This is a genomic window from Desulfogranum marinum (assembly GCF_016918565.1).
Classification (GTDB): Bacteria; Desulfobacterota; Desulfobulbia; order Desulfobulbales; family Desulfobulbaceae; genus Desulfogranum; species Desulfogranum marinum.
Genome location: NZ_JAFFQD010000040.1, coordinates 1 through 49,481 on the forward strand (window position 1 = coordinate 1; position 49,481 = coordinate 49,481).

Sequence of the window (49,481 nt, forward strand, 5' to 3'; positions counted from 1 at the left end):
GAAGGAATTTTCAAATGACAAGCTGAAAAGGATAGCAAAAGTTTGCTTGCCCTATGAACCGATTGTGTTCGCTGATGCGACTGGCTGCGGCCGCCTTTGAAAAAATTGCTATTTATGGACAGACACTTGCTAGGGTTGACGGTATAATCATCAGCATTCAATACAGGCAGTATCACTGGCATGGCAATTCGGTGGGGTGGATTTATGTTAAAGTGACTTTTCAGGTAAAGGGAAAAGTATCCGTTACTCTGAACCGGTACTGTTTAACTGCGCTTTGGATGTGCATAATCAACCTAGAAAAACGAGAGAATACCTTTGCTTTTGAGGATGATCGTACCCAGGTGGAGTGCTGGGCAATAGTTACCTTTTTAGTAACCACTCGCACAGGTAAGTGGAAACTCCGTGGGTTGCCTGTGAGCAGTTACCCTTGTTAAAAGGGTTTGTCGTCATCCAGCTCATCTTCCCCAAATTCCATGTCATGCATCATCATTTCCGAGGCAAATTTAAAATAGACCCCTGTTGCCTCAGAAAGGTTTTTGATCAGTTCGCTCAGTTTTATACGCTCTTCCAGATCCTTTGAGGCTGCCAGTTCTTTAATAGCCCTGTTCACTTCCTTTTGCAGTTTTTCCATATTTAACATTAAATCTTCCATAGTATCTCTCGTGGGAAAGGTTATGGATGCCCCCTGTCACTGTAATAGCCGGTCATCCAGTCATAATTATGCAAGTTAATCAGTTGTAGTCAATTTGGCAGGCTTGGTCAAGTCATGGAAAATGCTTGGTTTCTTTACCAATTTTTTACTTGTCATTCTATAGTATGATAATTATTTCTGTATATCGGAAGTGATTAATTTTAATGAAAAATTTAAAAAGGAGAATCCTCGTGAAGACTAGACAAAGCAAAAAGATGGGTGCAGTTATTCTTACTATAAGTTTATTGGTTACCCCGGCAACCATCTTGGCCACAGACCTTGGCAAGACCGCTGGATCAATGACGGATATGGCAGATCAAGCTGCTGCCGTAGCACAGCAGCTGAATGTGAATACAGCCAGTGTTGATGCTTTGGCGAATATCCCGGGTATTGGGGAGAAGGTGGGGCAAGCCATTGCCGCCTATCGAGAAGCTAACGGTGCATTTACAAGCCTTGCCGACCTGGTCAATGTGGATGGCATTGATGCGGCATTGCTTGAAAAAATCAAGCCTTTTCTGTCGATTTAAGCAAGACCCATTTTGCCCAAAATGACCGCATCACATTTTTGTGCAGCGGTCAGTTACTTGTTTTACATGAAAAACGTCATTAACAAGGTGCTCTCTTCTGGCTATTTGTTTGTGGCTGTCTATCAAACAGAGTATTTTTCAATTATGGCAGAATGTTGTCTTCCTGGCAGCATTCGCTGCCGGCAAAGACTTTTTGCTACCAACGTGTAAAAAACGTTCACATCGGTTTATGATCCTGTAACCTATTTTTCAATGATAATGGTTTGCGTGGATTTCTTAGCGTTGACCCTTCTTTCCATTTCCGCCTTGGAAAAAGGTTTCCAACCATCAATCACCTTTTGTTCACACCATGGCTGCAGACGCGTGACATCTGGGTTGTCGCTGAGCAGCATATATTGATCAACGCATATGTTGGTTTGATGAATAACTGCCTTGGCGTTGTATTTGGTGCCATATTTTTCCCTGATACGTTTTTCTTCAGCCGTGAGTGCAGAGGCAGTTGTCGTAATCAATAAGAGGGTGAGCAGACAGGCGAATGTTTTCATGGTCGTATGTTATCTCCTTTTTGAAAGAATGTTTAAATTTTCATTGCTTAACAACTATATGTGAACAGCTTTTTGGAATCAAATTGAAAATTTCTATTTATCTGATGAATACACACAGGGAAATATAACTTGAGTGAGTAGGCAGAAATCAGGCTGCAACCCATTTTCAGCTTTTGGCTGGTCAGGTGCCGGTGTGTGTTAAAAAATAAGTGGCGGATTCCTGTGCATGGTTCTAGTATGACTCTATCGTAATATACCATTTTCTTTTGGTCAGGATCACGATATGGATGGTATCTATTCTATCTCAGCTGCTGAAATACTTGATCGTTTACAGACCTCGCAGAAAGGACTTTCTCAGCTAGAGGTGGATAAACGTCGACGCCTGTACGGTGCCAACCGTATACAGCACCAACCGCCAGTGTCTGCCTGGCGTATTCTGATCCACCAATTCACCAGTTTTATTATATATTTGCTACTGTTTGCAGTGCTTTTTTCTCTTGTTCTGAAAGAGTACACGGATGCAATGGTCATCCTTGCTATTTTGATTATGAATGGGCTGATTGGTTTTGTTCAGGAACTCAGGGCAAACCGGTCACTTGAAGCGTTGCGTAAAATGACCACGATTACGGCAACAGTGATCAGGGATAACAAGCGGCTGCGTATTAATGGGGAGCAGCTGGTACCTGGTGATATCGTCTGCCTGGAATCAGGTGACAAGGTTCCTGCTGATGGACGTTTAATCAATGTGACCCAGTTGGAAGTTGAAGAATCAATCCTCACTGGAGAAAGCCAGGCTGTTCCCAAAATAATAGACCCTTTACCGGTTGAGCTGCCTTTGGCAGACAGGCGTAATATGGTCTTTTCCGCTTCCTCGATTGTCAGTGGCCGAGGCGTGGCGGTTATTATCGGCATTGGCTTGGACACTGAGGTCGGCAGAATTTCGCAGATGATCGCAGCCGCCGAGCATCAACAGACCCCGCTTGAAAGAAGACTCGATACTTTTGGCCGTAAACTAGGGCTGGTGATCACTGGAATCTGTCTGCTGGTTTTTTGTCTTCTTGTCGGCCGATCCGTTACCGATGGACAGCAGTTGGACATGAAGGTCTTTATCGATTTTTCCTTTGTTGTCATTAGTCTTGCGGTTGCCGCTGTACCCACGGCACTGCCTGCGGTGGTGACCATTGCGCTGTCAATAGGGACCAAACGCCTGCTTGGAAAAAAGATACTGGTCAGGCGCCTTACTTCTGTGGAAACCCTTGGCAGCTGCGATGTCATTTGTTCGGACAAGACAGGGACACTGACCAGAAACCGGATGACCGTGGAAAAAGGATGGACCATGGAGCGGGAACTTGATCTTAACAGTCCGCCGGAACATAAAAGTTTTTCGTTCACAGAGCGTCTTCTTTTCACCATAGGAGTTACCTGCAACAATGCGGAATCCGGCGACCAGTCAGGCGATCATGTGCTTACAGGAAGTCCGACAGAGTGTGCCCTGCTTGTCAGTGCTGCAACTGCAGGTGTAGCTTTCCATGGAGAGCGTCTGAGTGAGATTCCTTTTGATGCAAAGCGTAAATGTATGAGTGTCCTTGTTCGGACAGAGGGCGGCACGTTTATGCACACCAAAGGTGCTCCGGATCACCTTTTGCAAAAATGTGCCTATTTTCAGAAAAATGATAGCAGCAAAGCTGCTCTTACCACAAAAGAAAGAGCCGTTATTACCAAGGCGATAAACGACTTCGCAGGCCGGTCCATGCGGATTATGGCTTTTGCCTATCGTGAGGCTGAAATCAACGATACTCTGCATGAGACAGGGCTGGTTTTTGTCGGGCTTCAAGCCATGATCGATCCCCCCCGTCATGATGTGGCCGTGTCTATCCAGCGTGCAAGAGCGGCATGCATTAGACCGATTATGATTACCGGTGACCATAAAGAGACGGCAAAGTCGATCGGTGAGCAGATAGGGATCACGGGGAGAGTGTTGACCGGCAAGGAGCTTGACGATATGGATGATGATGTGCTGATCAATGCTGTGCAGACCACCGATATTTTTGCAAGGGTAATTCCACACCACAAGTTGCGCATTGTTCAAGCCCTGCAGCAGAGTGATCACGTGGTAGCCATGACCGGGGATGGTGTCAATGATGCACCGGCTTTGAAAAAGGCTGATATAGGGATAGCGGTCGGCAGCGGAACGGAAGTGGCAAAAGAAGCTGCTGATTTTGTGGTGCTTAACGATTCCTTTACCAATATTGTTGATGCCGTGGAAGAGGGGAGAGGGATTTATGATAATATCCAGAAATCCATCATGCTGCTCCTGTCCGGTAACCTGATGGAACTTTTGCTGGTCTTTCTGGCCGTAATTCTGGGATGGAATTTACCGCTCACCGCTTTGCTCCTGTTGTGGATCAATCTTATCACCGATGGTGCTCCGGCATTGGCTTACACTGTAGACCCTTATAGCAGTGATATTATGCGGAGACCTCCAATTGCTAAAAAGGCACCCATCCTTTCCGGATATCATCTACGGTTGTTGCTTTTTCTTGGAGTTACTGGTGCATTGATAGGGCTGTTCTGTTTTGAAAATGCAGGGGGGGCCAGGCTTGATCAGGAAGAGCTGGAGCGGGCAAGAACGGTTGCCTTTACCTATGTGGTTTTTTTTGAAATGCTGCTGGTTTTTGTCATTCGCAGCAGCTACAGGGTACGCTTGTTTACTAATCCATGGTTGTGGAGTTCGGTTGCATTGTCTCTTCTACTGCAAGGCATTATCCTGTATACTCCAGTTCACCGTCTGTTTGGGGTGGTATCGCTTACCATGGATGAGCTGATACAGCTTGGGGTGTCTGCAGTTGTATTCGGTTGCTGCTGTTTTATCCCCCTTGGCTGGGCACGGTGGAAAACGGCCTTTTCAAGTGGATGAAGATGTTCGTTTGCCAAGAATTCAAAGACGTTTGATATGTTTATGGTATCTCGGTCAAGGACTCGCCTAAACGAATCGCTTCTGTGGTAAGTTGCTCAACGCGCATGATTTTTTGTTTTTCGCCGAGCAGGTACGTCATCTGCTCTGCATAAGGGGTACCCTCTTTTGGGGGTACATATTTGTGCATCCACTGCATCATCGAGGCCTGGGCTTCCTGCAATTTTTGAATAGCTTCCTGCCACCTTTCTCCACTTGCATTGTTCTTCTTTTGAGCTATCAATTTCTGGAGGTTACTTTCAAGTTCATACATATAGCCCATTTTTTCCATGGTACGGTCATGGATGCGCATTACTTCGCTTTGCAGCTGTTCAAGCTCCCTCTGTTGGCTGTTTTGGCATCCTGCAAACAGGCCAGGTACAAGAAGAAGGAAAACGAATACTCTAAAAAGATGATAGCGTCTCATATCGTTACCTCACAGACGGGAAGTTGAAGAATTATTTTGTATTACGGGCACATTGTTTCAGCTGGTACTCTACTTGTTCAGGGGTAATCGTGGTTACCTCTGCAGGTCCGCTGGTGGAAAATCGGGAAGTATAGCGGAGCAGAAGGGCTATTTGCTCGGCATTGAGGGACCTGTTGCCGGGCATGGTTTGATTATAGGTCCCGTTTTGTAAACGGATGGTGCCGGTTAGTCCGTTTTGAATGATGCACGGGAGCTGCATCAGTTTTTGATCAAAGTAGGGTGAGCCATGGAGGGCGGGATAAAGACGGCGAAATCCTTGGCCATCCATACCGTGGCAACCACTGCAGTGGGTCTGGTAAAGTTGCTCTCCGTCATCCGCAGCGGCTGGAGTAAATACTGCGAAGAGCATTCCCACTCCGATGAGCAGAAGGATCAGGTGCCTGATCTTCATTTTACTTTTCTCCCTGCAGTCTCCCTATATCTTTAATAAGTTGGTCCACTTCAGCACTGTCTGTTCCGTCGTAATAACCGCGAATGTTCCTGTTTGCATCTATCAGGCAGAAACTGCCGCTGTGGATGTAGCCGCCGGGAGCCTGGCTCGACTCAACCACTCCCAGCATATATTTTTTGGCCAGGGGATAAATAATGCTTTTGGGCCCGGTAACCATATGCCACTTACTGGTCTCTATTTGCAAACGCTGTGCAAAGTCGTGGAGCACCTCCACCGTATCATGATCTGGATCAATGGTATGCGACAACAACAGGATTGCCGGATTATCAACAAATGCCTCATACACTCTGGTCATTTGGACTTTCATGATCGGGCAGATGGTTGGACAGGTGGTGAAGAAAAAATCAGCCACGTAAATTTTGCCCTTAAAGGTGGCAGGGGTAACTGTTTGACCATCCTGATTAGTCAGTGAAAAATCTTGATCAAAGGATCCTAGGACAGGGAGAGGTGGTGTATTTTGTTTGCATCCGGCGAAAAGGAGCAGGCAAAGGAGGAGGGTGCTGACGGCCGTGGTGAAAAATCGTTGTAAGATCATGTTATTTGATGAAAGTGTACATGGATCATGTTCTTTTTTTTTGAAATAACAATTAATTGGATAGGTGTAAAGGTAATAGTTTGAAATTATATTGTTTTTATATAAGTGACCGACGCCTGGCAACAGGTGAATGCAAGGAGCTGCTACAGGAGAATGACTGTTTATTTATTGGGGTACAGAGATATTTTTATCCTGCAGTTTTTGGATTGTTTGTATGCAACTATTTTTATAGGTGTAGTCTAAACCGTTGACAGCCTGCAGGTGGTCGTCGGCGAGAAAATCAGTGGTGGCGTAATCCCGTACAATACGGCCCTGATGCATAACCACTGTCCGTTTGGTGAGGTTGCGGATGAAAAAAAGATCATGGGTGATGAGTATTGTCGTGATTGGTAGCTGCTCAAGGAGTTCCATAAGCAGTAATGCACTTTGCGGATCGAGGTTGGGAGTGGGCTCATCCAGGATGAGGACAGCGGGCTGCATTGCCAGCACAGCCGCAATGGCCAGTCTTTTCCGCTCCCCACCGCTCATGTGCAGTGGCACGCGGTCATCATATCCCTCCAGTTGCATGGCGGCGAGTGCCTCTTGTACCCGTTGCTTAATTTTTTGTACGGGCAGCTTCATTTGCTGGGGACCAAATGCAACTTCCTGCCAACAGGAGGGGCAGAAGAGTTGATCACTGGAGTGTTGAAAAACCATGCCTATATGCCGGCGAAGTGTACGGCGTCCGGCTTTTGAGAGTGGACAGTCTTGAAACAGGAGGTAACCCTCTCCTTGATGGAGGCCCATCAAACAGTGGGCCAGTGTTGATTTTCCTGCCCCGTTTTCACCAATAAGTGCCAGGGTGTCTCCCTTATTGATGCACAGGTTGATATCCGATATACCGGGACTGTTGTCGCGATAGGTAAAGGTATAGTGTTGGAGTTCAATCAGTGGGGGGGTGGGGAGAGAGGGAGCTGGAAGGTGGCTTTCCCGGCTGTTGTGATCATGGGTATGGTGATGATGGTGATGATGGTGGTGATGGGATTGCTCATGGTGCGTACCACAGCAGGTAAAGCGGAACATGAAGTTGAGTCCATGGTCGTGCAGATGTGTGGGATCGGATACCAGCTCATCCATTGAAAAATCATGGCAAACCCTGCCTTTTGCCAATACAACAGCGCGGGTGCATATCTCATACAAAAAGAGCAGGTCATGGTCTATAATAATGAGCGTACCCTCAAAACAAGTAAGGAGTTTTTTGAAGATTTGCTCTTGGCGGGGGTCAAGATTGGCGGTCGGCTCGTCAAGGATGAGCACTTCCGGTTCCATGGCCATAACTGTTGCAAAAGCAGCCCGTTTTTTTTGGCCGTAACTCAGCAGATGTGCCGGTTTGAACAGATACCGTTCCAGGCCCACATTGGTGAGGTTTGTCCTGACCAGGTGGTCGACTTCTTGTCTGCTTTTTCCTTGGTTCAGAGGGCCGAATGCCACATCTTCGTATAAGCTGTTGCAGAAAAGATGGTTGTCGGGATCTTGAAACAGCACACCAACCTTCAAGCGGATGGCTGAAAGATGCTCGCCTGCAAGTGGTTTCCCGTGGTAAAGGAGTTCGCCTTTTTGTACGGGGAGGATACCATTAAAATGCCGAATAAGGGTGGATTTACCCGAGCCATTGTGCCCCACAAGAGCGATACGGTCCCTTGGGCCAATTGCAAGATCGATGTCATGTAAAGCTGCTGTATTGTCGGGGTAAGTGAAGCAGAGTTGCCTGCACTGGAAAAGTGGAGAAGGAGCTGGAGGAAAAGATCGGCTCATAGGGTGCATTGGCGAACGGTTGTTTGGTTGTAGAAGAGAGATCGGTTACACCCACAGGGCTTGAGCAGAAGCGTCAAAAAGAAGTAAGGCAAGTCCGGTTATCAGCCAGCCACCAGTAGTGACAATATCTTTAACCGAGATCCTGTGTTGGGTATACACGGGAAAAACACCATTGTATCCGCGGCTGAGCATGGCCTCGTACACATGCTCGGTTCGCTCATAAGAGCGGATAAAGAGCATCCCTAAAAAGTTCCCGGTAATGCGCATGGTCGCTATATCGGTTTTGGGGGAGAAACCTCGCAGTTTCATGCTTCTGTGCATGCGGTTTGCTTCCTGTTGAAAAAGGTAAATAAAGCGATGGGTAAGCAGGATCATCTGGATGATGGGCGCAGGCACACCAAGCTGTTGCAAGGCCTGCAGGGAAACCGTTAACGATGAGGTGCCGAACATAGGCTCCATCAACAGTGCCACGCTGCAGGCTTTAAGGCAAATGAGAACAGCGGTCAGCAAGCCGTACATATGGAAAGGGAGGGCTGATAAAAATGGAAAGAGAAGAATGGTCTCGTCCTCTACCATAGGACTGGTAAATGGCATTATGACCAGGAACATGGCAAGAAAGCCGGAAATGGCGACTAATCTTTTTCTAACCCGAATCCAGGGCGTGTGACTGTACAAGACTGCCGAAATTGAGATAAGCAGTGCTGCCAGGCAGGTGCCGAGAGCGTCCAGAGAAGCAACCACAAAACAGAATGTAAAGAGGGTGGCTATTTTTAACCTGGGATCCCATGCATGCAAAAAAGACTGTTTTTTTTCTGCTGCAGTTCCTGGAGCGATCGACCAGTCCGGTGGCGCAGTATTACGATTATTGTTGCTTGCTGAGGAGCGCCATTTTTTTTTGCAGAGCAGGTAGAGCGGCCAGGCGATGAAAAGGCCGATGAGTGCACATGTTACCCAGGGCGAAACAAGAATAATTTTATCTGGCTGCATCATTTGTGTAAAGGAGGGTGCGTGACCAGTAGAGCATTTCAGGTTTTACCCGGAAGATGAAAGAAACTGTAGCCGCCGAGACCACTGCCTCAATCAGGGCCACCGGAATATGGGCGACAAGGGCAAGTTGCGCAACCCTGAAAAAACTTTCACCACTTGTATAAAGTAGGCCGGCCAGGATAAGGGCGGCCAATACGGTCCCCAAACCTCCAGCAATGGCAGCGCCGGCGACATTGCTGCGCAGAGTCGACCCTTGGAAACGAAGAAAAAGCAAGCCGCACAAAAATGCGGGTACACCGATCATCAGGCTGTTTGCTCCCAGAGCAGTGAGCCCGCCGAATTGAAACAGGATGGATTGCAGCACTAACCCAACGACCACACTGAGAAACGCAGCGGCAGGTCCCAGGAGAACGCCCATTAAACCGGGGAGCAGTAGGTGCACGCTTGTTGGTCCCAGAGGCAGGTGAATCAGGGAGGCGACAAAAAAAGACGCGGTGACAACGGCAATTTTGGGCAGGTCCTCCGGGTTTATTTTGCGTAGGCTGTAAGCAATGCCTGCACTTGAAAGGGCATAGGTGGTAAAGATGATGGAAGTGGGTAAAACGCCGTCTGCAATATGCATGATCTATTGGTGTGTTTTGGTCTGTTTTCGCCGGGAGGCAACAAAGGCTGCAGTACCGAAGATACCGAGAATGTAACCTATACCGGCGGTAATATCCTCTATGCCCGGCTGATCCATTTTTTGCTGCAGAGCTGCCATGTCCCGCTTCAGGCTGCGCAGGCTTTGGGTGCACTGTTTGTGCTGGTTTATAATCAACGTTCCCAGTTCGCTGCAGGTGTAGTGTTGTGCCGGCTCTGTCTGTTTTGATTGGCTACTTTTATTATTGTCTGCTGCCCAAAGTATGGCTGGCTGCATAAGTATCATTGTCAGCAACAGAATACTTGTCCGCAAGCAATGTTGTAATGGCTGTAGGCTCTTCAAGCGTACTCACTCCCTTGCTGCTGGTTTGAGGGTAAAGCTGTTTTTGTGACCCAGGCCGGCATCAAGGACAATAGTAAGTGGGCCTTTGTTTGCAGGCAGGGGAAAAGTGAAAAAACCCTGCTTGTCTGTAGTTCCTCGGAGCAACAGTTGCTTTGCTTCGTCTGCTACCTCAATTTTGCCTTCAATAACAGCTCTGCCGTCGGAAAAATAGCTTTCCGTGTAGACGGTGCTTCCGTCAATATAGGCAAAAATATTGACTTTATGGGCCTGTGCAGGGTGGGTGGCGCAAAAGAAATACAGAGAGCAAAAAAAGAGAAATGTAATTGTTCGTGTTATCATTTACTCCATGTCCCTGGTGTGTACCCAGTAGACAGCTCCCAGCTCAACGTTTTTATCCGTTCCATCGTGTGGCAGTTTCCATTGGGCCTGGTTGAGGGCTGCAAAACCCCACCATCCTTGTCGCGGCATGGCATAGGAAAAGATACCCGCCCCATCTGCTTTAATCACTTGGGTGACAAAAGGAGCACTTGGTGGGGTCACCAGGGATGAGTTGTCTTTTGATCCGTTTAAATACTCTACCTCGACCTCGGCAAAGGGAACAGGTTGGCCATTGAGCAGCACTTGGCCGGTAAAGAGGTTATTGGTCCACAACCCGTAGGGCCGAGTCAGGGGAATAATTTCCGTTGTCAGTCCAACGGGTTGATCCCATCCTTGTTCCAGACCAAATCCATGGACACACACTTTCGTATAGTGAATGATAAAGGTATCTTCTGTGGGCTCCCAATATGGCTGCGGTTCCATAAAAAAGGTGTAGTCCCCCGGACGTTTGAGGGTATATGTGGCCCGCCAGCGGGTTACCGATTGGTTCTGATCAGGGGTGTTTTCTTTCGTTTCCTTCAGGGTTGGAAGAAGGTCACTTTTTAGCCCGCCACGAACTACAGCAAATTGTTTCGGCTTTGCCATATTCATCAGCTCTTGTTCCATGGGGTGGAGAAAGGCGACATTCAGAACTACAGAAGGGGGATCCCCTTGACCCACAATGTCAGTACTGGGGATGATGGACCCAAAGTGGGCGTAGACGCTGGTTACAATGGTGAAAAAAGAGAAAACCAGACTGGTAAACAAAAAGAGTAGAAAACGAAGCTTGTTCTTCAATGCAGACTCCTGGTAAATTATTGTTTTGTGAACTCTACCGTGAGCGGTGTGATGATTTTTTAATTCGTAACACTCAATACACTGGTATTCGTGAATGTGTCAACACGAATTATAAAAAATGTGTTAGCTGGCAGTGCAATGTAGAGGGTAACGACATTGCAGTCGGCTTTGAATAATTACATGATAAATTGGGCAAAAGGAGCAGTGTAATCATGCCGAAATCAGTGGATTCCGTGCATCAGCCGCTTTTGGTGGTCAAGGAACTTTCACACACAACACCTGACAACCGTTTGGTGCTCGATAAGGTGTCTTTGACGGTCCAGCCTGGTCAGTTTATCGTGATCACCGGACCTTCCGGAGGAGGGAAGTCCACTTTCATGCGTTTGTTGGTCCGGCTGGAACACATTCAGTCAGGAAGCGTCGCATTCCGTGGCCGGGAACTGACTACGCTGGATGCACCTGCGTTACGGACGAAGATGGTCCTCCTCCAGCAGACACCAATCATCAGTCAAAGAACAGTACGAGAGAACCTGCTGATGGCCTATGGTTTTCAAACGAATCGATCACTTGTCCGGCCATCAAGCGAGCAACTTCGCGAGCAGCTCGACCACTTACTGCTCCATGATGTTGAACTCAAGGCACCTGCAGGCTCTCTTTCCGTTGGGCAGCGTCAGCGTTTGTGCCTGATTCGTGCTTTATTGCTGAAACCAGAGGTATTGTTGCTTGATGAACCGGTGAGTGCCCTTGACCCGGTGAGCAGGAAGGTGGTTGAAAAAGTGACGGAAGACCTCAACAAAGGGGGCTTGACGATAATTATGATAAGCCATGCGCATTTTGTCCCAGAGCAGGTAACTGTCAGAAGGCTTGCGCTTGACAGTGGGAGTTTCCGTGAAAGCAATTGTCACTTGGAGGAGGGACCACGATGACCGGACAGTTCATTGACCTCTCACTCTGGCAGCTGCTACTGGCACTTGGCCTTGTTCTTGTTGCCGGAGGGTGTTCGTGTTACTTGCACTTAGGACTGGGAAGAGACCTGTTGATCGGAACGCTTCGTTCGGTTAGCCAGCTCTTTATTCTCGGGTACGTGCTGACTCTGGTGTTCGGGCATCCCAGTGTGTGGATTTCCCTGGCAATATTTATCATTATGATCGGATCGGCTGTCCACATCATCAAGGGTCGGGTCGGGGAGCGTGAGGTGCCGGTGGCCTTTCCTGTCTTTATTTCGATGTTTTTAAGTTATCTGCTTATTTCGGTTCTTGTCACAGGGGTCATTGTTGGAGCCAAACCATGGTGGAGGCCTGATTATTTTATTCCGCTTGCCGGGATGATAGTTGGCAATTCCATGACTGCCTTGTCCATCAGTCTAGAAAGATTATTTGCGGATTTGCATGCCAGACGTCAAGAAATTGAAATGCAGCTTTGTCTGGGTGCTTCCTCTGCAGAAGCTGGGCGACCCTTTGCGCGGGAGGCAATTAAGGCGGGTATGATCCCGTCAATCAATTCCATGATGGGTGTCGGTATTGTCTTTATACCGGGGATGATGACAGGACAAATTCTGTCCGGTACAGACCCCATGGTCGCGATCCGGTATCAGATTATAGTTATGGTTATGCTCACAGCCTCCACAGCTTTAGGGTCGGTGCTGGTTATTTTTCTGACTGTCAAGCGTTGCTTTGGTGCTAATCACGCCCTTGTCTTTCAACACAAATGAATAGTTTTTTAAGGACGTTGCTGCTTCATATCTTTTTTGCGCTCCACAATTTCGAGCTCACGGTGGCGCAGTATTTCTCTGTTGGTTCGAGTCTGCTGGGGATCCCGGTAGGGAATTCCGCGCAGGGTTTCCATTAAAAAGAGATCGCGTTCCGGTAGCGTTTGGCTGATGATTTTTCGGCAGCGCCCGGCAATGGTTCCGCCTCTTGGGCGGCCAAAGGCATCGGTCTCTCCCACTGTAAAACCAGCAGCCACTAATCCAGCTCTCACCGGAATAGCTGCACAATAGGTGAGTAATGCGCCCGAAGGGTGGAGCAAAGGAAGCAAACGTTCAAAAAAATCGACGGTCCAGAGTTCACTGTTTCTTTGGGTAGAGAAGGCATCGAGCCATATGAGATCAAAGGGACCTTTCACCTGAGTGAGCGTGTGACGGGCATCACCCCATAAAAGGCGGATCGAGCACCCTGCTTCGCTCCATACTCCTTGTTTGCAGAGTGTTTGTAAGCAGTTGTTCCAGTGAAAAGCAGTATCGGTCTCACACATTTTTTCAGCAGCAGTCGCCACAACCCCTCTATCTATTTCCAAGGCAGTTATTTCTACATTTGCACCATCCCGAATCGCCTGTTCACAGGCAGTAAGGCTGTTATAGCCAAGCCCAAAGCAGATATCCAAAATACGGACTGCGCCGTTGCCGAGGCGTTTTTTCAGTTGGCCGGGTAAACAGTATTTTTCGCCGGCCTCTGACCTCGCTCCGGCAAGGGTATGATAATATTCCTTGAGTTCCGTATTCCAGAAGGTGATGCTGCCATCTTCGGTAAGAAAAGCTTCGGGTGGTGTTTCCATCGGTTGCTTGGGGGATTCTTTTCGTGCTGGAGAATGGAGGGACATGCCCTGGCGTATTTGCCTTTTGTGCAACTGTTGCAGCAGGTACTGACGGAACTGGCCCTTGGTCCTGGACCATTGGGGGGCAATCAATACGTCTTGCGGGGTGTCGGTTGTCAGACGAATAAGCGGACGATCCGCAGGAATGAGTGGCAACAGTTTGAGCAGGATTTCAGCATATTCATATTCATCGAAAACTGGAAAGGGATGTTTATTAAAGGTCTTGGCCAGCGTGGTGTTCTTGATTATATGCAGGTTATGCAGTTTTACGGCATCTATGGGGAGTGGGGCTAGAGTGTGCATGGTTTGTTGGAAGTCATCCAGGGACTCGCCTGGAAGGCCGATGATCAGATGAACACCGACAAAGATTCCAGCCTGGTGGAGCCGGTAAATTGCTTCTTTTCCTGACGCCCAATCATGGCCACGATGGATACGTTTCAGGCTCTTGTCATGTACTGTTTGGATACCGAGTTCAACCCATACATCAAGTTGCTCGCTGAGGCTTTGCAGGTAGGTTATCACCTCTGGAGAAAGACAGTCGGGTCTGGTACCAAAGGTTATGGCTCGGAAATGCTGTTCCTTCCTGATGGTGTTGACAAGTTCGTTCAACAGCTTTGGTGAGGTAAAGGTACTGGTAAACGCCTGGAGATAGGCCATAAATGCCTTGGCTTGGTAGCGTTTTTTTGCAAATGCCACTCCTGCGTGGATCTGTTCGCGGATATCCTCAATACTGCCTATCTGTACAGCACGGGCTCCGTCTTCAGGGCAGAAAGTGCACCCTCCGGAGCCATTGCTGCTTCGGTGAGGGCAGCCAAATCCAGCATCCAGTGGCACCCGGTAGAGAACGTCACCGTAATGCTGCCTGAGATAATCACGGTATTCAAATATGGGGGATTGGTTGTTCATCAGATTGTGAAAAAAAGAAATGAGAGTGTACGCTTCGGAGTCTTACCAGGATATATTGGGTGAGCAAATTTTTACTTGTTGCTGGCAGTAGTAAATGAGTCTGGCCCAAAAAATGAGCGGTTTGGCTTTTTTCTAACCGAATGCTAACACACTGGTGATATATTCGTACCCTTTTATTCTACCTCCTTACAGTTACCCGAAGTTACTGGTGGCAAACCTGAAGTTCACAATATTACAGTTATGAAAGAAGAGACAAGCAGCAGTATCGAAGACGTTTTAAAAAGCCTTGATTATCAATCCTGTGAGCCTGAGGCTGACAGCTATTATCATGAGCAGATGTATGCCATATTGCAGGAGCGACATAAGCAGGAGATCATCAAGTCTGCCCTGATAAAATACTATAAAGCAGAAGAACTGAAGATCTACCAGGCGGAGCTCATAAAAATGCAGGCGCACCTGGAGCGAACCGGTAAGAAGATGATCATTCTCTTTGATGGACGGGATGCTTCAGGCAAGGGGGGGACAATACGGCGGATAACCAGGTATATGAATGAAAAACACTACCGAGTGGTGGCTCTGGGAAAGCCCAACCCCGTGCAGCGGACTGAGTTGCACATGAAACGATATATCGAGCAATTTCCCAGAGCAGGTGAAATCGTTCTTTTTGACCGATCATGGTACAACCGGGCAATGGTTGAGCCGGTTATGGAGTTCTGCACCAATGATCAATATAATCGATTTTTGAAAAAGGTAACCCTTTACGAAAATAACTTTATCCTGGATGCGGGACAAACGATTTTGCTCAAGCTTTATTTTTCTGTTTCCAAAGAAGAGCAGGCCAAAAGGTTTGAGCGACGCCGCAACGACCCCCTGCGCCAGTGGAAACTCTCCGAAGTTGACCTCCAGGCCCAGGATCTCTGGGATGAGTTTACCGAGAAGAAGATGGTGATGCTGCAAAAAACGCATACCCGGGAATGCCCTTGGTGGATTGTAAAATCAGATGATAAGCACAGGGCTCGTCTTGAGACCATGAAGCTGATTTTGAGTGCGGTCAAATACAGGGGGCGCAGAAGAAGTCTGGATTACAAACCGGATGCAGAAGTCGTTGTTCCTGGAAATATTGAGTTGCTGAGAATGAAAAATCAAATAAAGGAATATGGAAAACCACTCCTTTAAGAAATGGTGTACGCCTAAAGTGAGCTCCATTATTGACTATTTTCGGTGGAATATATCGTCCCGGATTTATTTACACAGGATAAGCCAACGTATCACATGGTGTAACCGTTTACAATCAAGAGGAATCCGGGGGCGTATGGTGCTGTTGATGAGCAGTGGACGCAGTATGTTTGACAAGACTACCTTCTTTGATCCCAAGACTTGCTATCAGGAAAGCCCTCTGTAGGTGCTGGGCCTGAAAAATGTCTCCACAACGCCATTGGTAGACGTTTTCGTAGCACCTGTGTCGGCCAATGACTGCTGCCGTCTATATCTTGCCATGGCAAGCGTATTAGCCACTTCTACTGCATCGTCAAAGGCAATAAAAGTCCTTTATCAAATAAACAGGATCATTTTTGTGACCTGCCCAGTAAACCTGAGAGCCTTCAACCATTAACAGAAATTCGAGGAAGCGTAGTAACGGTTTGTGACCGGGTTGCGCACGCGGAGGCAGCAATAGCAGAGCTGGTGATAATTGAGCCGGCCAGGTGTGTTGTGACGGCACAGGTCTGCCTACACTTGCACTATGTCGACCGCAAGATTCGGGGTGTACCGTAGGGTGCTGTATAGGTGCCGGTCTCCGGTTTGGATCATTGCTTTGGGTACATTATGGTCTTGTTTTTTTGGAAATTATTTGAAAAAATTATTGATTTTAATAACATATAATGGTGGTGTTAGAGGGTGGATATGGAGCACCAGCCAGAGCTGCAAGAGAAGAAAAGGAAAGGCCTATAGAAAGTATGACAATGCTATAACAGTACCTATGCTATGGAGGACAATTGCTCATGAATACGTCGGATACGTCCAAGTCTTTTCAGAAAGAATTCATCGAAACCGTCATTAAAATCTGTATTCTTGGAACAATGGTTCTCTGGACCTTGCTTATCATTAAACCGTTTCTGATGCCTGTTCTCTGGGGGATTATTATTGCGGTTGCCATGGAGCCCTTTATTGCCGGAGTTGCGGCAATGATGGGAGGACGGAGAAAAGCAGCGGCTGTTCTTTTTGCTTTGGTTGTTATTGCAGCCCTGATTATTCCTTCCGTAAAACTGGTTGCCTCCTCGGTAGATACTGTTCAATCCATTGCAACCGCAATGGAAGAAAATACCTTAAAAGTTCCACCCCCGCCTGCAAGTGTCAGTGAATGGCCGTTGATCGGCCCCTCACTGAGTAAAACCTGGACCCAGGCCTCCATCAACCTGGAAACAGTCTTGAAGCAATACGGCCCGCAGCTAAAAACCGGAGCCCTTACCCTGCTCGGTTCTGTTGGCGGTGGGGTGAAAGGCGTTTTTATGTTTATCATTTCCGTGGCTATTGCTGCCGCATTTCTGGCTACAGCCGAAAAAAGTTCTGCAGCAATTGAAAAAATTATTACCCGGTTTGCAGGTGACCGCGGGGAAGAGATTACCAGTCTTGCCACAGCAACCATTAGAGGCGTGATGCAGGGCGTTGTCGGAGTGGCGGTTATCCAGTCAGTTCTGTCAGTCATTGGTATGGTGATTGTCGGCGTGCCTGCGGCAGGGTTGTGGGCTGCTCTTGTACTTGTAATGGCAGTGATTCAACTGCCGCCCATACTTGTTCTCGGGCCTGTTGCTGCATGGGTCTTCACCGCAACTACCACTGTGCCCGCAGTTTTTTTTCTTATTTGGGCCATTGTGGTGAGTGCCAGTGACGGCATTTTAAAGCCCTTGCTCATGGGGCGCGGGGTTGATATTCCCATGCTGGTGATCTTGCTTGGCGCCTTGGGGGGTATGATGCTTTCCGGCATCATAGGTTTGTTTGTAGGCGCAGTGGTAGTGGCCATCAGTTACACTTTGTTTACAGCCTGGGTTGATGAAGAAAGCGACGCTTCTCTGGCGGATACAACCGACAAGGCAGAATAGCGTAAGGGTAAAAAACAACCATGAATACGGTATGTTTTCGATCATATGTTTATTCTGTGTTTGTTTTGCTCCTGCTTGGCGGCTGTGCGATGGTTGGGCCTGACTATCAGACTCCGGAAGCAAAGCAGCCGACAGGCTGGAGTGTCGACGATACTCCGTTGTTTAAAAAGCCATCAAAAGATGATTCGATAGCCTGGTGGACTCTTTTTAATGACCCTGTGCTGGATCAACTTGTTGCAACTGCCTTTGAGCAGAACCTGGAGCTCCATAGTTCCGGGCTGCGTATTATGGAGGCCAGGGCCCAGTTGGGACGTGTTAAAGGAAATATGTATCCCCAGGTGCAGGAAATGAATGGTGACCTGTTCAGCATCGGAGCAACAGGTCCAGCTGACAACAGGTATTATAATGCCGGATCAATCGGGTTTGATGCTGCCTGGGAGATGGATTTCTGGGGTAAATTCCGTCGTGGAATTGAATCTGCTGATGCCAACCTGCTCTCCACTGTGGCAGATTATGATGATCTGCTGGTCTCGTTGACAGCGGAAGTTGCTCGCACCTATTTTGCCATCCGGACCCAGCAGGAGCGTATCGACCTCGCCCAAAAAAATGCAGAACTCCAGCAGAGATCGCTGCAGTTGGTTATCCTCCAATTTGAAGCTGGGACCGTTACCGAGCTGGACGTTCTCCAGGCAAAGACTCTGCTTTCAAGCACCCTTGCAACCATTCCAAACCTGACTGCTTCGCTTAATTCCTTTAGATATGGATTGGCTGTACTTTTGGGAATGCTGCCTGAAGAAATGGATGCTACTGTTCTTCCCCCTGGTGAAATGCCTCAGCTGTCGACCAAAATAGCAGTTGGGATGCCTGCTGAACTGCTCCGCCGCCGACCTGATATTCGTCGAGCAGAAATGCAGGCTGCGGCTCAAAGTGCCCAGATCGGGATTGCCAGAGCAGAGCTTTTTCCAAGCTTTACTCTGTTTGGCTCCCTTGGCTGGAGCGCAACCGACAGGGGTAGCAACGACCTGGGGGATATCTTTGATGCCAATAGCTTTTCTTATAGCTTTGGTCCTGCCTTTCAATGGAATCTGTTCAACTATGGACGGCTCAAAAACGAGGTCCGCATCCAGGATGCCCGTCTGCAGCAGCTGATCACGGCATACCAGAATACGGTTCTCAATGCCGCCAGAGAGGTGGAAGATGCGATGCAGACACTGGATCAGGCAATTAAGGAAGCTGAGCTGCTCAAACAGGGCGTGGAGACTTCAAGGCGATCGACCGAGCTTTCCATGCTGCAGTACAAGGAAGGATTAGCCGATTATCAGCGTGTCCTTGATTCCACCAGATCACTTACCCAAAAGCAGGATCAGTATGCACAAACAAAAGGTAATATTGCCACTGATATGGTTGCGCTGTACAAAGCTGTTGGTGGAGGGTGGCAGATTCGGGAAGGAAAGCCGTATGTACCCGATGCGGTGAAAGATACAATGGAAAAACGAACAGATTGGGGACGCCTGTTGGAGTATCCGCTCCAATAGAAAATGTTCTGCAGGAGCCTGAGGTTACTCTAAAGGGTATGCCCGGTCGAATGATGGCTGCAACATACGGTATTTTGATAATTCTTAACTGGGTTGAACTATGTCGAGTGAAAAAAATGCCACCAACGAAGAAGCCCCTTTAGCAGGTACTGCACCAGTGGAAGAAGAGGGGACTAATAAACCAAAGAAAATCGATCGAGTTTCACTGTGGACGGCAATTATTGTCGGTCTCTGTGTCCTTATTTTCTGTCTCCACATTTTAGCGGATAAATATACACCCTATACCAGCAACGGCAGAATAGAAGCCTTTGTGGTGCCCATCGTGCCACAGGTCTCTGGCCCGCTCACATCGGTCAATGTGGTTCACAATCAATTTGTAACAGAAGGGCAGGTTTTAGCAGTGGTTGATACCGCTAAGTATGAGCTGGCAGTTCGTCGAGCTCAAGCAGACCTGCAGCTGGCTACACAAACATCGGAGGCGGATATTGCCGCAGTCACAACTGCCCAGGCAAGAGTTGCTGAAGCAGAAGCCAACCTCCGCAATGCCCAGGTGAAAGGGCAGCGCATTATAAAACTGTCAAAACAGGGCGCCGCCTCATTATCCAGGGCAGATGATGCCCGGTCAAGAATTGAGGCCAGCAAGGCAAAATTGGCAAGTGCGCGCTCAGAGTTGGAAAAGGCAAAAAGTCATCTTGGCGAAACAGGTGAGGATAACGCAAAGGTCCGCTCAGCACTGACGGCTCTTGAAACGGCTCAACTTGACCTTAAGCGGAGCACTCTACGGGCCCCTTCAGATGGTATAATTACCAACTTGACTGTTGATGTCGGCCATTATGCTGCTACTGGAGCACCGGTGATGACCTTTCTTGCCACCAAGTTTGTCTGGATCCAGGCTGATATGCGGGAAAACAGTCTCTTGAATATCAAGAAGGACGACCCGGTGGAGCTGGTCCTGGATGCTGCACCAGGCCATATTTTTAAAGGGAAGGTTTTGAGTGTTGGGTATGGTGTGTCTGATAATGCAGGTAACACCCTTGGTGGTCTGACAACTGTGCAGCCTTCTCAGGGGTGGTTGCGACAGGCGCAGCATATGCCGGTGCTGATAGCATTTACCGATGGTTCTGCCAAAGAGTTTAAACGTATGGGCGGGCAGGTGAACGTCATAGTGTATACGAGCAACAAGCCGGTGCTGAATACACTTGGCCGATTTTGGATTCGGATGATCAGTTTTCTCTCCCATGCCTATTGATAGAGAGGCTCCAGAGGAGGACAGGACCATGCTGACGGTAGCTCTTCACCTGGTGTGATAATGAATGTAACCACTGTAAAAATAGTGCGCATGACCGCTGGCCTGACCGCCGCGGTGGCCGTAAGTTACGGTATTGCCTGGCCACTCTCTTTTGTTACCCCTATTTTTGCAGCGATATTTTTGCTGTTTCCTGTCTGGATCGGCTGGAAAATGGCTGTTCAGCTCATAGGTCGCCTTGTATTCAGTCTGTTTATCGGGCTGATTATCAGTGAATATCTGCTCGTTTTCCCTCTTCTCTGCATACTGATTTTAGGCATATTGCTTTTTTATATCTATTATAACGACACGCCTGCCGCACCGCCGATGGCCACCCTGTTTATGACCATAGGCGTTATAATGGTACCAATTATGGGGCTTTCCGGAGCCCAGCTTTCCCACCTGATAGCCATTGGTCTGCTGTTTAACATGACCTGCGGCCTTTTTTTTGCTTGGTTGTTTCACCGGCTCATTCCCGACAGCCTGGCTGCGCAAAAGGCAGGAGGTCCTGCCGCTGCCAAGCCTCCTCCACCGCCGGAACCTACACCAGAAGAGCGGGCGCGCCTCGCCCTTACAAGTACTCTTGTTGCCCTTAGCGCCGTTGTCTTCTTTTTTTCTTTCAATCTTGCCCAGTACGCTCTTGCCATGCTCTATATTTGCCTCATGGCCGGCACACCAAGTACTGTTGCCTCCTTTCAGGTGATGAAGGCCAATTCCCTGGCCACCTGCATTGGCGGAGCTGCCATCATTGTTGCATTCAACCTGCTGGTAGCCGTTCCCACTTATATGTTTCTATTACTGGTGGTGTGTCTGTTTGCCTATCTGTTTTCAGTAAAAATTTTTACCGGCGGAGCGCATGCAGCAGCTTTTACCTCAGGCTTGACGACATTTCTGGTTTTGCTTGGCAGTTCAACCGGAGTCGACAAAGAGGCAAGTATCAACTTTTACCTGCGTATTGCCCAGGTGTTGTTTGCAGGATTGTTTACGATTGTTGCTCTCAGGGTGGTTGATCATATCCTCCGACCAAAAAGAAAACGGATAAAAACCTGATACCTTAACAGGTGTATTATCTGGGACGGGGGTTACAGTACAGATTGTTTTCTGTGTTGAAGTGCTTAATATAAATAATAAATTAATGTTTATACTTGAATGTGCTCTGCCCTGAGTGAGTCTTTTTTCCCGTAGTTGTTGCTATTCGGTTTCCTGATGGTCGCTGCCTGGTCACCGCGGTGCCAGGGAGTACCGGTTGAAGTGTTTTTCAATGTAACCTGGAGAGAGGTAATCATGAAAAAACAGTATCTACTATTATTGGGGATGCTCATCTGGTGTTTTTTGTGCCCAGCGCTGCAGGCTGGTGAAATAGAGCGGATTCAGGACAAAGGGGAGCTCATTGTTTCACTGAACAAGGACTACCCCCCCTTCTCCATGGAGCAGGAGGGAAAACCGACGGGATTGGATGTTGACCTGGCTCGACTTGTTGCAGACTATATGGGGGTAAAACTCACCTTTATCCGCCCTGCGCTGTATGAGGAGCAGATTCCAGCCTTGCTGTCCGGCAAAGCGGATATCATTATCGCAGCGATGACCCGGACCGTTGAACGCGGCCTGTTAGTAAACTTTACCCAGCCTTATTTTACAGTGAGCCAGGCCGCCTTAGTACGAAGGGATAAAATTGACAGCGCTGCAGAATCGTATTTTGATCTGACATCCATCAAAAACATACGGGTAGGGGTCAAGGCGGGGACCACCCATGAGGAATTTGCACGACAACTCTTTGCCCCTGCCTCGATTCAAACCTACCCCACGGTGGAGGCCGCTGCTGCGGCATTGGTCAACGGCGAAGTAGATGCCGTGACAGCGGACTCACCTTTTGTCAGCATATGGAGGGCTACTCACCCCAGCCTTCATCCTCAAATTAAGGCCCTGCTGGCACCAGTAACCCAGGAGTCCTATGGGTTCGCAATCCGTAAGGGCGACCAGGATTTTCTGCACTGGCTCAACCTGTTTATTGATCAGGTTCGTTCGGACGGTACCCTGGATCTTCTTATCCATGACTATTTTGTCGCACTCACCTGGGCCAGGAAAACAGCATCACCAACCTCTCTGACCCCCGCTCAAATGCTACAGAATAGATTTATCCAGCAAAAGAAGGAAATGCTGGAAGAGCGAAGGAGAAAGGCTATCAATGCAAAGGGCGGCAGCTATGAATAAGCAGGGAGAACAATTATGAAACTATTCAACTGGTACTTTAAATCTAATCTCCTGCTCAGAATCATGCTCGGTTTGATATGTGGTGCTGTGGGCGGGTTGGTGCTCGGCGAGGAGATTAGCTGGGTTTCCCCTTTTGGTGATATTTTTGTCAGGCTGTTGAAAATGATCGTTATGCCTGTTGTCATGTTTACTTTGATTGTAGGCGCGGCCAGTGTCCACCCTGCTCGTTTAGGACGCGTAGGTGTCAAAGCGCTGGGCATATACATGGTCACCACCGGATTTGCCGTTGGCCTTGGCCTGCTTTTCGGCAATATTTTTAAACCAGGAAGAGGTCTTGATTTGACCGGTGCCGGGGGCGAAGTTGCCAAAACAACCCTGGAAACACCATCGTTGCTTGATACCGTTATCAATATTGTGCCGGTTAACCCCTTTAATGCCATTACCTCCGGTGAAATTCTCCCCACCATTTTTTTCTGTCTCATGTTTGGTATCGGCATTGCTTTTTTGAGAGAAAGTGAGGACCAGCGTATTAAGCATGCTGCGACAACGGTATTTCATTTTTTTGAAGGCGGTGCGGAAATCATGTATCTGGTGGTTCACTGGATACTTCAGTATGCGCCTATTGGAGTGTTTGCACTTATTGCGGTGGTTTTCGGGACCCAGGGGGCGGAAGCTTTTGGCCCACTCGGAATCACCACCTTAGCTGTCTACCTTGCCTTCCTGGCCCATATGTTTTTGGTGTACGGGGCTGGACTTGCTATTTTTGGCCTCTCGCCGATCAAATTTTTTGCCAAGGCCAAGCAAGCGATTGTTACCGGCTTCGTGACCCGTAGCAGCGGCGGTACCCTACCGGTGAGCATGGAGGTCGCTGAAGAAGAAATGGGTATTTCCAAGGGCGTGTATTCCTTTTCACTCCCCTTGGGGGCGACCATTAATATGGACGGCACTGCCATCTACCAGGGGGTTTGCGCCATTTTCATTGGTTTTGCCATCGGCGCTCCGCTGAGCTTTGAGCAGCAGATGACTGTCATTGCCACTGCTGTATTGGCTTCCATCGGGACTGCGGGAGTTCCTGGAGCAGGTGCACTTATGTTGATGATGGTGCTTAATTCTGTTGGCTTGCAGGTTGAGCCGGGTACCACGGTAGCCATGGCCTATGCGATGATTTTCGGGATCGATGCCTTGTTGGATATGGGTCGGACAGCCTGTAATATCACAGGTGACCTGGCCATAACCTGCATCGTCGGTAAAACTGAACAGGAAATGGATGTGAGCAAATGGCGCTCCTGATTTTTTGTTCAGTTTTCAGGAGAGCCACATGTCCTTTGCATGGGAAACTATTGTTGTTTCTGCCAGACCGAATCAGATGGAAAAAGATGGCTGCCGGTGGAAATGTCTAGAGGGGCGGCAAGCCAATCCTGTGTACTTTCCAACCAGGTTATAAAATGCGGGGTTTCCTTGTGTACCTCAAAAGCCTTTTCACTTGTATAGACTTCATAGAGGTGCAATTTGTTGGGATCAGAGTGGTCTTCAACGATATTGAAGAGCAGGCAATCGGATTCTTTTTCTACAGATCCGCGACCATCGGCAAGCATGGCTTCAATGAATTCTTCCCGATGTTCGGGTTTGATCTGTACTTTGACAATAACAGCAAACATGGTTTCTCCTTTTTTTATAGAAATCCGGGCTTGAGAGTAATGGTACAATGAATCCGCATTAATATTGGTTGGTTGCGAGCATCACTAAAGTACATGCTCGCAGTACCTCAATACCTTCCTCTTGTAACCTTTTTTCAGCATCATCGTCTTCCGTCCCTGGGTTCATAATCACCCTTTTCGGTGCCGATGCAATAACGTCATCTATATGATTCTGGAATCTTTTTGGATTAACATACAAGGTTATAGTGTCAATCTGTTCTGTTATACTGGACACAGAATCGTGACAGTGCTGATCTTCAATTTTTGCCTTAAAAGGATTGACCAGCAGTACTTGATGACCGTGACTGGTTAAAGATTGCATCGCTTTGTAGGCATATCTTGCAGGTTTTTCACTTGCCCCTAAAATTACGACTGTTTCAGCCATTTTTTTACCTCTTGTTTCTTGTGTATCCCGGGTAAGGAATCCTGACAGAGTTATGTCTCTGTCTGGATCGTTTTTATTTACTGCAGAATTGTTTGATTTTTTGCGCCAATTCTTTCCCTGCCTGCTCCATTGCTTCTAAATCCTCATCTCCAGGTGCGCCTTGGAATTCTATACTGTCCATAATGTCCCAGCCGGCCTTTTCGGTTCTCGTTCTAAAGTCTTTTTCCGCACCACCAACCCAGCCATAGGAACCAACACGCAGCACCTTTCTATTTTTGACCTTTTTGATCATTAAATCCTCAATAACCTGCGCCATGGGCGGAAACATTTTATACTCGTAGGTCGGCATCGCAAAGACCAATCCAGCAGCCCTCCATGCGGCGGCAAGGATATGGCCAAGGTCATCCTGCGGAACACGGAAGGTGCGTACTTCCACGCCTTCTGATTTGATGCCCTTTATAAGAGGAGCTATGGTTTTGCCTGTGTTTCCATACATGGAGGCCCATATAAGACAAACCTCAGGTTCTGCCGGTCCCTTAGCGTAGGAGGCATAGCGTTTATAATGGTTAATGATTGCCGAAGGATTTTTGCGCCACACAATTCCATGGGAAGGGGCAATGGCGTCAATGGGAAGAGAGCTTAGCTTTTCAATGGCTTTTTCAACAAAAGGGGAAAAGGTGGCAACAATATTTGCGTAGTAACGGAGCGATTCTTGTTCAAAAAATGCAACACGTTCATCTGAGAGTTGATCATCAAAGGCCTGCTCCTTCACCGCACCATATGAACCAAATGCATCACAAGGAAACAGTATTTTTTCAGACTCAAGATAGGTTGCCATGGTTTCCGGCCAATGCACATTTGGAATCATAAAAAATCGCAAGACCATGCCGTCCCCCAAATCAAGGGTGTCACCATCACCGACAATATCAACTCTGCCCATGGGGACAGAACTGAACTGTTCCAAAAGAGGAGCTGCTTTAGCAGAACAGACAATTCTGCATGTCGTATTTTTTTCAACAAATGCACGCAACATGCCTGAGTGGTCTGGTTCCATGTGGTTGACAATCACATAGTCAATTTCTTCTATGTTGACTCCGGTCTGCTCCATCTGCTGTTCGAGTGAGCTGGTCAATTCATAGATATCCTGGGTTAAATCAATGATTGCTGTTTTATCTCCCTTTATAAGGTAGCTGTTTATACTTACCCCATTGGGAACAGGCCACAGTCCTTCAAAGAGGTAGCCATCTTCTTCAATGTTGACTTTGAGCTGGAAAACCTGATCGCTCATTTGTGTACAATTCATTCTATACTCCTCACTAGTTGCCACTAAACGGCTGAAAAATTTCAAATAAAATATAGTTAATCATTTTAGAAAAAAGGGAAATAAAGAAGAGCATATGATTGCATGATTATTTGCTGTTTTTACCCTTTTCATGGGGGAGTGGAAGCAAATAGCGTAGAGGTAAATGAAAACTATCGGCAATCATAACAAGTCAAGATGAATCCATACCAAGTTGTGAAACAGCCTGAGCAACGATCCAGCATCAAATAACTGAAAAAGAAGAGATCAATCACGGTACCCTCAAAAATTGAGCGGTTATGGACTACGATGAAAAGCAGGGGAAATTCGATAGAGAACAAAGACTAGGGTACAATGTAGTGGTACATTGTTGTTGCACAGCATAAAGCTTCTATCCTGAAAGGGAGGGAAGAGAAGCTTTATGCCGGCAACTTTTTGTGTTAGCCGGGATTTCTCACCAATAAAGTTTTTCGTAGGGCAAAGCACAAGCCACGCTGCTGAAGTGAACTGCCGCAAGTGGTTTGTAACGCAGATCCTGCGGAAAAATCTATTGGCCCGGAGGGGGATCTTTTTGATTGAAAACGGAAAACAGACAGTTAATTGTACAATTACTCTTTAGGCAATAATATCAATTAATTGAGTTTAAAATCAAAAAGGTCATGAGAAATTCGGGTTCTAGGCCGCTTCTTTATTGAGCTTTTTAGCCATGGAAGCATTGGTTAACTGGATAGCACCATTCTCTGCTGCAAGCATGATATGATAGAAGAGTGGTGAGGCTGTTAAAAGAGGATGGGTGGCGTATTGCATGGTTGCCAGTTCCTCTGCGGTTGCACCGGTCTGGATAGCAACGGAAATTGCGTTAACCATGTCGGCCGTAGCCTCTCCACCAATAACATGACCACCAATAATTCTACCGTTATCTTTTCGAAACAGCAGTTTTGCTTTCATTTCGGTAATACAGTCAGGCAGGCTTGCAGGATGTCGATTGGGAGTTGTGGCTTCACCGATCACAACCTCAATACCCTCATCATGAGCGGCCTTTGAAGTTAATCCTGCCGCAGCTATGGAATGGTCCCCTACCTTTGTCGCAAAAGCGCCAAGTGCACCCAGGTTTTTTCGCTGAACCGCATTGTACAAATTGCTCGCTGCAATCATGCCCTCGCTACAGGCGACCGAGGCAAGGCGGATACCGCTTGGTTTGCCGGTGATAAAGGAAGTTTTTGATGCGCAGTCACCGGCAACATAGACATCCGGATCTTTGGTTTGCATGTATTCATTTACAAACACACCTTGACGTGGATCAGCCTCCAAACCACATTTTTCAGCCAGTTCTATGTTAGGTGTTGCACCAATGCAGACCAGTACCAAATCAGCATCCAGTTCACTACCGTCTGCCAGTTGGACCGCATTGACGGCACCTTGGCCTTTAATTTCCTGCACACCACGATTGGTCATGACATGGATACCGAGTTTTTCAAGTTGACCCTCCGCTTGAACACAAAACTCTTCTTCACAGGCCATCATGAGACAATGAGGGAGCATTTCAATGATGCTGACATTGAGATTGCTGTTTGCAGTACCATCGGCACCACCCATGAGTGCGATTTGCTCAGCCATCTCAACGCCGATAAACCCTCCTCCGACAACAACCACGTTTTTAGCTGTCTGCAATGCAGCATACAATGCCTGCAATCGACATGGGTCCTTCTCTACGACAAATACGTTGTCCAGATCAATACCTTTTATAGGCGGCACAAAAGGTTTTGATCCGTTACCAAGAATGAGCTTGTCATATTCAAGAGTGGTACCGTCTGCAAATGCAATACTATTGTGTTTTCTGTCTATACTCTCCACTTCCAGGTACATGATATCTATACCCATATTAAGGAAGTTCTGATCCGGAATAATGTTCTTTTCAACTTTTTTCAATGTTCCGTAGATATACGGAATACCGCATGGAACCGGTGTTTTTTCCACATTACGAATGACAGTGACTTTTTTTTCAGGATTACGTTTTCTTAAAGTAACCGCCGCCATTAAACCTGCCGCAGATCCGCCAATAATTGCTACATCTGTTGATTTCATCTCGTTCTCCTGTCGTAGAATAAGTAATAAATAGACTCAATATAAGAGTAGATTAAAATATTTTAAAATGAATGTTCGTTCTAGTCGTTAGCAAAAAAATAGAACCGTATAACTTAAAGTAATGGGTAAACAATTTGTATGTAGTGATAATTTAGAATGAATGTTCGTTCATTGAGCGGCCAAAAAAAAACTACTCGATATTATTTTTTAATTGATGCCCAGGAGCATTCCCAAATTTCCTCTAAATAGTGAGATATCGGGTGTTCCAGAAAAGCATCCAAATCGAGACGGATAATACGTAACGCTCCCCCAATCAGGCAGGCACTGGCAACCACAGGATCCATATTGCGAATTTCTCCTTTCTCTACCCCTTCATTGATCATTTCCCGTATTATTGCAAAAGGAGGGGAGGAGCAGATGGATTTTTCTTCAGGCATAAACTCCTTGTGCGTGGCATAAAGGAGATAGTGCATTTTATCGGGAGCATTTTCTGCAAGATCAAATAAATAGTTGATAACTGCACGTCCACGGCCCTGGGTGGTTTGATGGGTGTTTCTTATCTCCACCATCGCCATTTCCATATGGATGATTAAGTTGTTGTAAATCGCCCTGGCTATGGCTTCCTTATTTTTAAAATAATGGTAAATGCTGCCTATACTGACATTCGCTTCTTTCTGGATATCGTGAACCGAGGTATTAAAGTAGCCTTTTTCTGTAAAAAGCTTGAGGGCTGTTTCAAAAATTAAGCTTTCTAAATCCTGCGATCGTTTTTTCACGGGTGCTGTCATTGTTTAATCTCTTTTAAAACGAATGTTCATTCTAGAAGACGACAGTAGATCTACTTTTAATAAATGTCAAATTATTTTTTGAGGTAGAAGGGCGTTTGTTGAAATTTATCCTGGGAACAATGTAACCTGCACTTTGGAGAGGGTTGAAAAAATGCTCAAGTTATCATCTGGTTGGAGGCGAGAGTAACTTCAAACTATCATTTTGGGTGATACATTTCGTCTGAAATAATATTTGCTATGTTGAGAGGTGTACAGGTACGGTCAACTCCGGTCAGGTAATCAGGACCTCTTATTTTGTGAGAAGTTGAGTGTTACTTATCGAAATAGAAACGAAATTGATATCTTGGACTTGGCAAAGTTAAGTCCGAATCACAGTACTGAAATCGCCTGACCAGGAAGCGTCTTAATGTAATAACCTCCATTGAATCTTCATATTGTCATTGCGTCTCTTTGTTTGAGGATTTTACTGTATATTCTATTACATCGCCCATGGGAAGGCCGGTTCTTCAACATATTTGAGTGATTCGATTTCAACAGATGGAAATTCCATTCCATTGTTTTTGATGATTGAAAGTGGGCCGTTTATCTGTACCCAGCGGTCATTTTCAATTTTCATTTCGCTTGTATGACTGAGGAATATAAACGCAGGAAGGGCATCGGCCGCACAGCAGGTAATCATATAGCGGTAGCACATTGCTATATTCTCAGGAAGTTTTTCATTAACCAAACTCCGGCACACAACCTCAACCTGTTGCCCCTCAAAGTCTTTTGGTTTACGTAGTATCTTTGAAAACACCATGCCGGATGACTGCGGCTCATCAAAGATTCCAAAAGATGGTAGGCTATTAAGGTACATGCCGTTATCGCTTTGGATGATTCTGTTTTGCAATGAAGTCCCATCAAGTCTTGCTTCTGCTGCAATGGAAAAATACAGAATGGGGACAAGCAGGATCAAAATGCCTGGGAGCTCCATAAATATAGGTTTGTCGCTCTTCGCATGCCTGTTAGGAATAACGAGAGAAACGAGAAATAACACTAATACAACTGCAGCAATGCCGAGGACCCACCATAATCTAGGGTGGAGTAAACGTACTAAATCACTCCTTCCAAAAGTAAGGAGCCAGAAGAGGAAAATAGCCCATACAGAGAGCAATATGCTGTTGAGTATCCTCAGTATCATCAGACAAATGGAGGCAGAAGGAGCTCAATAATAAGCATTAGAGCGTAAACCGTACCAAATGTTACAACTGAAAATAGTAAAATGGCTCGCTTGCGAAAAACAGTGAGGTACATCAGCATAAGCTTAAGGTCCAGCATTGGCCCCAACACCAAGAATCCAAGTTGAGCACTACCTGGTATGAGCCATCTGAAACTTGCAGCAATAAATGCATCCGCTTCACTGCAAAGATTCATAACCACAGCCATCACCATCATGACTAAAATGATCAACCAAGGGGAGGCAGACAGGGCCTCAAAGTTTGCAACAGGAGTAGCAGTGCGTATAAAAGCTGCTGTAAAAGCACCTAGAACCAAATATTTACCTACATCTAAAAAGTCATCTCGTGCATGTCCAATCGCATGTAACAATTTGGATAAAAGTTGATTTTTTTGAAACTCTTCATTGCTGCAGCCGCATTGACGAAGAGACAGCTCTGCAACATTTTCTAATACAAGCTTCTCTGGATTGGAAAAACGGGTAAGCACTAACCCAATTATGACAGCAACTCCATAGCCACAGCTGATTCTCAGCAGGACCATTTTCCAGTTGTAGGTGTAGGCGATTGCTGTAGACCAGGCCACGATAGCATTCACGATCGGGCCACTGAGCATAAAGCAAACAGCAGAAGGGATTGAAACACCCTTGATTATAAGTCGACGAACAATAGGGACTATTGCGCACTCACATGTTGGAAAGAGCAAGCCCAATCCACCTGCCAGGAAAATACCACTTTTTCTATCTTTCCCCAAGAAACGGTCAATGAGTGGCGTTGGAACAAAGACTTCAATGACTCCTCCCACAAGTGTCCCAATCAACATGAAAGGTATTGCCTCTAAAACAATAGAAGTGAAATTTATCGAAAAAAGACCTGTAAAAGAGGCGAAATTTTGATTTTCGGAGTGAGCTGAAAGAAAGAGCAGGAAAGCAGCAACAAGAAAAAATACTCCGACAGTACTTCCTAAGGAACTCGAAAAAACATCTACATCACTATCAGGTTCTGCACCTGGTTTCTGGTAGATCGGTATTGGTGGCGGGGTATCTTTTTTCGCCATATTTCCTCGGAGTTTCCCCTTCTTATCTGAACTGTCGTTTGCGTAAATAATAAAAGGCAAAGGTAGTGGAGCAACCTTTGCCTTGTTAATGCGGGAGATATTCTACTTTATTTTTTCGTCATCTCCTGACCGCAACACTGCAGTGGTACAGTACAACATTTATCTGGAGCGTCAGCATCGCATGTGCACGGCTTTTTGACACTGAGTTCCAAACCGCATTTTTCGCACACAAACACATCACCTTCTTTCATGTCGCAACAGTTAGCCATGGAATTCTCCTGGTTAAGTTTTTTTGTTCGTTTGATTTTTATTTACTGCCTACACCTACTTTTTTCCCACTTTTGCACAATTTTTACATATTCCATCAATACGAATTTCCACCTTCTCAATCCGGCCGGGATACGTCTTTAATAAAGGGGCTATGTCAACGGTTACACTTTCTGGGCTTAAGCAGTCCATCTGCCCGCAGATTCTACAGTAAAAGTGAGGGTGCGGTTTATGGTGTTCGTTGGGAGCAATACCGTAATAAAAGGCTCTGCCGCCAGTACTTATACGATCAACGACACCATGTTCAACCAATAGATCAAGAATACGGTAGACCGTCACACGATTGATAGAACTGGTACGCTCCAGGATAGCGTAGATGTCGCCGGCGGAAAGAGGAAACGTGTTGTTTCCGACAATTTCCAGGACCTGAATACGATTAGTGGTCGCTACCAGGTCAGCATTCGACAACAAGTTTTCATAATTGCATTGGTCACACATAAGCCTTGTTTATAGATATCTCATGACACATTTTATGTTCTGTGGCAAGCAAAGCGTATTTTATCTACAATCAGGGAAAACAAAAATACAACACCTGCAACCAGTATAATCGAAGCGCCTGATGTGAGGTTGTACTGATACGAGAGCCAGAGTCCGGTAACCGTAAAAGCTGCTCCAAGTAAGCTGGACGCCACCATCATCTGAAAAAGTGATTTTGCATATTTTTCAACCATAAAAGGTGGAATCGTCAACAGGGCAATGACCAAAATGAGACCAACGACCTGGATGACCAGAACAACGGTAACAGCCAGCATGCCGATCAGTACAAAGTAGAGCTTTTTAACCGGTACCCCCCTGATTTTGGCGAATTCCTCATCATAGGACATGGCCAGCAGATCCTGATAATAATAAGTAACGAGGAGTATCATCGCAATACCGATAAATGCCATGAAGAACAGATCCGACCTGGGAACAGCAAGTATACTGCCGAACAGATAACTCATGAGATCCACGTTATACCCGGGTGTCAAGTCAACGAGAATAATGCCGAAGGCCATTCCAAGAGCCCATATAACGCCGATGACGGTGTCGGCCCGGTGCTTCATCTTGTAGCTCACAGAAGCCATGAGCATGGCTGCGAACAGGGAAAAACCAATTGTACTGGGCAGATAGGGCCATTTGAAAAATGACGCAAGCCCAATACCACCATATGCAGCGTGGGCGATGCCACCGGAAAGAAAGACAATTCGGTTGACCACCACCAGGGTGCCTATAATGCCACAAATTACGCTGGCCAGCAGGCCCGCAGCCAGGGCATTGCGTATGAATTCAAATTGCAAGGCTTCAATCATGGGGATTGGTTCTCATGTTCTGATAGTACTCGATGGGGGAGGCCGTGGGCCACTAATTCTACAGGACACACCTCCTCGTCAGTACTGGGGTACATGGTTTTCAGCATATCGCCGGTAATTTCGGCCTGGTCATGATAATGCAGTTTTTTGTTGACGCAGGCCACCGATTTTACATAGCGGGATATCACCAGCAGGTCATGGCTGATCACTAAAATTGTAATATCCTGGTTGAATTCCCGGAGAAGCTGATAAAAATCAGCCTGCCCCTTAGTGTCGATACTGGAGGTGGGTTCGTCTAATAAAAGCAGCTTGGGCTTCGTCGCCAATGCCCTGGCAATGAAGACCCTTTGGCGTTGACCTCCGGAAAGGGTACCGATTTTCTTGTCAGCATAGGCTGTCATGTCCATACGTTCGAGAGCTGCCAAGGCATCACGGCGATTAGTTGCTGACCTTCGGGATAAGCGCTGTTTGGGATCAAGCTTTCCCATCAGCACCACATCGATGGCAGTGATAGGAAAGCTCTGGTTCAAATGGATATCCTGCGGTACGTAGCCTATGCACGACGAAGCTTCTTGGGGAGGTTTCCCATCGATGAGAATCGTCCCCTTATCCGGTGTCAGTAACCCTAAAATCAGTTTTAGCAGGGTGGTCTTACCCCCGCCGTTGGGACCAATAATAGCGACAAAATCCTTCTCCGGAATGGCAAGATTCACATCCTTCAGGATGGCTTCTCGGTTATAGGTAAAATCAAGATTATTTATTTCGATCATCGACATGGAAAACCCATTTATCTTATTTCAGTGCGGCCTGGAATTTAGCTGCGACCTGACGTAGATTGGCCATCCAGTTTTCAGCTAAAGGATTGGCAAAAACTACTTGGCCGCCAATCTCTTGGGCAACGACTTGAGCATCTTTGACTGAAAACTGGGGTTGCACAAAGATTATATTTATCCCACTTTCCCTTGCATGCTGGACCAATTCCTTCAACTGGGCGGGTTTAGGACTCTTGCCTTCAATCTCGACGGGAACCTGTTGTAGCCCATAGTCATGGGCAAAATATCCCCAGGTCGGATGAAATACAAGAAACTGCAACCCAGACTTTCCAGCAAACATTTTTTTCAGATCAGTATCCAATTGATCAATCTGCGCTGTAAACTCCTGGAAGTTGGCTGCATAAGCTCTCTTGTGCGCCGGATCAGCCTCCTGCAATGCTGCCAAAATAGCATGAGCCTGTATTTTTACCAGTGATGGAGAGAGCCAGATATGTGGATCTTGCCCAGCGGGTTGTGGCTCTTCATGATGCTCTTTTTCCCCATGATTTTTATCCTTTTCGTGATCATGATCGGCGTCATGATGTTCTTCTTTGTATTGTGCCTCTGTGTGGCTGTCATGGTGGTGGGTTTCCATAGCCAGCTTTTCGATACCATGATCTGTGTGGATTACCTTGAGCTTGGGATTTGTTGCAACGAGTTTGTCCAAATGAGCCTTTTCAAACTCAACTCCTATGCCGAAATATAATTTTGCCTTGGAAATGGCTACCATCTGCTGCGGCTTTGGTTCATACGTATGTGGACTCGCTCCAGGTTCAACCATAACCTGAACATCAACTAAATCCTTGCCAATTTGTTGCACAAAATATTTTTGTGGTACAATGCTGACAAATACCGGGAGTTTGCCGGATGCAAGGCAAGTCAGCGGCACCACGCATGTCATAACTAAGCAAAGTAAAGAACAACGAATAGAGTGATACATTTTCTTCTCCTTCAAAATTAAGTTAACTCTGCAAGCTATTGCATGTGCAACTTAATTGCACTTATGGTAACTACAAATTATACCTTTTTTTAAAGGTAAGCTAAGTAGATAATGGGTCCAGGTATTCAGATATGATGATGCAAATATATTGCATTGCTGCGGAAGGCACAATAGATTTATAACCTAAATCCTGCAATTGGAAATTTCGGAGTCTACGCTACCTGCCGAAGATGTGAGGCACCGGAGGCGCGGACGTATAAAAATACTTCAAGCCTTCGGTAACGTAGCAGATTTGGTGAAATTGCCGATCCCGAAGGGCGTTGAAGGTGAGAAAAAATAGGTTCACTCAAACAGTGAATAGAACTTCAAATCAATTGTCTGCTCAATATGTTGTTTTTTAAAGTGGAATTTATTTTTTCTAACTTTCGACGTGCAGGATTTAGGTATCATTACATGTATAAAAGCTGCTGGGAATACAAGCCTAAATTGATTGCTGGAGAAGGGAAACCGTTAATTTGGAAAGAACACTTCACCATATAAGTGGATATGGCTGCCGTTTGATAGTAGTACATAACGATGGTGGACTCGTAAAAAGTCCATCACACACTAAAGATGGCTAAGTACAAAAGTTCGATATACAAGGCGCAGTGTTTGCCTGTTTTTGCTCGCCATAGCTTCTTGGCGATTTTTTCAAAGTCGATTTTTTATGGCCGTAGCTTTGCAATCAGGTCACCTGAACTTTCACGCCACCGGTAATCTGCTGGAGGTAATCAGGACTCAGGGGGACGCCGGTGGAATCTGTACCCGCCGCTGGATAGATGGTGTCGTATTCATCAAGGGATATGTCAAGTAAAATAGCTACAGGGCTGTCTTCCAAGCCGAAGGGACAGACCCCGCCAGGAAGAAAGCCTGTCGCTTCTTGGGTCTCCTCAGCACTTGCCATCCGGTGTTTTGCCCCGGTTGCACGTTTAAGTGCGCCACTGTTAATTTTCTTATCTCCTGCAGCCACCACCAGTCGGTAGCTGTTATCCTTTCCTTTGAACAAAATAGATTTTGCTATCTGACCAACAGGGACCCCTATTCTTTGAGCTGCTGTTTCTGCTGTTGGCGTTGATCCCGGCTCAAATTCGAGGGCGGAGAGACTGTGATTTTCTAAAAACCTTTGTACTTTTGCAGGGATATTGCTCATTTTCAACACTAAGTTATTATTATACATATTTTATACGACCAGAGTCGAATTACCAAAGCTGGAAAAGTAACGCAACCTAACTTTCCAAAAAAATTGTTGCTCCATATGTACAGCCTCCCCGCAGGCAACATTGCAGATAGACCTCTGCTGTCAATACAACCAAAAAACTCCCAACAGCCGGGCTACCGGGAAACTTTGTTGGCGAAAAGGTTCGGGTTATTATTTCAGCTCAGCCGGTTTCAGATTCTGTTCCGCCATGAACTTGATCATCTTGTTCATCGCTTCCAGATGCTCTTTTGAATCGATGGTGCCTTCGGTGGATACCTTTTCCCACAGTTCCGCTTCACTCATATTCTGGTGGCAGCCCATACAGGTGCCGGCCCTGAGGAAGTTATCAAGCTCTTGCTTGTTGAATGCCCGGGACTTGGGCCAGTGTGTACCTACCGTGGCCAACTGGACACCCTCGCGGGTGACAATCTGTGACCAGTCAAAGTTGAGCTTGGGAATGGCCGAAATCTGTACGCTGTGCTTGGCTGGTATGATCTCTCGGGTAGTAGCGTCCATAAGATCCATTACCACGCTTTCGTCCTGACGGAGTCCAAAGGTACCATTGCCTAAACCAAGTCCGGCAACTTTAGGATTGGTATGGCAGGATTCGCAGGTCCTGGCTTGACGCTGAGCCGTATGGGGCTGTACCGGAGCCATATCAATGGCAAGTGGTACATGCTTCTGGCCAAGCTGCCGGGCCTCTGTCGGGCTCTGGGCGATTTCATTGTTGAGCAGGGTTTCACCCTTATCGTTTATAATAGTGTAGGTCACCTGACAACCGGGCATAAGTGGGGAGACACGGCCTTCGCCGCTGATGCCGAGGACCGGATCTTCGCAACGCAGGTAGGAGCCGGTCTCTACTATTTTTCCCGGAGACGTGATGCCGCCAGATCCAAGGATTGATTCTGCGGTCTGCCCGTTTGGTTTTCGGTCGTTTCCAGAGGCTACCCAATCAATACCAGTGACAGGCGTCCCATCTTTGGGTTTGTAGTTGACCTGTACATGGCAGCCATAACACTGCGGCGCCCAGGAGGCATGGCAAGAGTAGCATTCCAGGTTGGTCATATGCTTGTAAACAGCGTACATGGCCACTTCTGCAGATGGGTCTTTCCACTTTTTCTCATCCTTGAGTACCTTCAGTACTGGAACTTCAAAGTCATTGCCCGTGGCTGAATGGACAATAACCTTGTTGCCACGCTTGATGACGTTACCCAAGGGATTGCCGCGGGAAGTGAGGACAAAACCATCTTCAGCCTCGTAGGGGTAGCCGAACTGTTTGCCGGGTACTAAGCGTTCTTTAGCCACACCACGCGGATTTTTACTTAGGTCCTTACCAAACTCATCCCCATAACCCACCGGCAGTTCCCATGGATACTTGTCGGTCAGGCCATGGCAATCGGAACATTCGATCTCCACCTGGGCAAGAGTCGTGCCGTGGATATTCCCGTCACCATGCATATCAATGGAAGTATGGCAGTCCTGACAGAGCATACCACCTTGAGGGTTGCCTTTACGGCTTGCCTGCTGGTGATGAAGATCGTCAGCGATAAAGAGGTAGCGCTTGGTGTGCAGTTTTGGTTGTTTGTTTCCTTGCTCATTGTAGGGGGAGCCATAGGGGGACTCCATCAAGCCCTGGAAGGATACACCGATTCGCTTCCCGCGGTTATGGCAGGAAGAACAAGCTTCCACCGGAATACCGCCGGTTTTTCTGGTTGCCACTATCTTATGCTTGAGCATGTGACCGGGTTTGTCCTTGGAGATGGTTTTATCGTCGCCCATATAGTACCCATCGGTTCCGTAAAGGACATGGCAGGCTGAACAGCCCATACCCCTGAAGTCGCCACGCTTCTCCCGACCGCGGACACCTATGTGACAACGTTGGCAACTCTGACGTTGGTAAGTGATAGCGGCCATCTTGGGATCAGCATTGACCTCATCCATGGTCACGTTGGGCATCTGTTCAAGGTTTTGAGGATACTGCCGGGGATAGATAGTTCCCTGGTGTTTCATGTACTGCTTGTAGGCAGGAGTTCCGGACAGGGGGGTAAGACTGTCTATATCGTGGACATCGTAGTTGCCCCAGGGAACACTATAGTCCTGAACTTCTTTAAAGCCCCAAGTTGCCAGGTTGCCTTGTATTTTCCCTGCTTCGGTATTCATCAGACCCAGTGTAGAGCGATAAACATATCCTGGATGGCAGGCACCACAGGATTTTTCCGCAATCCATATGGAACCGGGATCCGGGTAGTAATCTTTCGGGCCTGGAGCAATACGCAATGTCGGCGGTACACCTTTATGGGCCTCTTCCTTTTTGGTGGCTTTGGGATTTCCACCATGACACATGACGCAGCCATCCGGGTCACCATGCTGGGAACCGGTAATTTTAAGGGTGCGCATCATTTTATGGTCGGCTGGTTTAATATCGGCAATGCCTTGATGGCATTCCTGGGTCGAGCAGCCACTTGCACCATATGCAGACGTCACGCCAACCAGACACAAGCCAATGGCCGTTGACGCTAGTCCTCTCCATACCTTGAACATAGCTGACTCCTTTTTTAATGGTGAGAGCTGCGTGATATTATGCGTTAAAAACATAGGTAATACCACCTCTTTGAAAAGAGGATGAGTCACAGTTGTTGCTGCGAGCATCTATTTTTCATGCATCTGACCCCGTATCTATGAACAATGTGGGGCGGGGTAGGACTGTGTACGATCAATAATCGGCATAGCTGCCTTGAGCAGCTCACCGGTTGATGGAACATACTGGATAATATCGCCGAGCAGAGTGGGAATAAAGCCGGGAACAACGGACCCGAGCCCTTTTCCGTCCAGATGCCGGGAAGGGTCATGATACAAGATAGGATAAGAAACAAAGTTTTTGCGAAGTGACGAGAGCCGGCTCAGGCCCGCAAGGACATTCAGGTCAAGGGCACCCCTGATCTAGAGTGCAAGGAAAGAGGTGCCACGGAGCCCGAAGAGATGCTGATATGGACGGTAGGCGTGGTTTGACAACGTGGCCGGGATGACTCTTTACCCTCCAAACTGCATTTTAGTCTTGGTTTTGTTCGATTAGAGGCAGGAATAAAGCAAAGCTTGAGCCTTTTGAAACCTCGCTGGTAACAATGATGTGTCCTCCATGGTCCTGAACAATCTGGTTGGTCAAAGCCAGTCCCAGCCCGGTTCCTCCATTTTTTCGTTTGGTTGTAAAGTAGGGATCAAAAATCTGTTGCATGTTTGCCTGGTCAATGCCATTGCCGTTATCACTCACCGTTAGGCAGAAATAATCTCCAGGGAGCAATTTCACCTGCTCGGCCTGTCCCGGCTGGTCAATTAGCGTTCGGGTTAAACTAACTTGAACGATGCCTTTTTTGCCCTTGATGGCGTCAAACGCATTCGAGCATAAATTAATCAGTATCTGGTATACCTTTGTGGCTTCCAAGGTAGTCTTTTCACTGTCAACGGAAATATCCTGGTAAAGCTCGATGCTGGGCGGCAGGGCTACTTTGATAAATTTCAATACCTTTTGCACTAAAGGTCCTAATTTGACAGGCTTGTCACTGCTTTTGCCGGCACTGCTGAATGAGAGAATCTGCGATACAAGATCGGTTGCCCGATCGGAAGCCTCTAATGCCAGGCCAAGATGGGCATGCATCTCTGTTTGAAGCGATTTGTCAAACATTGCCAACTTCAGAATACCATTGATAGTGAAGAGAATATTATTGAAATCATGAGCAATGCCACTGGCCAGATTACCCAGTGCTTCCATCTTCTGGGCTTGCTGTAACCTTTCCATCAGGTACTGGTTTTTTTCCTCCAGGTTTTGATTTAATTCAATCAGCTGATCGGCTTCACTCACGACCTGCCTGCACACACCACCGCCATTTCTCAGGGTATAATCGTCAACCGCTGTTTGAATAATCCGTTTCAGCTCCGCATCATCCCATGGTTTAAAGATAATGTTGTGCACATTTCCCTTGTTGACAGCATTCAGGATAATATTCATTTCCTGGTAAGCAGTCATGAGTATTCGGATAGTCTCCGGCCTCTGCCGTTTAATTTTCTCGAGAAAATCAATGCCACTCATTTCAGGCATGCGCTGATCTGAGACCACTACGGCAAAATCCATTTCATTGAGGAGGCTCAATGCTTCCCCTGCTGATTTACAGGTCAAACATCCATAGGGTTCATCGGCGAAGCTCCACTCCAGAGCATCGAGCACTGCGGAATCATCGTCAATGAACAGTATATTATTTTGCATGGTTATCCGATTCTCTTACCTGGACTTAGTGCAGCACAACAGCCGCGATATCTTCAACTTCGTTTACATCAAGAGGCTTTTGTAAGTATTTGTAAACACCGTACTGGTGAGCCAGTTCTTTGTATTCTTCTTGTGGTAATGCCGTTACGACTACGATGATGGTGGATAAATTCCTCTCAGCTATATTTTTTAATAGTTCCAATCCGTTCATTCGAGGCATTTTTAAATCCAGGAACATGAGGTAAGGCTGATACCGATCCAGATACTGTAATGCATCAACTCCGTTGTTCACCATATACAGAGGATAGTTATCGCCCAGCATGGCATCAAACGAATCCAAAATCCCCTGGTCATCGTCTACGATGAAAATCGAATCTTTTTTTATTGCTTCCATTTCGTACTCCATCTCATAGCTGTGATTGCTTTGAGGGGCAAAGGTATCACTCTGTCCTTCATCAGCATAGATAGTGTTTTGCGCTATATTGAGACTAGCAATTCTTATGCCAGCGAAGTCGTCAGCATGGCAAGCAAATAGGTCGGATTTTTTAACTGAATAGACTTAGGGCCTTATTCTATTTTTCGAACACCTTTTTTGCTGTTCATTGCACTCACACATTCCCTTAAATTCAGCTTTACCCCCGCAAGCGCCTGATAAATCAGTGTTCACTCGCTGCACATAATAATGTGCATAGAACATTATCATGTGCAGTGGGTGTTTTGTCTTTATTTCAATGTGTTATGCAAATGGCTATGCCTTGCCTCACACTACTATGTGCTATTAGCCCAAATTTTTGAAATTTTTCTCCATGCTGATTAATCACCTTTTTTCAGCATGTTAACCTATTCGAGAAGGGCAGCCTCAATTGGCACAGGCCTTGCTAAATTTAAATGCAAACGCGTTAGATCCCAATTGTCAGTTCCAATAGGAACACCTGATTACATGAGCAAAATAGAGCAAAAAAACTACAGGAGAAATTGAAAATGAAAAAGGTTATGATCCAGCTTTTTATCGTCAGCGTTGTGGTTACCAGTTATGCTTTACCCGTTTTAGCACGAGGTGGAGCTGGATTCTAATTGGAGATAGAAGTTTCTCTTGTAACTGTTCAGCAGTACCCCAACCCTTCACGATTTGCCTACCCGCGTATCGATGTATCGAAGTTGGGGCTTATCTGCTAAATCATTTAGTTTGTGAACCTTTGGAGCACTGCTGAACAGTTACTTTCTCTTTATAATTATTGCATCATCGTGATTCCTGCTTGGGGCAACCGGCAACCATAGAATAAGGATTGCCTTCGACACATAGTCGCTTTGCTGCAAACTGCCAGGCAAACCTCGCACTTTCAAGAATGCCAAGAAAAAACTTTCAGACGTCTTTTTCAGGCTACTTTCGCATGAGGGGCTCTTCACAACATTGCTGCTCTATCCTGTAGAGTTGCTGGAAACGCAGTAAATCCAATCCCCTCTGGAAATTGTATTCCATTTTTTGTGTCCGTACATCACCCCACATCTGCGCCGGCAAAGCATGCCGGACAGGGGAGTGCCTCCTGGTAGCTTTTTTTAAGGCTAGACCACTGTAGTTATCAAAATATAATATGCCTGGTGGATAAAAAACACGAATCCTATGATGTATGTATTTTTGTGTAGCTTGAATCCTGAAGACTGCTTTTTACCATCAATCACATAAAGCTGTTACAATAGCATTTCTTATGTGATACTCTAGGTCATTATTTATGATAAAGGGAGGAGTTTGAATGGGTTCGTACCGATTACTTAGGCTGATGTTCATCTGCGTCGGACTCTCAGTAATTTTCCTTACCAGTTCATGTGAGCAGTCGCCTGAAAAGGCCGAAACGATCAATAAGACCAGTCAAATAAAGCAGGCAGCAAAGGGGGGCTTCTACCATGCTCCTTTGTTAAATAATCCTGCCACGCTTGACCCCGCTTATGTACAGGATCAATATGGCACAGCGGTTGTTCAGCAACTTTTTGACGGTCTGGTTCGTTTCGATCCCTATCTTCTTGTCCTTCCAGCCCTTGCTGAAACCTGGCAGGTTCAAGAAAACGGCAAGAACTACAGATTTACTCTTCAGAAAAATGCCCGTTTTCATAATGGTACCATGGTTACAGCCAAGGATGTGGTCTTTTCCCTCAGCCGTCTCTTGCGGGTTTCCCCGACCCCTGCGATCATGCCCCAGCTGCTCAAAATAGACGGGGCGCAAGCATATCGCGACCACCATACTGATGTGGTAGCAGGATTACAGGCAATCGATGAGCACGTCGTGTTAATACGATTGGAAGAACCTCATGCGCCATTTCTTACCGCATTAGGGATGTACCAGGCCAAGATCGTACCCAAAGCAGAGGTGCTCCGATTAGGAGAGACGTTCGGTCGAAAGCCGGTGGGTAGCGGCCCCTTTCGATTTGTCTCATGGGAGCAGAATAAGCGTATTCAGTTAGAGCGTTTTTCAGACTATTTTGCGGGGGAAGCGTTGCTGGATAAGGTGGAATACCGGATTTACCCAGGGGGGGAGATTAATCAGATATTAACTGATTTTCGAAATGGAGAACTCGAAGAGATGCTTGTTTTAGGCAATATCCGAGAGGCGTTGTCTTCGCAAAAAGGTCTTCAGTGGTTCCACCGGCCGGCACTGAGTCTGCTGTTTTACGGTTTGAAGGTAGATCATCCCAATTTGAACAATCCCGAATTTCGTGGGAAACTTTCCGCAGCCATTGATCGAGAAAAATTACTGAGTGAGGTTTACAATGGCCAGTTTGAATCGGCAGAAAGAATTCTGCCACCCGGCATGCCAGGTGTGAGCCAGGAGGAAAAACCGCAACCGCCAGCAGCTAATGTAACAGGGCCCAAGGAGAGTAACAGCTTGTCAGCAGCGGGAAAAGGTGGTGTTCTTTCCCTTGAGATTGTTTCCGGTTCGAAATCTGCCTTTGCACAGGCTGAATTGAGTTTTGTTCGTCAAGCGTGGGCTGAGTTGGGGGTCGATTTAACAATACAATACATTACCGACTGGTCAGAGTTTGAGGCGTATATCAATTCAGATCAGGTACAGATTTATCGCTATGCATGGTTTGCAGATATGCCGGATCCGGACAGTTTTTTTTATCCGCTGTTCGCATCCAGCTCCCCTGCCAATTTTATGGGATACCAGGATGAAAAGGTGAATAGCTTGATTTTATCTGCCCGGGGAGAAAGCGATCCTGCTCAGCGAGCAGAAATGTACCGGGAAATCGAAGCGCTGATAATGGAATCTATGCCTGTTATCCCTTTAATTTATCCAAGCGTTGATCGGGTCTATCAATCTTATGTTCAAGGTGCCCAACCGAGTGCATTAGGAGCTGATTACATGCCTCTGCATCGTGTCTGGATCCAGAACGGTTTGCAATCGCAGTAGATTTGAGTCTGAGTAGTTTTATTCTCATGCAAAATTGGCCACTTCAGCTTCGACTGTTCAAAAAACCCCGCTTCATTCCTCTCAGGTATCGAGTTGTCTTGGCTAATGCCTGCATGCTGATCCTCCTGCTTGGCGTTCTCATTATCACGCTGGTTTGGTTCCAGAATCACAGCATTCGACAACAGCTTGAGCAGCGAGGAAAAGCTATTGCACAAAGTCTTGTCGCCACTTCAACCAAGGCACTGCTCACCTACGATTATATAACTCTTGAACAGTTCGCCAACCAGGCAGCTCAAGACCCTAACATTCTCTATGTTGTTGTGCATGACAAAGAGAACCGGGTAGCTGGTTTTAGTAACCGGCCGGATCTTCAGGGGAAAAAATTAACCGATAAAATCAGTCATGGCGCAGTCTCAGCCACCTCTCCACTGGTGCAAAGGTTTGATACGGAATCCGGTTCACAGCCAGGGCTGGATGTGGCCCTACCGGTTTTTTTGCCGGATTCGATGAGCCGTTGGGGAACGATTCGGGTCGGGTTGTCCCTGACGTCTATGTATCGGCAAATACAGCAGACGATCTGGATCATTTTAGGAATAGGCATCGTCGCATTAATCACCGGAACCGTAATTTCTTTTTTGGGGGCCCAGCGAGTCACCCGGTCTCTGGGAGAACTGGTGTGGGCTACTATGGATATGGCGAAGGGAAACTTCACCCATACGATAGGAATAAAAACCGGTGATGAAGTTGAAGTGTTGGCAGCTAATTTTGCCGTAATGACCAAAGAAATTGTGGCCCATCAGGAAAGACAGGAGGAACAGCTTAAAGAGATCCAACGACTACAGGACTACACCGAAAAACTGATGATCACCATGGCCGATGGGCTCATGTCTGTGGATATGAAGGGGACCGTTGTAACCATTAATCCTGCGGCAAGAACTCTCTTGGGGCTTTCTCCCATTAATGGAATAGAGGGAAAAAATATTGCCGCCATCCTTGGCGAGTCCTCCCAGCTGGTTTTGCTGGTGCAGGAAATCATTCATCAGCCGGCCCCGGTTTCTCACCGAGAGATTGAAATCAGAAAGGACGCAGAAGTCCAGACAATCCTCCTCGGTTCCAGCATACTCCATGGTGCCAAAGGAAACCGTCTCGAGATCATACTGAATCTTCATGACATCACCGAGCTTAAGAAATTGGAAGCGCGTATTCGTCAGTCAGAGCGATTGGCCGGTTTGGGTACATTAGCTGCCGGTATGGCCCATGAAATCAGAAATCCACTCTCGGCCATCAAGACATTTGTCCAATTGCTTCCCCGCAAGATTGATAAGCCCGGCTTTCTTGAAAAATTCAACCGTACGGTCCCCAGGGAAACAGAGCGAATTAATGTACTGGTAGAGGAGCTTCTGGAATTATCCCGAATTCCCAGGTATGAATACGCCACAACCGATATCAATGAGTTGTTGAGACAATCTGTTGATGCAGTAGAAGAAGATTTACAACGAACCAATGTTGAATACCATCAGGATCTACAAGATAACCTGCCGCTGATACAGGCCGATTCCAATCAACTGATTAAAGCATTTAACAATTTGATTCGGAATGCCATCCAGGCCATGCCCGACGGTGGTCGATTGACAACCAGAATCTTTTACGAAGAATTTGCTGATGATGGAAAACAGCCGATTACACAAACAAACGGCAGGATCATTATCATTTTCCAGGATACCGGCCAAGGCATATCCCCGAAGGAACTGCAGCAGATTTTCAATCCATTTTTCACCACCAAAGACAGCGGTACCGGCTTGGGACTGCCAATAACACATAAAGTGATTACCGAACATGGGGGCCGGATTGATGTGGAAAGCAAAAAGGGGCAAGGCACCAAATTCACCATCCAGTTGCCTATAGATGAAAAAATTTCTGTCCTGACACCATCCAGTCCAGGACTGTTGTAAATATTGTCAGGCTGCATAAAAGCCCCCTTTCTTCAGTCGCGGTTACGGATATTTAAGGACTTCATTTTCTGAATAAGGGTATTTCTATGTATTTTCAGCAACCGCGCAGCTTCGGTTTGGTTCCAGTTACATTTTCGAAGAGCCTGCATTATATAGCTGAACTCAAAAGAGTTGCGGGCTTGAAGTAGTCCGATATTGCTGCCTTCAGGCCCTGGCAAATTTTGAACGGTCTTTTCGTGAAAAAGGACGTCAGAGGGAAGATCTCCTTGATCTATCTTTGTATTGTTGGTTCCCAGCACCACCATGCGCTCAATCAGATTTTCCAGCTCGCGTATATTTCCCGGCCAGGGATACGTTTCCAAAACCGCCATCGCCTCAGGTGTTATCGCTTTGATATTTTTATTCAATTTCCGGTTAAATTTTCCCAGAAAGTAATGTGCCAAAAGAGGGACATCTCCCTCGCGATGCCGTAATGGAGGTACATTAATCGGAATCACATTCAACCGGAAAAAAAGATCTTCGCGAAATTTTCCTTCACGGACCATGTCTTCCAGCCTGGTATTGGTGGCCGCAATGATGCGCACATCCACTTTTATTACTTTGTGTCCACCAACACGCGTAAATTCCCGCTCCTGCAACACTCGCAACAGCTGGGCCTGAAATTCACTTTTCAGCGAAGAAATTTCATCCAGCAACAAGGTGCCGCCATTGGCAAATTCAAACTTGCCCGGGGTACGGTGGTGAGCACCGGTAAATGCGCCTTTTTCATGACCGAACAATTCACTCTCAATCAACTCTGAGGGGATAGAGGCACAGTTCAAGGCCACAAAGGATTTTTGAGCGCGCTCGCTGGCACTATGGATTGCCCTGGCAATCAATTCTTTACCTGTTCCGCTTTCACCGGTAACCAGCACGCTGCTGGAAGTGCTTGCCACCTTATTAATGGTGAAGAAAATATCCTCCATCTGCCTGGATTGACTTATTATTTGTGCATGTTTAGAGTGCTGCGCCATTTCGGAGCGGAGAAAGGAAACCTCTTGCTCGAGATATCGTTTCTGGAGGGCTCGGTCAACTCTGGTCAGGATGGTTTCCGGGTCAAAAGGTTTGGTAATATAATCGTAAGCACCTTTTTGAATGGCTGCCGTCGCTTCCAAGGCCCGATCGATGGCCGATACAATGATCACATCAATGGACTTGTCGTAGATTTTAATCTGCTCAAGGGTTTCAATTCCGCCCATTTTGGGCATCGACATGTCGAGCAGCACAAGATCGAATTCCTCTTTTTGTATGGTATTTAAGGCCTCGTGCCCGTTTTCGACACAGACCACCAGAAAATCATCTTCAAGAATAGCTTCAAGGGATTCCCGTGCACCTGCCTCATCATCGACAACAAGCAGCCTCGCTTTTTTGGGTAAATCTATCACTGTCATGAAAGTATCACGCAAGATGTCAGGTAAAGTATACAGTTGAGATCAACTGACCAGAGACCATGCCAATATATACAGGCATACGTATCATGAGTATACCTGCTGGGCATTGGATATACTAGCCATTTACTGTCGGCTATGCCAAAACAGCAGAGCAAACAAAATCTTTTTGTCCATTCTTTTGGGGACGGCTTGTAGTACCATTTCAAGGACCTGGTCGCTCTAGTGATGCGTTAGCTACTAATCTGTAGCTTCTATGAGGTAAGGTTAAGTGGTAGTAGGCACACGATATGGGAAAATATCGTTGCCAACGAAGGCAAAATTTCAAAGGCCTAATAGGCAACATTTCTCCTATGAACCAACACTTCACAAATAATAGTGAAATATGAAAAGATGCGAATAGAAGATTCACGTGGTATCGAAATTACCAATTTTGCAGACTGGGCAAAAATCTATGCTACTCCGCAAGCTTCACGGCAATGGAAGAAAGGTAGAAGTGCATACTCTGCAGCTGAATTTATCATACACCAAGATGGTGCTAGAACCATACGGAACCGTGTTGCAGAAGCATTATGCCACAATCTAAAGATTGAACTTGTGGTTCCTGAATATGAAGTCCGTTTTGATGAGCTTGGTCGTGGACGGGTACACGACATAGCTCTTTTTGGCACTGCCGACAATGGCAAAACGGTATTTATTGGCGTTGAAGCAAAGGTTGATGAACCTTTTGGTGCTTTAGTAAAAGATAGTTACCTAAATTCTAAAGCAAAACAGATAATTGGCACATCAACAAACGCACCAGAGCGAATAGAAAAGTTGTTAGCAATGCACTTTCATAAGCCAGATTCATCTATGTTCGACATACGCTATCAGCTTCTTTATGCTACTGCCGGAACCATAGCAGAAGGTGCTGATATATCAGTGCTATTTGTAATCGTGTTTAAAACAGCTCTTTACAACGAAAGGATAGCAGCCGAAAATTATCAGGACTACATAAATTTCATGCAAAAAGTTGGTGCTTCTTCGATAAAGATCCCAAGTGCAGAATTGCAGGGTCATGAGATATTCTTGCAAGACAAGCGACTCGTCTGTCTGCACGAATATATCGAACTCTGAAAGTCCATATATCTATAAATTGTACCTGCCTATTTGTGCTATTTTGCCTTAATTCTGCGTGAATTATAGAGCTATTTTGAGTGGAATAAACTCCAGAACAGGCATGCGCAAAATATATTCATGAACAAAATAACACGACTGTGATTACAGAGAGTATCTCTTCAAGGTTCCGCCTTTCTGTAGTCAGAACGTTCAGTGGTGACAAAATGGTGTAAAAAAGTTGTCAGTTCGTCACTCATAACGTCGGGAGCCCGTAACACCCGCTGTCTTTCGTTACACACTTGGTGTGAGAAAAGTGTGAGACTTTTTCTCCAAAATGAACAAAATGATAGAAAATCGGGTAAAATCAGCTAAACGGTTTTTGCTGTTATTTCAATGAACTACCAAAAACGATGAGGTCGTGAAGTTCAGAGGATTATGACTACGAATCCGTAGGTCGGGAGTTCGAATCTTCCCTGGCGCGCCAGTAATCCCAAGGGGTTAAGTCATTTTGGCTTAACCCCTTTTTTTGTTACAGGCAATCTGTTGTATTCTTGTCCAGCCTTTGCATCCAAAAAAGAATGTTTCCACTCTAGTTTCATTCCACTCCCCTAAAAGCCAAGCTTAGTTAGAACACCTTTTCGAGAAAATTTGTGAAGGTACTGGTCTAACAAAAAAGGGAGATTGTCTGCATAAGTCCAACCCATGCGATCTGACTTCACATATCGTATGGTTAATTAAGTCTGAGATTTTCCCCGAGAGCCGCCGAGTCTAGTTTGCAGGACAAAAGCTCACCCCAGCCTCTGCATACCAGCAGTTAACCTTACCTCATAACACCTCTACTTTCAGTGTCAGTGGATCTCTTGAACGACAATCCTATCTCACAGCAGAAAAAGAAAATTCTGGCAATCTGTTAGAAGGTGAATGTTAATACCTGAAATATATTTAGGCCCAATCTCCTCAGCTTCTTTTTTTAAATTTACTTAATTCTGGGTATAATTTATTTGCACATTCAGGACATATACCATGGCTGAATTCAGCCTCAGAGTGATCCCTTATATAAGACTCAATTTGGTTCCAATAACCTTTGTCATCGCGAATCTTTTTGCAAGAAGCACAAATAGGTAAAAATCCGGTCAACAACTTAACCTTTGATAATGTTTTTTCTAGCTCAGCAACAAGATTTTCTCGTTCTTGTGCCGCCATTTTTTCCTGTGAGATGTCCCTGGCAACATGTACTGACCCCATCAGACTGCCATCATCGTGTAAAAAAGGGGCGCAAGTAACCAGCAGCGGCACGCCAATTTTGGGGTCATTAATTTCAACTGTAACGGTTTTACGGGTCTTAACTGAGTATTCCAGAGCAATCCGGCCACTGATTCCAGGGGATTCCGGCCGGTGATTCCATTTCATTCCGGCCACCCATTCCAATTGATTCCGGCCAGGGATTCCATTCGATTCCGGCCATCGTTTTCGG

General features: G+C 46.6%; 44 protein-coding genes. 14 read left to right on the plus strand and 30 right to left on the minus strand.

Annotated elements, in window-relative coordinates; translation table 11 throughout:
* Window positions 1-430: 430 nt before the first annotated feature.
* A complete protein-coding gene (locus tag JWH17_RS18420; protein ID WP_205224133.1) occupies window positions 431-652 on the minus strand; it encodes a VHS/ENTH/ANTH domain-containing protein in 222 nt (73 codons plus the stop codon).
* 230 nt (window positions 653-882) lie between these two features.
* Here JWH17_RS18420 and JWH17_RS18425 point away from each other — a divergent pair, with 230 nt between their 5' ends.
* Entirely contained in the window at window positions 883-1,218 is a 336-nt protein-coding gene (locus JWH17_RS18425) for a ComEA family DNA-binding protein (RefSeq protein ID WP_205224134.1), read from the plus strand.
* 242 nt (window positions 1,219-1,460) lie between these two features.
* Here the strand turns inward: JWH17_RS18425 and JWH17_RS18430 are convergent, their stop codons facing one another.
* On the minus strand, window positions 1,461-1,763 hold the full coding sequence (locus JWH17_RS18430) for a hypothetical protein (protein WP_205224135.1): 303 nt from the start codon (window positions 1,761-1,763) through the stop codon (window positions 1,461-1,463).
* 283 nt (window positions 1,764-2,046) lie between these two features.
* Between JWH17_RS18430 and JWH17_RS18435 the strand changes: the two genes are divergently transcribed.
* Window positions 2,047-4,680 carry a cation-translocating P-type ATPase gene (locus JWH17_RS18435; RefSeq protein WP_205224136.1) on the plus strand — a complete coding sequence of 878 codons (2,634 nt, stop codon included), beginning with the start codon at window positions 2,047-2,049 and terminating at the stop codon, window positions 4,678-4,680.
* A 40-nt stretch (window positions 4,681-4,720) separates the two neighbouring features.
* Here the strand turns inward: JWH17_RS18435 and JWH17_RS18440 are convergent, their stop codons facing one another.
* From JWH17_RS18440 to JWH17_RS18480, 9 genes are all read right to left on the minus strand, one after another.
* Window positions 4,721-5,143, minus strand: coding sequence for a hypothetical protein (locus JWH17_RS18440; protein ID WP_205224137.1), 423 nt, complete (start codon window positions 5,141-5,143; stop codon window positions 4,721-4,723).
* 31 nt (window positions 5,144-5,174) lie between these two features.
* Window positions 5,175-5,594 (minus strand): c-type cytochrome, encoded by a 420-nt coding sequence (locus JWH17_RS18445; RefSeq protein ID WP_205224138.1) that lies wholly within the window; start codon window positions 5,592-5,594, stop codon window positions 5,175-5,177.
* 1 nt (window position 5,595) lies between these two features.
* Entirely contained in the window at window positions 5,596-6,189 is a 594-nt protein-coding gene (locus JWH17_RS18450; protein ID WP_205224139.1) for an SCO family protein, read from the minus strand.
* Window positions 6,190-6,354: 165 nt separating this feature from the next.
* Window positions 6,355-7,983: an ABC transporter ATP-binding protein gene (locus tag JWH17_RS18455; RefSeq protein ID WP_205224140.1), complete on the minus strand. Its 1,629-nt coding sequence runs from the start codon at window positions 7,981-7,983 to the stop codon at window positions 6,355-6,357.
* Between the two features lie 45 nt (window positions 7,984-8,028).
* Entirely contained in the window at window positions 8,029-8,973 is a 945-nt protein-coding gene (gene cbiQ, locus JWH17_RS18460; RefSeq protein WP_205224141.1) for a cobalt ECF transporter T component CbiQ, read from the minus strand.
* On the minus strand, window positions 8,957-9,592 hold the full coding sequence (gene cbiM / locus JWH17_RS18465; RefSeq protein ID WP_205224142.1) for a cobalt transporter CbiM: 636 nt from the start codon (window positions 9,590-9,592) through the stop codon (window positions 8,957-8,959). Before cbiM ends, cbiQ begins: the two co-directional genes overlap by 17 nt.
* Window positions 9,593-9,595: 3 nt before the next feature.
* Window positions 9,596-9,886, minus strand: a complete 291-nt coding sequence (locus tag JWH17_RS18470) for an HI_1622 family ECF transport-associated protein (protein WP_205224143.1) — start codon at window positions 9,884-9,886, stop codon at window positions 9,596-9,598.
* Between the two features lie 72 nt (window positions 9,887-9,958).
* Window positions 9,959-10,291 carry a NikL family nickel/cobalt ECF transporter subunit gene (locus JWH17_RS18475; protein ID WP_232371180.1) on the minus strand — a complete coding sequence of 111 codons (333 nt, stop codon included), beginning with the start codon at window positions 10,289-10,291 and terminating at the stop codon, window positions 9,959-9,961.
* Window positions 10,292-11,107: a DUF4198 domain-containing protein gene (locus tag JWH17_RS18480; protein ID WP_232371181.1), complete on the minus strand. Its 816-nt coding sequence runs from the start codon at window positions 11,105-11,107 to the stop codon at window positions 10,292-10,294. It abuts the gene before it with no gap.
* A 212-nt stretch (window positions 11,108-11,319) separates the two neighbouring features.
* Between JWH17_RS18480 and JWH17_RS18485 the strand changes: the two genes are divergently transcribed.
* Window positions 11,320-12,033 carry an ABC transporter ATP-binding protein gene (locus tag JWH17_RS18485; RefSeq protein WP_205224144.1) on the plus strand — a complete coding sequence of 238 codons (714 nt, stop codon included), beginning with the start codon at window positions 11,320-11,322 and terminating at the stop codon, window positions 12,031-12,033.
* A complete protein-coding gene (locus JWH17_RS18490) occupies window positions 12,030-12,818 on the plus strand; it encodes an ABC transporter permease (RefSeq protein WP_205224145.1) in 789 nt (262 codons plus the stop codon). Before JWH17_RS18485 ends, JWH17_RS18490 begins: the two co-directional genes overlap by 4 nt.
* 8 nt (window positions 12,819-12,826) lie before the next feature.
* Here JWH17_RS18490 and mnmL read toward each other — a convergent pair whose 3' ends face one another.
* Window positions 12,827-14,605, minus strand: a complete 1,779-nt coding sequence (gene mnmL, locus JWH17_RS18495; RefSeq protein ID WP_205224146.1) for a tRNA modification radical SAM protein MnmL/YtqA — start codon at window positions 14,603-14,605, stop codon at window positions 12,827-12,829.
* A 240-nt stretch (window positions 14,606-14,845) separates the two neighbouring features.
* On the opposite strand from mnmL, the gene JWH17_RS18500 reads away from it, so the two are divergent.
* The 7 genes from JWH17_RS18500 (at window position 14,846) to JWH17_RS18530 (ending at window position 24,024) form a co-directional block, all read left to right on the plus strand.
* Window positions 14,846-15,781, plus strand: coding sequence for a polyphosphate kinase 2 family protein (locus tag JWH17_RS18500; protein ID WP_205224147.1), 936 nt, complete (start codon window positions 14,846-14,848; stop codon window positions 15,779-15,781).
* 824 nt (window positions 15,782-16,605) lie between these two features.
* Window positions 16,606-17,703, plus strand: coding sequence for an AI-2E family transporter (locus JWH17_RS18505; RefSeq protein ID WP_205224148.1), 1,098 nt, complete (start codon window positions 16,606-16,608; stop codon window positions 17,701-17,703).
* Window positions 17,704-17,723: 20 nt separating this feature from the next.
* A complete protein-coding gene (locus JWH17_RS18510) occupies window positions 17,724-19,238 on the plus strand; it encodes an efflux transporter outer membrane subunit (protein ID WP_205224149.1) in 1,515 nt (504 codons plus the stop codon).
* Between the two features lie 100 nt (window positions 19,239-19,338).
* Complete coding sequence (locus JWH17_RS18515; RefSeq protein WP_205224150.1) at window positions 19,339-20,487, plus strand: HlyD family secretion protein; 1,149 nt, start codon at window positions 19,339-19,341, stop codon at window positions 20,485-20,487.
* A 60-nt stretch (window positions 20,488-20,547) separates the two neighbouring features.
* Window positions 20,548-21,573 (plus strand): DUF2955 domain-containing protein, encoded by a 1,026-nt coding sequence (locus JWH17_RS18520; RefSeq protein WP_205224151.1) that lies wholly within the window; start codon window positions 20,548-20,550, stop codon window positions 21,571-21,573.
* Window positions 21,574-21,807: 234 nt separating this feature from the next.
* Window positions 21,808-22,734 carry a transporter substrate-binding domain-containing protein gene (locus JWH17_RS18525; protein WP_205224152.1) on the plus strand — a complete coding sequence of 309 codons (927 nt, stop codon included), beginning with the start codon at window positions 21,808-21,810 and terminating at the stop codon, window positions 22,732-22,734.
* Window positions 22,735-22,749: 15 nt separating this feature from the next.
* Window positions 22,750-24,024 carry a dicarboxylate/amino acid:cation symporter gene (locus JWH17_RS18530; protein ID WP_205224153.1) on the plus strand — a complete coding sequence of 425 codons (1,275 nt, stop codon included), beginning with the start codon at window positions 22,750-22,752 and terminating at the stop codon, window positions 24,022-24,024.
* 47 nt (window positions 24,025-24,071) lie between these two features.
* Here the strand turns inward: JWH17_RS18530 and JWH17_RS18535 are convergent, their stop codons facing one another.
* The 16 genes from JWH17_RS18535 to JWH17_RS18610 all read right to left on the minus strand — a co-directional run bounded on the left by JWH17_RS18535 (window position 24,072) and on the right by JWH17_RS18610 (window position 40,517).
* Entirely contained in the window at window positions 24,072-24,392 is a 321-nt protein-coding gene (locus JWH17_RS18535; RefSeq protein WP_205224154.1) for a putative quinol monooxygenase, read from the minus strand.
* A gap of 58 nt (window positions 24,393-24,450) precedes the next feature.
* Window positions 24,451-24,816, minus strand: coding sequence for a CoA-binding protein (locus JWH17_RS18540; protein ID WP_205224155.1), 366 nt, complete (start codon window positions 24,814-24,816; stop codon window positions 24,451-24,453).
* A 73-nt stretch (window positions 24,817-24,889) separates the two neighbouring features.
* Window positions 24,890-26,119 (minus strand): FprA family A-type flavoprotein, encoded by a 1,230-nt coding sequence (locus tag JWH17_RS18545; RefSeq protein WP_205224156.1) that lies wholly within the window; start codon window positions 26,117-26,119, stop codon window positions 24,890-24,892.
* Window positions 26,120-26,791: 672 nt separating this feature from the next.
* A complete protein-coding gene (locus tag JWH17_RS18550; RefSeq protein WP_205224157.1) occupies window positions 26,792-28,201 on the minus strand; it encodes an FAD-dependent oxidoreductase in 1,410 nt (469 codons plus the stop codon).
* 200 nt (window positions 28,202-28,401) lie between these two features.
* Entirely contained in the window at window positions 28,402-28,989 is a 588-nt protein-coding gene (locus JWH17_RS18555) for a TetR/AcrR family transcriptional regulator (RefSeq protein WP_205224158.1), read from the minus strand.
* Between the two features lie 478 nt (window positions 28,990-29,467).
* A complete protein-coding gene (locus JWH17_RS18560) occupies window positions 29,468-30,169 on the minus strand; it encodes a TIGR03943 family putative permease subunit (RefSeq protein ID WP_205224159.1) in 702 nt (233 codons plus the stop codon).
* Window positions 30,169-31,260 (minus strand): permease, encoded by a 1,092-nt coding sequence (locus JWH17_RS18565; protein ID WP_205224160.1) that lies wholly within the window; start codon window positions 31,258-31,260, stop codon window positions 30,169-30,171. Before JWH17_RS18565 ends, JWH17_RS18560 begins: the two co-directional genes overlap by 1 nt.
* A 107-nt stretch (window positions 31,261-31,367) precedes the next feature.
* On the minus strand, window positions 31,368-31,529 hold the full coding sequence (locus JWH17_RS18570) for a hypothetical protein (protein ID WP_205224161.1): 162 nt from the start codon (window positions 31,527-31,529) through the stop codon (window positions 31,368-31,370).
* Between the two features lie 55 nt (window positions 31,530-31,584).
* On the minus strand, window positions 31,585-31,995 hold the full coding sequence (locus tag JWH17_RS18575; protein WP_232371182.1) for a Fur family transcriptional regulator: 411 nt from the start codon (window positions 31,993-31,995) through the stop codon (window positions 31,585-31,587).
* 62 nt (window positions 31,996-32,057) lie between these two features.
* Window positions 32,058-32,876, minus strand: a complete 819-nt coding sequence (locus tag JWH17_RS18580) for a metal ABC transporter permease (protein WP_205224163.1) — start codon at window positions 32,874-32,876, stop codon at window positions 32,058-32,060.
* Complete coding sequence (locus JWH17_RS18585; protein ID WP_205224164.1) at window positions 32,873-33,652, minus strand: metal ABC transporter ATP-binding protein; 780 nt, start codon at window positions 33,650-33,652, stop codon at window positions 32,873-32,875. Before JWH17_RS18585 ends, JWH17_RS18580 begins: the two co-directional genes overlap by 4 nt.
* 16 nt (window positions 33,653-33,668) lie before the next feature.
* The gene (locus JWH17_RS18590) at window positions 33,669-34,628 is read right to left on the minus strand and encodes a metal ABC transporter solute-binding protein, Zn/Mn family (RefSeq protein WP_232371183.1); all 960 of its coding nucleotides are present in this window, start codon (window positions 34,626-34,628) and stop codon (window positions 33,669-33,671) included.
* A gap of 724 nt (window positions 34,629-35,352) precedes the next feature.
* The gene (locus tag JWH17_RS18595) at window positions 35,353-35,817 is read right to left on the minus strand and encodes a YbaK/EbsC family protein (RefSeq protein WP_205224165.1); all 465 of its coding nucleotides are present in this window, start codon (window positions 35,815-35,817) and stop codon (window positions 35,353-35,355) included.
* A 219-nt stretch (window positions 35,818-36,036) separates the two neighbouring features.
* Entirely contained in the window at window positions 36,037-38,406 is a 2,370-nt protein-coding gene (locus JWH17_RS18600) for a hypothetical protein (RefSeq protein ID WP_205224166.1), read from the minus strand.
* A 508-nt stretch (window positions 38,407-38,914) separates the two neighbouring features.
* On the minus strand, window positions 38,915-40,123 hold the full coding sequence (locus JWH17_RS18605; protein WP_205224167.1) for a hybrid sensor histidine kinase/response regulator: 1,209 nt from the start codon (window positions 40,121-40,123) through the stop codon (window positions 38,915-38,917).
* Between the two features lie 25 nt (window positions 40,124-40,148).
* On the minus strand, window positions 40,149-40,517 hold the full coding sequence (locus tag JWH17_RS18610; protein ID WP_205224168.1) for a response regulator transcription factor: 369 nt from the start codon (window positions 40,515-40,517) through the stop codon (window positions 40,149-40,151).
* A 1,357-nt stretch (window positions 40,518-41,874) separates the two neighbouring features.
* On the opposite strand from JWH17_RS18610, the gene JWH17_RS18615 reads away from it, so the two are divergent.
* Entirely contained in the window at window positions 41,875-43,530 is a 1,656-nt protein-coding gene (locus tag JWH17_RS18615; protein ID WP_205224169.1) for an ABC transporter substrate-binding protein, read from the plus strand.
* A 26-nt stretch (window positions 43,531-43,556) separates the two neighbouring features.
* Complete coding sequence (locus tag JWH17_RS18620) at window positions 43,557-45,482, plus strand: ATP-binding protein (RefSeq protein WP_232371184.1); 1,926 nt, start codon at window positions 43,557-43,559, stop codon at window positions 45,480-45,482.
* A gap of 32 nt (window positions 45,483-45,514) precedes the next feature.
* Here JWH17_RS18620 and JWH17_RS18625 read toward each other — a convergent pair whose 3' ends face one another.
* A complete protein-coding gene (locus tag JWH17_RS18625; protein ID WP_205224170.1) occupies window positions 45,515-46,912 on the minus strand; it encodes a sigma-54-dependent transcriptional regulator in 1,398 nt (465 codons plus the stop codon).
* A 390-nt stretch (window positions 46,913-47,302) separates the two neighbouring features.
* On the opposite strand from JWH17_RS18625, the gene JWH17_RS18630 reads away from it, so the two are divergent.
* Window positions 47,303-48,025, plus strand: coding sequence for a DUF6946 family protein (locus JWH17_RS18630; RefSeq protein ID WP_205224171.1), 723 nt, complete (start codon window positions 47,303-47,305; stop codon window positions 48,023-48,025).
* A gap of 939 nt (window positions 48,026-48,964) precedes the next feature.
* Here the strand turns inward: JWH17_RS18630 and JWH17_RS18635 are convergent.
* On the minus strand, window positions 48,965-49,210 hold the full coding sequence (locus JWH17_RS18635) for a hypothetical protein (protein ID WP_205224172.1): 246 nt from the start codon (window positions 49,208-49,210) through the stop codon (window positions 48,965-48,967).
* Window positions 49,211-49,481 lie beyond the last annotated feature (271 nt).

Excerpts from the sequence above, each read along its gene's own strand:
- cbiM (WP_205224142.1), bottom strand. The coding sequence starts at position 9,592 with ATGCATATTGCAGACGGCGTTTTACCCACTTCCATCATCTTTACCACC.
- JWH17_RS18610 (WP_205224168.1), bottom strand. The coding sequence starts at position 40,517 with ATGGAAGCAATAAAAAAAGATTCGATTTTCATCGTAGACGATGACCAG.
- JWH17_RS18470 (WP_205224143.1), bottom strand. The coding sequence starts at position 9,886 with ATGCAGCCAGCCATACTTTGGGCAGCAGACAATAATAAAAGTAGCCAA.
- cbiQ (WP_205224141.1), bottom strand. The coding sequence starts at position 8,973 with ATGATGCAGCCAGATAAAATTATTCTTGTTTCGCCCTGGGTAACATGT.
- JWH17_RS18455 (WP_205224140.1), bottom strand. The coding sequence starts at position 7,983 with ATGAGCCGATCTTTTCCTCCAGCTCCTTCTCCACTTTTCCAGTGCAGG.
- JWH17_RS18500 (WP_205224147.1), top strand. The coding sequence starts at position 14,846 with ATGAAAGAAGAGACAAGCAGCAGTATCGAAGACGTTTTAAAAAGCCTT.
- JWH17_RS18435 (WP_205224136.1), top strand. The coding sequence starts at position 2,047 with ATGGATGGTATCTATTCTATCTCAGCTGCTGAAATACTTGATCGTTTA.
- JWH17_RS18590 (WP_232371183.1), bottom strand. The coding sequence starts at position 34,628 with ATGTATCACTCTATTCGTTGTTCTTTACTTTGCTTAGTTATGACATGC.
- JWH17_RS18560 (WP_205224159.1), bottom strand. The coding sequence starts at position 30,169 with ATGATACTGAGGATACTCAACAGCATATTGCTCTCTGTATGGGCTATT.
- JWH17_RS18570 (WP_205224161.1), bottom strand. The coding sequence starts at position 31,529 with ATGGCTAACTGTTGCGACATGAAAGAAGGTGATGTGTTTGTGTGCGAA.
- JWH17_RS18420 (WP_205224133.1), bottom strand. The coding sequence starts at position 652 with ATGGAAGATTTAATGTTAAATATGGAAAAACTGCAAAAGGAAGTGAAC.
- JWH17_RS18580 (WP_205224163.1), bottom strand. The coding sequence starts at position 32,876 with ATGATTGAAGCCTTGCAATTTGAATTCATACGCAATGCCCTGGCTGCG.
- JWH17_RS18625 (WP_205224170.1), bottom strand. The coding sequence starts at position 46,912 with ATGACAGTGATAGATTTACCCAAAAAAGCGAGGCTGCTTGTTGTCGAT.
- JWH17_RS18430 (WP_205224135.1), bottom strand. The coding sequence starts at position 1,763 with ATGAAAACATTCGCCTGTCTGCTCACCCTCTTATTGATTACGACAACT.
- JWH17_RS18530 (WP_205224153.1), top strand. The coding sequence starts at position 22,750 with ATGAAACTATTCAACTGGTACTTTAAATCTAATCTCCTGCTCAGAATC.
- JWH17_RS18635 (WP_205224172.1), bottom strand. The coding sequence starts at position 49,210 with ATGGCGGCACAAGAACGAGAAAATCTTGTTGCTGAGCTAGAAAAAACA.
- JWH17_RS18510 (WP_205224149.1), top strand. The coding sequence starts at position 17,724 with ATGAATACGGTATGTTTTCGATCATATGTTTATTCTGTGTTTGTTTTG.
- mnmL (WP_205224146.1), bottom strand. The coding sequence starts at position 14,605 with ATGAACAACCAATCCCCCATATTTGAATACCGTGATTATCTCAGGCAG.
- JWH17_RS18615 (WP_205224169.1), top strand. The coding sequence starts at position 41,875 with ATGGGTTCGTACCGATTACTTAGGCTGATGTTCATCTGCGTCGGACTC.
- JWH17_RS18535 (WP_205224154.1), bottom strand. The coding sequence starts at position 24,392 with ATGTTTGCTGTTATTGTCAAAGTACAGATCAAACCCGAACATCGGGAA.
- JWH17_RS18485 (WP_205224144.1), top strand. The coding sequence starts at position 11,320 with ATGCCGAAATCAGTGGATTCCGTGCATCAGCCGCTTTTGGTGGTCAAG.
- JWH17_RS18605 (WP_205224167.1), bottom strand. The coding sequence starts at position 40,123 with ATGCAAAATAATATACTGTTCATTGACGATGATTCCGCAGTGCTCGAT.
- JWH17_RS18440 (WP_205224137.1), bottom strand. The coding sequence starts at position 5,143 with ATGAGACGCTATCATCTTTTTAGAGTATTCGTTTTCCTTCTTCTTGTA.
- JWH17_RS18450 (WP_205224139.1), bottom strand. The coding sequence starts at position 6,189 with ATGATCTTACAACGATTTTTCACCACGGCCGTCAGCACCCTCCTCCTT.
- JWH17_RS18620 (WP_232371184.1), top strand. The coding sequence starts at position 43,557 with ATGCAAAATTGGCCACTTCAGCTTCGACTGTTCAAAAAACCCCGCTTC.
- JWH17_RS18565 (WP_205224160.1), bottom strand. The coding sequence starts at position 31,260 with ATGGCGAAAAAAGATACCCCGCCACCAATACCGATCTACCAGAAACCA.
- JWH17_RS18550 (WP_205224157.1), bottom strand. The coding sequence starts at position 28,201 with ATGAAATCAACAGATGTAGCAATTATTGGCGGATCTGCGGCAGGTTTA.
- JWH17_RS18585 (WP_205224164.1), bottom strand. The coding sequence starts at position 33,652 with ATGTCGATGATCGAAATAAATAATCTTGATTTTACCTATAACCGAGAA.
- JWH17_RS18630 (WP_205224171.1), top strand. The coding sequence starts at position 47,303 with ATGCGAATAGAAGATTCACGTGGTATCGAAATTACCAATTTTGCAGAC.
- JWH17_RS18445 (WP_205224138.1), bottom strand. The coding sequence starts at position 5,594 with ATGAAGATCAGGCACCTGATCCTTCTGCTCATCGGAGTGGGAATGCTC.
- JWH17_RS18505 (WP_205224148.1), top strand. The coding sequence starts at position 16,606 with ATGAATACGTCGGATACGTCCAAGTCTTTTCAGAAAGAATTCATCGAA.
- JWH17_RS18475 (WP_232371180.1), bottom strand. The coding sequence starts at position 10,291 with ATGATAACACGAACAATTACATTTCTCTTTTTTTGCTCTCTGTATTTC.
- JWH17_RS18515 (WP_205224150.1), top strand. The coding sequence starts at position 19,339 with ATGTCGAGTGAAAAAAATGCCACCAACGAAGAAGCCCCTTTAGCAGGT.
- JWH17_RS18525 (WP_205224152.1), top strand. The coding sequence starts at position 21,808 with ATGAAAAAACAGTATCTACTATTATTGGGGATGCTCATCTGGTGTTTT.
- JWH17_RS18540 (WP_205224155.1), bottom strand. The coding sequence starts at position 24,816 with ATGGCTGAAACAGTCGTAATTTTAGGGGCAAGTGAAAAACCTGCAAGA.
- JWH17_RS18555 (WP_205224158.1), bottom strand. The coding sequence starts at position 28,989 with ATGACAGCACCCGTGAAAAAACGATCGCAGGATTTAGAAAGCTTAATT.
- JWH17_RS18490 (WP_205224145.1), top strand. The coding sequence starts at position 12,030 with ATGACCGGACAGTTCATTGACCTCTCACTCTGGCAGCTGCTACTGGCA.
- JWH17_RS18545 (WP_205224156.1), bottom strand. The coding sequence starts at position 26,119 with ATGAATTGTACACAAATGAGCGATCAGGTTTTCCAGCTCAAAGTCAAC.
- JWH17_RS18600 (WP_205224166.1), bottom strand. The coding sequence starts at position 38,406 with ATGTTCAAGGTATGGAGAGGACTAGCGTCAACGGCCATTGGCTTGTGT.
- JWH17_RS18595 (WP_205224165.1), bottom strand. The coding sequence starts at position 35,817 with ATGAGCAATATCCCTGCAAAAGTACAAAGGTTTTTAGAAAATCACAGT.
- JWH17_RS18520 (WP_205224151.1), top strand. The coding sequence starts at position 20,548 with ATGAATGTAACCACTGTAAAAATAGTGCGCATGACCGCTGGCCTGACC.